At 39.4% G+C, this 57,671-nt stretch carries 57 protein-coding genes and 3 tRNA genes (2 of these 60 cut by a window edge); 18 read left to right on the forward strand and 42 right to left on the reverse strand.

The features are described from left to right. Nucleotides 1-617, forward strand: partial view of a helix-turn-helix domain-containing protein gene (locus BQ9859_RS09690; protein WP_235846425.1) — the 3' portion only. Its footprint begins 379 nt before the window's first position; the window shows 617 of its 996 coding nt (coding positions 380-996); its start codon lies beyond the left edge, outside the window; its stop codon occupies nucleotides 615-617. Nucleotides 618-634: 17 nt separating this feature from the next. On the opposite strand, the gene BQ9859_RS09695 is transcribed toward BQ9859_RS09690, so the two are convergent. From BQ9859_RS09695 to BQ9859_RS09705, 3 genes are all read right to left on the reverse strand, one after another. After that, nucleotides 635-1,876, reverse strand: coding sequence for a glutamate-5-semialdehyde dehydrogenase (locus tag BQ9859_RS09695; RefSeq protein ID WP_075877958.1), 1,242 nt, complete (start codon nucleotides 1,874-1,876; stop codon nucleotides 635-637). 5 nt (nucleotides 1,877-1,881) lie between these two features. Then, nucleotides 1,882-2,658 (reverse strand): glutamate 5-kinase, encoded by a 777-nt coding sequence (proB, locus tag BQ9859_RS09700; RefSeq protein WP_075877959.1) that lies wholly within the window; start codon nucleotides 2,656-2,658, stop codon nucleotides 1,882-1,884. 78 nt (nucleotides 2,659-2,736) lie between these two features. Next, a complete protein-coding gene (locus tag BQ9859_RS09705) occupies nucleotides 2,737-3,108 on the reverse strand; it encodes a metal-dependent transcriptional regulator (RefSeq protein ID WP_075877960.1) in 372 nt (123 codons plus the stop codon). 215 nt (nucleotides 3,109-3,323) lie between these two features. Between BQ9859_RS09705 and BQ9859_RS09710 the strand changes: the two genes are divergently transcribed. Next, nucleotides 3,324-3,399, forward strand: a tRNA-Asn gene (locus BQ9859_RS09710). A gap of 71 nt (nucleotides 3,400-3,470) precedes the next feature. Here the strand turns inward: BQ9859_RS09710 and BQ9859_RS09715 are convergent. Then, nucleotides 3,471-3,911 carry a MarR family winged helix-turn-helix transcriptional regulator gene (locus tag BQ9859_RS09715; RefSeq protein WP_075877961.1) on the reverse strand — a complete coding sequence of 147 codons (441 nt, stop codon included), beginning with the start codon at nucleotides 3,909-3,911 and terminating at the stop codon, nucleotides 3,471-3,473. Nucleotides 3,912-4,045: 134 nt separating this feature from the next. On the opposite strand from BQ9859_RS09715, the gene BQ9859_RS09720 reads away from it, so the two are divergent. Beyond that, nucleotides 4,046-5,710: an MFS transporter gene (locus tag BQ9859_RS09720; protein WP_083662837.1), complete on the forward strand. Its 1,665-nt coding sequence runs from the start codon at nucleotides 4,046-4,048 to the stop codon at nucleotides 5,708-5,710. Nucleotides 5,711-5,769: 59 nt separating this feature from the next. On the opposite strand, the gene BQ9859_RS09735 is transcribed toward BQ9859_RS09720, so the two are convergent. From BQ9859_RS09735 to BQ9859_RS09785, 11 genes are all read right to left on the reverse strand, one after another. Further along, nucleotides 5,770-6,342 carry a sugar O-acetyltransferase gene (locus BQ9859_RS09735; protein ID WP_075877962.1) on the reverse strand — a complete coding sequence of 191 codons (573 nt, stop codon included), beginning with the start codon at nucleotides 6,340-6,342 and terminating at the stop codon, nucleotides 5,770-5,772. A gap of 4 nt (nucleotides 6,343-6,346) precedes the next feature. Continuing rightward, nucleotides 6,347-7,237, reverse strand: a complete 891-nt coding sequence (locus BQ9859_RS09740; protein WP_235846426.1) for a cytidylate kinase family protein — start codon at nucleotides 7,235-7,237, stop codon at nucleotides 6,347-6,349. 64 nt (nucleotides 7,238-7,301) lie between these two features. Beyond that, on the reverse strand, nucleotides 7,302-7,616 hold the full coding sequence (locus tag BQ9859_RS12655; protein WP_202613481.1) for a DUF6198 family protein: 315 nt from the start codon (nucleotides 7,614-7,616) through the stop codon (nucleotides 7,302-7,304). Nucleotides 7,617-7,684: 68 nt separating this feature from the next. Continuing rightward, nucleotides 7,685-8,224, reverse strand: a complete 540-nt coding sequence (locus BQ9859_RS09745; RefSeq protein WP_202613482.1) for a PadR family transcriptional regulator — start codon at nucleotides 8,222-8,224, stop codon at nucleotides 7,685-7,687. A 244-nt stretch (nucleotides 8,225-8,468) separates the two neighbouring features. Then, the gene (locus BQ9859_RS09750) at nucleotides 8,469-13,436 is read right to left on the reverse strand and encodes a discoidin domain-containing protein (protein ID WP_143404412.1); all 4,968 of its coding nucleotides are present in this window, start codon (nucleotides 13,434-13,436) and stop codon (nucleotides 8,469-8,471) included. Between the two features lie 540 nt (nucleotides 13,437-13,976). Further along, a complete protein-coding gene (locus tag BQ9859_RS09760) occupies nucleotides 13,977-14,711 on the reverse strand; it encodes an EFR1 family ferrodoxin (RefSeq protein ID WP_075877965.1) in 735 nt (244 codons plus the stop codon). Between the two features lie 76 nt (nucleotides 14,712-14,787). Beyond that, the gene (locus BQ9859_RS09765; RefSeq protein ID WP_075877966.1) at nucleotides 14,788-15,162 is read right to left on the reverse strand and encodes a DUF1667 domain-containing protein; all 375 of its coding nucleotides are present in this window, start codon (nucleotides 15,160-15,162) and stop codon (nucleotides 14,788-14,790) included. Further along, on the reverse strand, nucleotides 15,159-16,409 hold the full coding sequence (locus tag BQ9859_RS09770) for an NAD(P)/FAD-dependent oxidoreductase (RefSeq protein ID WP_075877967.1): 1,251 nt from the start codon (nucleotides 16,407-16,409) through the stop codon (nucleotides 15,159-15,161). Before BQ9859_RS09770 ends, BQ9859_RS09765 begins: the two co-directional genes overlap by 4 nt. After that, nucleotides 16,397-17,827 carry an NAD(P)/FAD-dependent oxidoreductase gene (locus tag BQ9859_RS09775; RefSeq protein WP_075877968.1) on the reverse strand — a complete coding sequence of 477 codons (1,431 nt, stop codon included), beginning with the start codon at nucleotides 17,825-17,827 and terminating at the stop codon, nucleotides 16,397-16,399. Before BQ9859_RS09775 ends, BQ9859_RS09770 begins: the two co-directional genes overlap by 13 nt. Nucleotides 17,828-17,956: 129 nt before the next feature. After that, nucleotides 17,957-18,595 (reverse strand): deoxyribose-phosphate aldolase, encoded by a 639-nt coding sequence (gene deoC, locus BQ9859_RS09780; RefSeq protein WP_075877969.1) that lies wholly within the window; start codon nucleotides 18,593-18,595, stop codon nucleotides 17,957-17,959. Nucleotides 18,596-18,651: 56 nt separating this feature from the next. Further along, nucleotides 18,652-19,257 (reverse strand): hypothetical protein, encoded by a 606-nt coding sequence (locus BQ9859_RS09785; protein ID WP_075877970.1) that lies wholly within the window; start codon nucleotides 19,255-19,257, stop codon nucleotides 18,652-18,654. An 89-nt stretch (nucleotides 19,258-19,346) separates the two neighbouring features. Here BQ9859_RS09785 and BQ9859_RS09790 point away from each other — a divergent pair, with 89 nt between their 5' ends. Together BQ9859_RS09790 and BQ9859_RS09795 are read left to right on the forward strand one after the other, a co-directional pair. Continuing rightward, nucleotides 19,347-19,742, forward strand: coding sequence for a thioesterase family protein (locus BQ9859_RS09790; RefSeq protein WP_075877971.1), 396 nt, complete (start codon nucleotides 19,347-19,349; stop codon nucleotides 19,740-19,742). 12 nt (nucleotides 19,743-19,754) lie between these two features. Beyond that, nucleotides 19,755-20,198: a GNAT family N-acetyltransferase gene (locus tag BQ9859_RS09795; protein WP_075877972.1), complete on the forward strand. Its 444-nt coding sequence runs from the start codon at nucleotides 19,755-19,757 to the stop codon at nucleotides 20,196-20,198. 176 nt (nucleotides 20,199-20,374) lie between these two features. Here BQ9859_RS09795 and BQ9859_RS09800 read toward each other — a convergent pair whose 3' ends face one another. Then, on the reverse strand, nucleotides 20,375-21,184 hold the full coding sequence (locus BQ9859_RS09800; protein ID WP_075877973.1) for a prolipoprotein diacylglyceryl transferase: 810 nt from the start codon (nucleotides 21,182-21,184) through the stop codon (nucleotides 20,375-20,377). 30 nt (nucleotides 21,185-21,214) lie between these two features. Then, the gene (locus tag BQ9859_RS09805) at nucleotides 21,215-21,505 is read right to left on the reverse strand and encodes a DUF4190 domain-containing protein (protein WP_075877974.1); all 291 of its coding nucleotides are present in this window, start codon (nucleotides 21,503-21,505) and stop codon (nucleotides 21,215-21,217) included. Nucleotides 21,506-21,654: 149 nt separating this feature from the next. Between BQ9859_RS09805 and BQ9859_RS09810 the strand changes: the two genes are divergently transcribed. Then, the gene (locus BQ9859_RS09810; RefSeq protein ID WP_075877975.1) at nucleotides 21,655-23,016 is read left to right on the forward strand and encodes an MATE family efflux transporter; all 1,362 of its coding nucleotides are present in this window, start codon (nucleotides 21,655-21,657) and stop codon (nucleotides 23,014-23,016) included. On the opposite strand, the gene BQ9859_RS09815 is transcribed toward BQ9859_RS09810, so the two are convergent. The 8 genes from BQ9859_RS09815 to BQ9859_RS09850 all read right to left on the reverse strand — a co-directional run bounded on the left by BQ9859_RS09815 (nucleotide 22,985) and on the right by BQ9859_RS09850 (nucleotide 32,913). Continuing rightward, on the reverse strand, nucleotides 22,985-23,800 hold the full coding sequence (locus BQ9859_RS09815) for an SMR family transporter (protein WP_075877976.1): 816 nt from the start codon (nucleotides 23,798-23,800) through the stop codon (nucleotides 22,985-22,987). The genes BQ9859_RS09810 and BQ9859_RS09815 overlap by 32 nt on opposite strands. 16 nt (nucleotides 23,801-23,816) lie before the next feature. Next, the gene (locus BQ9859_RS09820) at nucleotides 23,817-26,570 is read right to left on the reverse strand and encodes an AAA family ATPase (protein WP_075877977.1); all 2,754 of its coding nucleotides are present in this window, start codon (nucleotides 26,568-26,570) and stop codon (nucleotides 23,817-23,819) included. Continuing rightward, on the reverse strand, nucleotides 26,567-27,694 hold the full coding sequence (locus BQ9859_RS09825; protein WP_075877978.1) for an exonuclease SbcCD subunit D: 1,128 nt from the start codon (nucleotides 27,692-27,694) through the stop codon (nucleotides 26,567-26,569). Before BQ9859_RS09825 ends, BQ9859_RS09820 begins: the two co-directional genes overlap by 4 nt. Nucleotides 27,695-27,785: 91 nt before the next feature. After that, nucleotides 27,786-29,807, reverse strand: a complete 2,022-nt coding sequence (locus tag BQ9859_RS09830; protein WP_075877979.1) for an autotransporter outer membrane beta-barrel domain-containing protein — start codon at nucleotides 29,805-29,807, stop codon at nucleotides 27,786-27,788. Between the two features lie 377 nt (nucleotides 29,808-30,184). Next, a complete protein-coding gene (locus BQ9859_RS09835) occupies nucleotides 30,185-30,760 on the reverse strand; it encodes a TetR/AcrR family transcriptional regulator (RefSeq protein WP_075877980.1) in 576 nt (191 codons plus the stop codon). Between the two features lie 223 nt (nucleotides 30,761-30,983). Beyond that, complete coding sequence (gene bcp, locus BQ9859_RS09840; RefSeq protein WP_075877981.1) at nucleotides 30,984-31,445, reverse strand: thioredoxin-dependent thiol peroxidase; 462 nt, start codon at nucleotides 31,443-31,445, stop codon at nucleotides 30,984-30,986. A 13-nt stretch (nucleotides 31,446-31,458) separates the two neighbouring features. Continuing rightward, nucleotides 31,459-32,202: a peroxide stress protein YaaA gene (gene yaaA, locus BQ9859_RS09845; protein WP_075877982.1), complete on the reverse strand. Its 744-nt coding sequence runs from the start codon at nucleotides 32,200-32,202 to the stop codon at nucleotides 31,459-31,461. A 30-nt stretch (nucleotides 32,203-32,232) separates the two neighbouring features. After that, the gene (locus tag BQ9859_RS09850; RefSeq protein ID WP_235846427.1) at nucleotides 32,233-32,913 is read right to left on the reverse strand and encodes a flavin reductase; all 681 of its coding nucleotides are present in this window, start codon (nucleotides 32,911-32,913) and stop codon (nucleotides 32,233-32,235) included. Between the two features lie 211 nt (nucleotides 32,914-33,124). Between BQ9859_RS09850 and BQ9859_RS09855 the strand changes: the two genes are divergently transcribed. Further along, on the forward strand, nucleotides 33,125-34,294 hold the full coding sequence (locus tag BQ9859_RS09855; RefSeq protein WP_075876442.1) for an IS110 family RNA-guided transposase: 1,170 nt from the start codon (nucleotides 33,125-33,127) through the stop codon (nucleotides 34,292-34,294). Nucleotides 34,295-34,466: 172 nt separating this feature from the next. On the opposite strand, the gene BQ9859_RS09860 is transcribed toward BQ9859_RS09855, so the two are convergent. Then, nucleotides 34,467-35,210, reverse strand: a complete 744-nt coding sequence (locus BQ9859_RS09860) for an SDR family NAD(P)-dependent oxidoreductase (RefSeq protein ID WP_075877983.1) — start codon at nucleotides 35,208-35,210, stop codon at nucleotides 34,467-34,469. A 160-nt stretch (nucleotides 35,211-35,370) separates the two neighbouring features. Here BQ9859_RS09860 and BQ9859_RS09865 point away from each other — a divergent pair, with 160 nt between their 5' ends. Both BQ9859_RS09865 and gltX read left to right on the forward strand, forming a co-directional pair. Then, nucleotides 35,371-36,117, forward strand: a complete 747-nt coding sequence (locus tag BQ9859_RS09865) for a biotin--[acetyl-CoA-carboxylase] ligase (protein WP_075877984.1) — start codon at nucleotides 35,371-35,373, stop codon at nucleotides 36,115-36,117. Nucleotides 36,118-36,207: 90 nt separating this feature from the next. Beyond that, complete coding sequence (gene gltX, locus BQ9859_RS09870) at nucleotides 36,208-37,674, forward strand: glutamate--tRNA ligase (protein WP_075877985.1); 1,467 nt, start codon at nucleotides 36,208-36,210, stop codon at nucleotides 37,672-37,674. 168 nt (nucleotides 37,675-37,842) lie between these two features. Here gltX and BQ9859_RS09875 read toward each other — a convergent pair whose 3' ends face one another. Further along, nucleotides 37,843-39,426 (reverse strand): IS1182 family transposase, encoded by a 1,584-nt coding sequence (locus tag BQ9859_RS09875; protein ID WP_075877986.1) that lies wholly within the window; start codon nucleotides 39,424-39,426, stop codon nucleotides 37,843-37,845. 159 nt (nucleotides 39,427-39,585) lie between these two features. Between BQ9859_RS09875 and BQ9859_RS09880 the strand changes: the two genes are divergently transcribed. Further along, nucleotides 39,586-40,236, forward strand: a complete 651-nt coding sequence (locus tag BQ9859_RS09880; RefSeq protein WP_075877987.1) for a hypothetical protein — start codon at nucleotides 39,586-39,588, stop codon at nucleotides 40,234-40,236. A gap of 51 nt (nucleotides 40,237-40,287) precedes the next feature. On the opposite strand, the gene BQ9859_RS09885 is transcribed toward BQ9859_RS09880, so the two are convergent. The 7 genes from BQ9859_RS09885 to BQ9859_RS09915 all read right to left on the reverse strand — a co-directional run bounded on the left by BQ9859_RS09885 (nucleotide 40,288) and on the right by BQ9859_RS09915 (nucleotide 47,298). Continuing rightward, nucleotides 40,288-41,154, reverse strand: coding sequence for a patatin-like phospholipase family protein (locus tag BQ9859_RS09885; RefSeq protein ID WP_075877988.1), 867 nt, complete (start codon nucleotides 41,152-41,154; stop codon nucleotides 40,288-40,290). Between the two features lie 124 nt (nucleotides 41,155-41,278). Next, complete coding sequence (locus BQ9859_RS09890; RefSeq protein WP_075877989.1) at nucleotides 41,279-42,040, reverse strand: ABC transporter ATP-binding protein; 762 nt, start codon at nucleotides 42,038-42,040, stop codon at nucleotides 41,279-41,281. A 3-nt stretch (nucleotides 42,041-42,043) separates the two neighbouring features. Continuing rightward, a complete protein-coding gene (locus tag BQ9859_RS09895; RefSeq protein WP_161941295.1) occupies nucleotides 42,044-42,847 on the reverse strand; it encodes an ABC transporter permease in 804 nt (267 codons plus the stop codon). Between the two features lie 15 nt (nucleotides 42,848-42,862). Continuing rightward, nucleotides 42,863-43,240 (reverse strand): hypothetical protein, encoded by a 378-nt coding sequence (locus BQ9859_RS09900; protein WP_075877990.1) that lies wholly within the window; start codon nucleotides 43,238-43,240, stop codon nucleotides 42,863-42,865. Beyond that, nucleotides 43,240-45,351, reverse strand: coding sequence for a glycosyltransferase (locus tag BQ9859_RS09905; RefSeq protein ID WP_075877991.1), 2,112 nt, complete (start codon nucleotides 45,349-45,351; stop codon nucleotides 43,240-43,242). Before BQ9859_RS09905 ends, BQ9859_RS09900 begins: the two co-directional genes overlap by 1 nt. Further along, complete coding sequence (locus BQ9859_RS09910) at nucleotides 45,348-46,583, reverse strand: nucleotide sugar dehydrogenase (RefSeq protein WP_075877992.1); 1,236 nt, start codon at nucleotides 46,581-46,583, stop codon at nucleotides 45,348-45,350. The genes BQ9859_RS09905 and BQ9859_RS09910 overlap by 4 nt, the downstream gene beginning before the upstream one ends. Continuing rightward, the gene (locus BQ9859_RS09915) at nucleotides 46,558-47,298 is read right to left on the reverse strand and encodes a WecB/TagA/CpsF family glycosyltransferase (protein ID WP_075877993.1); all 741 of its coding nucleotides are present in this window, start codon (nucleotides 47,296-47,298) and stop codon (nucleotides 46,558-46,560) included. Before BQ9859_RS09915 ends, BQ9859_RS09910 begins: the two co-directional genes overlap by 26 nt. Before the next feature lie 210 nt (nucleotides 47,299-47,508). On the opposite strand from BQ9859_RS09915, the gene wecB reads away from it, so the two are divergent. Then, entirely contained in the window at nucleotides 47,509-48,612 is a 1,104-nt protein-coding gene (gene wecB, locus BQ9859_RS09920) for a non-hydrolyzing UDP-N-acetylglucosamine 2-epimerase (protein WP_075877994.1), read from the forward strand. Nucleotides 48,613-48,662: 50 nt separating this feature from the next. Here the strand turns inward: wecB and BQ9859_RS09925 are convergent, their stop codons facing one another. The 3 genes from BQ9859_RS09925 to BQ9859_RS09935 all read right to left on the reverse strand — a co-directional run bounded on the left by BQ9859_RS09925 (nucleotide 48,663) and on the right by BQ9859_RS09935 (nucleotide 49,450). Further along, nucleotides 48,663-49,067 (reverse strand): hypothetical protein, encoded by a 405-nt coding sequence (locus BQ9859_RS09925; RefSeq protein ID WP_075877995.1) that lies wholly within the window; start codon nucleotides 49,065-49,067, stop codon nucleotides 48,663-48,665. A 108-nt stretch (nucleotides 49,068-49,175) separates the two neighbouring features. Continuing rightward, a tRNA-Leu gene (locus BQ9859_RS09930) sits at nucleotides 49,176-49,259 on the reverse strand. 106 nt (nucleotides 49,260-49,365) lie between these two features. After that, nucleotides 49,366-49,450, reverse strand: a tRNA-Leu gene (locus BQ9859_RS09935). A gap of 438 nt (nucleotides 49,451-49,888) precedes the next feature. On the opposite strand from BQ9859_RS09935, the gene BQ9859_RS12660 reads away from it, so the two are divergent. Both BQ9859_RS12660 and BQ9859_RS12870 read left to right on the forward strand, forming a co-directional pair. Then, nucleotides 49,889-50,146, forward strand: coding sequence for a hypothetical protein (locus tag BQ9859_RS12660; protein ID WP_235846428.1), 258 nt, complete (start codon nucleotides 49,889-49,891; stop codon nucleotides 50,144-50,146). A gap of 12 nt (nucleotides 50,147-50,158) precedes the next feature. Then, nucleotides 50,159-50,602 (forward strand): integrase core domain-containing protein, encoded by a 444-nt coding sequence (locus BQ9859_RS12870; RefSeq protein WP_202613488.1) that lies wholly within the window; start codon nucleotides 50,159-50,161, stop codon nucleotides 50,600-50,602. A 241-nt stretch (nucleotides 50,603-50,843) separates the two neighbouring features. On the opposite strand, the gene BQ9859_RS09945 is transcribed toward BQ9859_RS12870, so the two are convergent. Next, nucleotides 50,844-51,137, reverse strand: coding sequence for a hypothetical protein (locus BQ9859_RS09945; protein WP_143404414.1), 294 nt, complete (start codon nucleotides 51,135-51,137; stop codon nucleotides 50,844-50,846). Nucleotides 51,138-51,387: 250 nt separating this feature from the next. Here BQ9859_RS09945 and BQ9859_RS09950 point away from each other — a divergent pair, with 250 nt between their 5' ends. After that, on the forward strand, nucleotides 51,388-52,644 hold the full coding sequence (locus BQ9859_RS09950) for an IS110 family RNA-guided transposase (protein ID WP_075877997.1): 1,257 nt from the start codon (nucleotides 51,388-51,390) through the stop codon (nucleotides 52,642-52,644). 133 nt (nucleotides 52,645-52,777) lie between these two features. Beyond that, nucleotides 52,778-53,479 (forward strand): DUF4145 domain-containing protein, encoded by a 702-nt coding sequence (locus tag BQ9859_RS09955; RefSeq protein ID WP_075877998.1) that lies wholly within the window; start codon nucleotides 52,778-52,780, stop codon nucleotides 53,477-53,479. On the opposite strand, the gene BQ9859_RS12375 is transcribed toward BQ9859_RS09955, so the two are convergent. Both BQ9859_RS12375 and BQ9859_RS09960 read right to left on the reverse strand, forming a co-directional pair. Beyond that, the gene (locus BQ9859_RS12375; protein WP_143404415.1) at nucleotides 53,480-53,650 is read right to left on the reverse strand and encodes a carboxypeptidase; all 171 of its coding nucleotides are present in this window, start codon (nucleotides 53,648-53,650) and stop codon (nucleotides 53,480-53,482) included. 11 nt (nucleotides 53,651-53,661) lie between these two features. Next, a complete protein-coding gene (locus BQ9859_RS09960; RefSeq protein ID WP_075877999.1) occupies nucleotides 53,662-53,856 on the reverse strand; it encodes a helix-turn-helix domain-containing protein in 195 nt (64 codons plus the stop codon). 149 nt (nucleotides 53,857-54,005) lie between these two features. On the opposite strand from BQ9859_RS09960, the gene BQ9859_RS09965 reads away from it, so the two are divergent. From BQ9859_RS09965 to BQ9859_RS09975, 3 genes are all read left to right on the forward strand, one after another. After that, the gene (locus BQ9859_RS09965; protein ID WP_075878000.1) at nucleotides 54,006-54,731 is read left to right on the forward strand and encodes a S24 family peptidase; all 726 of its coding nucleotides are present in this window, start codon (nucleotides 54,006-54,008) and stop codon (nucleotides 54,729-54,731) included. 27 nt (nucleotides 54,732-54,758) lie between these two features. Then, nucleotides 54,759-55,928 (forward strand): hypothetical protein, encoded by a 1,170-nt coding sequence (locus BQ9859_RS09970; RefSeq protein WP_075878001.1) that lies wholly within the window; start codon nucleotides 54,759-54,761, stop codon nucleotides 55,926-55,928. Nucleotides 55,929-56,220: 292 nt separating this feature from the next. Further along, entirely contained in the window at nucleotides 56,221-57,030 is an 810-nt protein-coding gene (locus tag BQ9859_RS09975) for a DNA adenine methylase (protein ID WP_075878002.1), read from the forward strand. Between the two features lie 20 nt (nucleotides 57,031-57,050). On the opposite strand, the gene BQ9859_RS09980 is transcribed toward BQ9859_RS09975, so the two are convergent. Continuing rightward, complete coding sequence (locus BQ9859_RS09980; RefSeq protein ID WP_075878003.1) at nucleotides 57,051-57,404, reverse strand: SHOCT domain-containing protein; 354 nt, start codon at nucleotides 57,402-57,404, stop codon at nucleotides 57,051-57,053. Nucleotides 57,405-57,434: 30 nt separating this feature from the next. Further along, nucleotides 57,435-57,671 carry the end of a tyrosine-type recombinase/integrase gene (locus BQ9859_RS09985; protein ID WP_075878004.1) on the reverse strand. Its footprint extends 498 nt past the window's final position, so 237 of the gene's 735 nt are visible here — the last part of the coding sequence; its start codon lies off the right edge, out of view — the gene reads right to left on this strand; the stop codon is at nucleotides 57,435-57,437.

Genomic DNA, 57,671 nt, shown 5'->3' on the forward strand with positions numbered 1-57,671 from the left:
GATATTATGAAGGGATTGCCTGCACATTTGATTTGCAGCGAATCCAAAAACAAGATTTGCCTCTATTAAAAAATATCGATTTTGATCCGCAAATGCTCTATACTCATTTCTGTGCAAAGAAAGAGGTACTCGGTATCTTAAGCAATGATTGGACAAGATCTGTATTTTCTCAAATGTGGAACATTCCAACTTCCATTCAACTCACTTATTACAAACTGAAGGTAATCGAACTGCTGCTTTATCTTATGAAAATAGAAAATAATCAAAATCAGCCGTTAACTGCATACGAAAATACACAGATTGAACTCATAAGAGAAGTTCACAAATTTCTGATCACACACATCGAACAGCGTTTTACCATCGAAGAATTATCAAAACAATTTTTGATCAACACTTCCTCTTTGAAAGCAATTTTTAAAGCTGTCTATGGTCAGCCGATTGCTGCCTATATGAAGGAATACCGTCTGCAGTATGCTGCAAAACAATTAAAGGAAAGTGATCGATCCATTTTAGAAATTGCAAAAGAAATAGGATACGGTACACAAGGAAAGTTTAGCAAAGCTTTTAAAGAACATATGCAGCTGTCCCCTTCTCAATATCGTAAAACAAATAAATAGGCATCGATCAACGATGCCTATTTTCGTATGCTTCCTTTTCCATATACTTGATATTTATAAGTCGTCAATTCACGCAGGCCCATTGGTCCCCGTGCATGTAATTTCTGCGTAGAAATACCAATCTCTGCACCAAATCCAAACTCAAAGCCATCAGAGAAACGTGTAGAGGCGTTTGCATATACCACAGCCGCATCCACTTGGTTTAAAAATGTTTCAACAGCAACCGGGTCACTGCTCAAGATCGCATCCGAGTGCATTGTATGATGAGTATTGATATGCAGGATTGCTTCTTCCAGAGTGTCCACACATTTCACAGATATCGCATAATCCAAATATTCTTTCGCATAATCTTCCTCTGTAGCCGGAATCACTTCCGGATCAAAGAGGCAAATCGTTTCATCACCATGAATCACAACACCATTTGCTTTTAATGCAGCAAGGATGGATGGCAACAGATCCAGGCGGTCGCGATGGATCAACAAACTTTCTGCAGCATTGCATACGCTCACCCGCTGACATTTGGCATTCAATATAATAGGAATGACTTCTTGTTCATCCACTTGTCGATCAACATATAAAATACAGTTGCCGCTGCCGGTCTCAATAATCGGAACGCTGGCATTCTCTACACAATGTTTGATCAACCGTGCACTGCCGCGCGGAATAAGAAGATCCAGATACGTACGCATCTTCATAAAAGCATCTACTGCTGCATGTCCGCTTTCCTGCAGCAAAGCTATGCAGTTTTCATCAATATTACATTGTCGTAAAGCAGCCCGCATCCATTTACACAACATTTGATTACTGGCCATGGTTTCACTGCTGCCTCTTAAAAAGCAAACATTCCCGCTTTTCAGGCAAAGCGACGCGGCATCCACGCTGACATTGGGACGCGCTTCATAAATAATGCCGATTACGCCAAAAGGAACACTGCGTTTGACCAAATGCAGTTCCCCGCGATCCCATTCTTCCAGAATATGTCCGCAAGGATCCGGTAAAGAAGCGACCTGGCGTACGCCTTCACAAATAGCCGCCAAACGTTGTTCATCCAATGAGAGACGATCAATAAAAGATTCACTTCTTCCCGATAAACGGGCTGCCTCTACATCTTTTTTATTTGCTTCCAAAATACTTTCCCTTTTTTCCCAAAGCAAGCTTGCCATGCATTGTAAAGCTTCATTCTTTTTTTCTGTAGGCAATTGTGCTAATTGATAGCTTGCTTGTTTACAAAGTCTTCCTTGTTCTTCCATTGTTACCATATCATTCACCTTTTAGCGCAAAATAGCGTTCCTCTATTTTTTTCCTCAACTAAATCATATAAGATATTCGGATCTTCTCCATTTGCAATCACCATATTGCATCCTGCACTTGTTGCAATTTGTGCTGCGTGCAGCTTTGTGATCATACCGCCAGTTCCCACGTTTGAATTGCTGTCTCCTGCCATGGCCAGCACATGCTCATCGATCGTGTCAACGACATCGATCTTTTTTGCATCTGGATTCTTAGAAGGATCTTGATCATACAATCCTTCGATATCGCTTAAAAGCACCAGTAAATCTGCTTGAATCAATTGTGCGGTAATGGCACTCAATGTATCATTGTCACCATAGACAATCTCTTCGGTAGCTATGCTGTCATTTTCATTGATGATAGGAATCGTTCCATAAGACAACAGCACCTGCAGTGTATTCAACGCATTTTCTTTCAGCTGTTCTTCTTCCAGATCACGTTTGGTCAACAGCAACTGTGCCACTTTTCTGGAATACTGTGCAAACATCTGATCATAGATATACATCAATTCACATTGGCCAATTGCTGCCATCGCCTGTTTTTCTTTTAATTCTTTCGGACGATGATGCAGCTGCATCTTCCCACATCCTGCTGCAATAGCACCGCTGCTCACTAAAACCACTTCATGCCCGGCATTATTGAGATCGCTTAATACTCTAGCCAATAAATCTAGCTTTCTTAAATTTAATCGTCCGCTTTCATGTGTGATCGTAGACGATCCCACTTTTACAACGATTCTTTTTTTCTTCATAAACTGTCTCCTGATCTTTTTGTATAACTATAGCATAACCCTTTTGCAAATACAAAAAAAACCGGCAGCTGCCGGTTTCTATTTCCCACGATGTTTTTCTATGAAAGCTTTTAACCGCTGATAGCTGGCTTCGCTGATCACATGTTCCATACGACAGGCATCATTTTCTGCGGTTTCCGCGTCAACCCCTAATTCTTGCAAAAACTGCTGTAAGTATTGATGACGATCATAAATGGTCGAAGCGATCTTTTTTCCTTCTTCGGTCAACGTAATTTCTCTTTCTTCCATCTCGATCAATCCGCGTTCTTTCAAAATACTCATTGCACGCGATACGCTTGGTTTAGAATAATTCAATTCTTTTGCGATATCAATGGAACGTACTTTTCCATGTTCTCCTTGTAATTTAAGGATCGTTTCCAAATAATCTTCCCCTGATTCATGAATCTGCATGATTGTTCACTCCTAATTTTTTATAAATTCTAGTTTAAGTATAGCATAGGACAACAAAAGAAGCGAATAGAATGCGCAAAACCAACCCTTGTATCTCTGCAACCTGCACGATCATCAGCTATACAGAGAATAAAGGAGAATTATTTTTATTTTTTTTCATTTTTTTGTTGACATTATGTCTAGTTATTGGTAATATAAATGAGCAATCACGAGTTGCCTGAATAGCTCAGTAGGTAGAGCATCCGGCTGTTAACCGGCAGGTCACAGGTTCGAGTCCTGTTTCAGGCGCCATTTATCAATGACACTTTACAAATTTCCTTTATGAAAGGATATACGTAAAGTGTTTTTTATATATATATGGATCAGATTGGTTCTTCCATATCCAATGCTGCTTGTGCAGCAATCTCCAGCAGAAGCAAAAACTGTTCTTTTTGTTCTTTTGTCATCTTTTGTGTCATTTGATCAAAACAGTGTTCCATCTGCTGTTTTAAAAAAGGGTATACTTCCCATGCTTTTTCTGTTGGAGAAATATCGTACGTTCTTTTATCTTTTTTATTTGTCGTACGCTTCAAAAAATTCCGATGTACTAATTTTGTCACCGTTTTTGCTATTACGCTTTTATCCAGATTTAAGCGTTTTGTAATTTCATCCTGAGTCAGCATTTCATGATCACAAACGATCAAAAGGACCATTGCCTGCGGAGATGTCAAATCATGGCCGGCACAAACACCGTTCATCCACATATGCGTCTTTCTGTAAATGATAGAAATGGCCTTAAAAGCGCCATTCTTTTTTTTCTGCATAACATACACATCCTTTTCTTTTATCATAGCAAAAACAAGTGGCAACTGCAACCAGTTATTGACTGTGCAGCACAGCTGCGTTATAGTAATATAGTTGCAATTGCCACTATATTACAGTAAAGGAGCAAAGATAAATGGAAACTGTCAAAAAAATATGGAACAAAAAATTCATTCTTCTTTTTATTACAAACTTGCTTGTACTGGCAGCTTTTTATGCCTCTATTCCCATCATCCCGGTATATTGTCAGGAAATTGGGATCACTGGTTCAAAGGTTGGCATCGTATTAACCGCAATGTCCATTGCTACCATTATATTTCGGCCAGTTGCCGGTTACTTGCTGGATAATTTTAATCGTTATCGAGTATATTTGCTTTTTTTAGCCCTGTTTTGTCTTTCTTTTCCCAGTTTTATCTTATTCCCTATCTTCGGCGCATTGATCTTGATTCGATTGTATATGGGTGCTGTCTACTCGGTATGCGGTTCTGCTACGATGACACTAGCAAGCGATGTGCTTCCATCCTCCAAGATTACAGAAGGTATCAGCCGTTTTGCCTTTACCATTTCTATCGGAATGGCGCTCGGTCCTTATGTGGGTATACAAGTTCAGAATCACATGAGTTCTAAAGCATCTTTTCTTACGATCTTTGCGATCACTCTCCTCGCATTGTTATGTGTTTCTCTTTGCAAGATCAAATACCCGAAGATCAAACGGAAGAAATTTGTATTAAAGGAAACAATTTACAGACCTTCCTTGCCATTTATGTGGAACATGATGTTTTTGATGATTCCTTATGGAGCTGTTATCGCTTATTCTTCTATTCTTGCGCAAGAGAAAAATCTAACTTCTGTCATTCCTTATTTCTATATTTTTCTCGTTGCCGGAATGCTCCTGTCTAAACTTTCTACGCAAAAATTGATCGATGCAGGAAAACATCGCATACTGGTTTACATCAGTTTGCTGATCTTGATTATCACAATGTTTAGTTACATGTTTTTATCCACCGGCATCCATCTTCTATTAGCTGGTTTCTTTTTCGGCATCGGTTATGGAATCTTGCAACCTTTATTTCAATCTTTTGTTACCGGTACGACACCAGCTCCTAAACGCGGCGTTGCAAATGCAACTTATTTATTATCTTATGATATAGGTATCGGATTTGGCTCGCTACTTATGGGTTTTTTACAAGAGCCTTTAGGCCTTTCCAAGGGATTTGCTTTAACAGCACTTGCCTATATCATTGGAGGAATTATGTATTGTATATACGTGGAACATTATTATCAAAAGAAAAAAGTATCTATGGAACAAGCTGTCTTATCTACAGACAATTTAGAAACCCATATGGAAAAAGAGGTTTACAGCGTTTCTTCTCACAATACCGTCAAAGAAACCATTACTTATTTTACTGAAAAACGCATCAGCAGCGCACCGATCATTAATGAGGAGCACAAGGTCATTGGTTTTATCAGTGACGGTGACATCATGCGCTTTTTACGTGAAAAAGAACTGCCGGCTCCTGCCGATAGTTCACTGTTATTTTTAAATTATTTGTGGGATCCTGATTCTGAATTCGAACAGAAGTTAGATTCTATACTGGATCTCAACGTGCTGGAAGTCGGTACCACCAAACCAATCACCATCTCCGTGCATTCATCATTAGAAACTGCTTGCAAATTGCTCAGTGATGCAGGCATCAAAAAAGTCCCAGTCATGAAAGAAGAAAAGATGATCGGTATCCTGTCCCGATCTGCCATCACACATTATTTAATCAAGCGTTATCTTAAAAAAAGCAACAAATAGACAACCCTGTTTCTAAAAGCAGAAAAGCTGGCTCATAAAAAGACCAGCTTTTTTGATTACTATATCTGCACACGATCGCTTTCATTCACTTTACGAATAACTTTGCATGGATTTCCAGCAGCAACCACACCTTTCGGGATATCATGCAATACGACACTGCCTGCTCCGATCACGCTGCCAGCCCCAATCGTAACACCTCCACAAATAGTTGCATTTGCGCCGATCCATACATCATCTTCTATCGTAATTGGTTTTGACAGCAGGATGCCTTGCGCACGCTGTAATGCATCAACAGGATGAGCTGCACAGGAAATACACACACCTGGCGCAATAAAAGCGTTTTTTCCGATCAGAACTTTCGAGGTATCTAATATCACACAATTGTAATTGATGATCGTCAATCCCTGCGTATGAATATTAAACCCGTAATCGCAATGAAAGGACGGTTCAATAAAGGTAAGAGGATGACAATGACCAAATAATTTTTGTAAGATCTCTTTCCTCTCTTTTCCTTGTTCCGGGGATGTCTGATTATATTTCCAACATAACATCTTTGCCTTCTGCTGCAGTTGCAAAGGCATCTCCTGGTTATTAGCAGCAAAACTTCCTTCCATTTTTTCTTTTTCGATCATATTGTTACTCCTTTTTCGATTCTATCAAATGTTGGATGCAAGCAGCCATTGTTTTTTCACCTATAGAAGCATCGATACACATATCGTAGTTGTCTGCACTGCCCCATATTTGCTTTGTATAATAATGATAATTTTCTTTACGCATATGATCCATCTTATGAATCAATGCAGAAGCTTCCTTTTCATTTAAATTTTCTCGTTTCTTGACTGTTTGCACTCGATAAGAAAGCGGAGCATGCAAAAATATTTTGATACATTTTTTCTTATCACGCAATACCCAATCTGAACAACGCCCTACAATTACAGAATTTTCTTTTGCTAGAGAACGAATGACATCTGACTCTGCCTCAAAGATTGCGTCTTTCATCGGTTTGTATTCATCTGAATATGCATATCCCTCATGCACAAGGTCATAAATCAAGGAACTGTTCATACGCTCTTCATGATCCATGATGTATTTTTGATCAAAACCAGTTGATTTTGCTGTCAGTGTGATAATTTGTTCATCATAGAACGCAAATTGCAGCTGCTGTGCCAACTGTTTGGCAAAATCATGTCCGCCACTGCCATATTCGCGACTGATGACAATACAAACTGAATCCTCCTGCAGCGGTGTCAGTTCTGTCTGTTCCTTGACAAATAGCCGTTCAGGAAGGAACGATAATCTTCTGGCGATCCAGCGGGCAATAGCCCCAACGAAAAAAGCCGCAATGATCGTACCTTCTCTCACCCCCTGTAATTGTGAGAAAAAGAAAAAAGAAAGTACGCCGGCAATGATCGTCATAGCCGCATCAAAGCATACTTTTGTTATACCGAAATCTGTATGCCAGCGAAGAACGATGGATTTGACAAAGGATTCTCCCGGCAACATGATCACATCTGCCAAAACTTCCATATACACACCAATTCCCAAAATCAGGCAGCCAATGAAAAGAAATAAGATTGCCTGCCAATATGCTTCAGGCTGCACAAAAAAAAAGAAGCTGCATCGTTAAATCAATAAAATAGCCAAAAAAAACAGATACCGGAATCTGCCATAAATTATGCCATTGAAACTTTCGCCCAAGTATAAGCAGCTGCAAAAGTACTAATAAAATACTGAATAAAATCGTAAATACCCCTAAAGAAAGCGGAAAATATAAGCTAAGGACATACGGGATCGATGAGATCGGTGAAGTACCCAGGCTTGCTTTCGTGATCAAGCTAACTCCTAATGAATTAACAAATAAGCCAATAAAAAAAATAAGATATCGTTTTACTTTTTCATGATGCATGGACATACCCCCTTTTACCATAAAAAGTGTAGCATCCAACAAAAAACATGTCAATATTGACATGTTTATTATCTTTCTTGCGCCATGACCATTGCCATACATTTTGTCAACCATTCACAAATTGCTTTTTCACGGTAAATAGCGCCTAATAAGACCATATAATCAGATAACTGCTCTTTATCGCTCGGCGGTACACATGCAAAACCTTGCATTTTATGCGTAAGTTCCTGCAAATATTGTTCATGATAACATTGTTGTTCTTTCAACAAATCAAACTGCTCCTCTTTTTTTAACAAATCGGAAAAGAATAATTGTAAACGAAACGCATCTTTTGTAATCACTTTTTCAGGATGTGCCTGTTTTTCCCAAGCAAACCAAGCTTCTCTTCCACTCTCCGTAATACGATATTTTTTCTTCTCCAGCACATTTCCTGTAATTTCGATCGAATATTCGATCCATCCTTTTTCGGTCAAATTTTTTAATTCAGGATATATCTGGCTGTGTTTTGCAGGCCAAAATTCAAACAAAGTAGATTCAAACTGCTTTTTCAATTCATATCCTGTCATGCTCTGTCTTTCAAGCATGCCTAAGATTGCGTATTGTAACACGCTTATCTCTCCTCCTGTTCATTGTTTTTCGTATATTTTGGTACTGTCATATGGCAATATTTTTCTATCATCAGAATCGCTGCACATCATGTGCAAAAGAAAATATTTGATTCCAAATCTTTTTAAAACGTCCATGTGTTCATTATAAGAAGAAATTAATCTGCTTTCAATAGAACCAAGAAAAGATGATTTGCATAATAATCATGAAATCATCTTTTCTTATCTTAGCATTCGAAGAAAAGCTTTATTCTTCTTTGCGTTTACAGTAAACTGCCACAATTCCCCATAATGAAAGAAGACCCGTTGCTGCTAATGGTAATGCAGCTGTCTGCACACTGCCTGTAGGAACAGATTCTTTGACAGGCTTTGTCGTCTTATCCTCTGAAGAAAGATTTGTTTCTGTTTTCTCTTTCACTTTCTCTAAATTCATTGCTGCTTTTTCAAGCGTGCTGTATGCGCTCATGATATCTTCTTTTGTCGCACTTTCATTTTGATATACAGCGCAGGCATCGTCATAAGCTTTCTTAAATGGCATCCAGCTTTCTTTTGTATGATCTTCGGCATGCAATCCATCATATCTATTCAGCAATGCATACAATTCACTCTTATCTTCCTTCACAGGTGCCTGTATTTCAACTAATGCATGAATTGCCTCATTCAGTGCGTCCGCTGCAGCATCAATTGCCTTTTGATCAACGGTATCCTCCTTTAACAAAGTTTCTGCAATCTTCAATTTTTCTTGCAAATTCGCCCAGCTGTCAGCTGTATAGTTTGACGCAGAATATGCATCGGCTTTCTCAATTGCGGCTTTAAGAGCATCCTTATGAATTGGCTGCGCATCATGTAAACGCAAGCGTGCCTTCATCAAATCCAGATCATAGATACATTGTGCTACCTTGTTTGCATCTGGATCACTTTGTTCGAGAAGTTCTTTGGCCTCCTCGATCTTCGCTGTATACGCCTGCCAACTTTCCTCTGTAAGATCGTCCTTATGTAAACGAGCCGCTAGTTTTTCTGCTTCAGCAACTGCCACATGCAATCCTTTTGTGTTTACCTCTATATTAGCCAGCTTTACTCGTATTTCTGCAGCAGATCCATTGTTATTCACTGCTTCCACATATTCCAAGCGAATGTGTTTCGCCATCACTGCATCAAAAGAGATCGTTTTTACAGAGGCGTCATTTTTTAAAGAACCAGTTTTGATTTCTTTATAATCTTTTCCATTCTCGCTTATCAAAATGCGATATTTTGTCACATTGCCATTGCTCCCGCTTTGTCTAGGTGTATACAACAGTGCATTCACTTTTGCAGGCTTATCCATCTCTAAATCAATCCAATGCGGCATCTTCTTTTGATTCCAGTCTGTATGCCAAATCGTATTGGTCTTGCCATCCAATACATTGGCAGGATCAGATCCATCTGCTTGATAACTGGAAGCAGTTGCTTTCATCGTAGCAGAATCAACATAATATAGATTGCTCAATGCTTTTGTCTGCAAGGCATCCATCGCTTTTACAAGTGCTGTTTCATAGGCATCCACGACATATTGTAATTTTTTCGGCAAATCGTAACGAATGCTGTCCAATGCCTTTTGTACAGCAGAAGCTGTTTCTTTTGTAAAAGAATCCAATTGATCGATCAGTGTCTTATATGTTTCAACACGATCATAATTTGCTTTCTGGTACTTGCTTTCTTTCATGGCCGCATTTATTTTTTCTGTCAACTGATCAATTGCTGCCGCATCAGGATCATATTGTGCAAGGATATCCCGTGCTTCTTTCATCAACGGATCTAAAACAGAACGATTCTCATCGTTGATAATAGAAGATGCGTTCCATAATGCCTGATCCAGCGGCATCGTAGTGGCAAAATCAGCATTTTTACCAATACGGACATCATCCACGTAACCAATAAACGCCTGTGATTCACTTCCGATCTTTGCCATTGGGAACATCATCGTCGCTAACAACGGCCGTCCTTCAACTTTTTCATCGTCGCCAATGGTATCTGTCCATTTTCCATTTACATACAGTTGGATCTTGTTTTGCTCATTTTTAAATTCTAACTCTACCCACTCATTTACAGGAAGTGTATAGTCAAAGGAATAATCACGTGATTCTCTAGAGAAGCCTACTTTCCCGGTCTCTTTTTGAACTGCTTTGATACTGCCATATGGACTTTCAAACAAAATCTGTTCATCTGTATTCTCTGTCGTTCGTTTTACTTTTACACGAAGATCACTGTTCAGACCTGCAGTTTCAAGTCCGGTTTGGATATAACTTTTCCCGCCTTCTAACCGTAACGCTTTTTTTCCATCGACTTCCACGATTTCTGCCTTTTCACCTGGGCTGACAGCAAATGCATTTTCGGATGTATCTTTCAGCGCATCCATCGGCAGATGCATATAAACATCTGATTTTGAATGGACTTCATAACCGAAATTTGTTCTTGGAGCATCTCCTAACTGTTTCGACCTGGATTTTGCATCTGTTAAGGAAAGATCCTCTTTCCCCCATAATTTTGCGCCAAACAAAGGCATATTGCTGATACGATGATAGACATCATACTCCGTTACTCCGTTTTCTTTATAATCTGTCATATCATTCCATACCGCAAAAGCACCGCCGACCATCTGATCGTCACCGGCAGGGATCGTCACACCACTAATCGTATTGATCGCAGTATTATACATCGTATTGTCACTTAAATAATCATAGTAATAGCCGGCATTCGGTACAATATAATAATTTCCATCATTACAATTGATCAAATCAAAACCTTCATCATACATTTCATTCATTTTTGCATATCCGAAGTTCCATAAATTAATCTGTACACCTTTTGCGTCGATATCTTCTCCCTTTGCACATTGCGTAAAGCTTCCCCACACACGTGCTTTTCTTCCGCTGCCTTCCACATAATGCAGCATATCATTCACAAATTTGCGATATGCCTGTGAGGAAGCATTGTATTCATCCGCACCTATGTGTACGATCGTATCTTTATCAAATACCGGATCGTTTCCATTTAAATACTCAGAAAATATGGTCTGTACAAAAGCTACGCTCTGGTCATATGAATTCACCAGATCTAAATGGTCTGTAGCCCGGCCTGTCGTACCATAGCGAAGCTGCGGCAATACTTTTGTTAAAGCCAAAGCATGTGCCGGCGTATCAATTTCAGGCACAATATTCACTCCCAAGGTCCGGGATTCTTTTATAAATTTTCTAAATTCTTCCTTTGTATACCATACATCTGTACTTGTCAGATCTTGTTGATATCGTAATACCTGGTCACCTACTGTTAAAGGCTGTCCCTCTTTTCCCGTCAGCACATTGCCTTTTTTTACCAGATCACTTTCTAAGCGAAATGCCGAATAAGCGCTCATTGGATCTTGTTTATTCTCTAAGAAGATCAAATTATCATTTAGATGCACTTGGAAGTCATTCAGCTTATACCATGACATTTCTTTTACGATCTGTTTTAAATAATCCATGGTAAATGTCTTTCTTCCAACATCCAGGATAAAACCGCGCACTTCATATAATGGATAATCCCGCGCGATACCTTGCGGAATACGCTCAAATGAATTTTGTTTGAGCGCCTGCAGGATCGTTCTTGTGCTCCAATACGCACCGGTAGTCGTTTCCGCATATACAGTGAGCTTATCAGTGATCTCCATTTGATAGCCTTCTTTCATCAATCCTAAAGAAGTATCGGAAGTGAGAGCAAAATAAAAATCTCCCGGATTTACATTTGCTTCGTCACCTTTCATCACTGTAATATCTTTTCCAGTCAAAGCTGTATAATCTGCTTTCATCTCTTCAGCGACTGCTTTTAGATCATCACTGGCATATACGATCTTGCTGCTGTCCCGCAGAGTAAATTGTCCTGTCTTTCCTTTCCACTCCTGCAGTTGCGGCAATATAGCCGGTGCAGCATTATCTGACGAAGAAGTTTCATATTGGCCGGGGATCAAAACTGGAATTTCCTTAAACGCATACGCTTTTGTTTGATCATTGACAATTTTAAATGATACATTGACCGTCTTATCTACAATAGGATGATAAATGGTCAGATCATCATCTACTACCTGTTCCAAGTCTGTTCCGTTATACGTAACTGTATATCCTTCCGCTTTTGGAAGATGAACGACAAGCTTATTTGCTTCTTTGGACGGTGCATCCACTGTGATGCTTTGCTTGATATCTTCCATGGACATAGCAGGCGTACCGCCATACACTTCCATTTCATAAAGTGAGATGGTGTTCCATGTAATATTGCTATCTGGATCCTTTGCATCAAGCGCATGAATATAAATCCGTACATAACGAGCCTGTTTCACCTCATCCAAAGTGATCGTTTCTGTTTTGCTGGATGGACGTGATTTCATTTGTTTGACTGGTGTCCATTGTTCTTTATTATCGCTGATTTCAATTTGATAATCCGTCGCTTTTCGTGTTTCCCAAAACAAACGAATCGTTTTTATATCTCGTTGTTCACCTAAATCCACATAAAGCCAATGCGGTGCATTTCCCACTTGACTGGACCATCGAGATTTTGAATTTGCCGTATCTCCGTCAAATGCTTTATCTGCATTCAGTTCCTTTGTTTCATCTGAGCTGGAATATCCTTTTTTATGCAACGCGACATTCTTGCCAGGATCTTGCGGCGTTACTTTTGAACCATCTGCATCATAAATTTCAAATTCGCGAAGCGACACGCTTGGATAGCCGTCCACTGTGATCGTAATTTTCACATACCGGTAGTTTTGCTTATCAGGCAGCGTAACTTGTTCAAATGCATTTTCTATTTGCAGATGATCTGGTGCTTTATACAGTTGAACAAATCCTTTATCCGGATCATTGCTGCCCTCGATCACATAGTCTTTTACAGTGACTTCTTTGGTATCTTCAAAGTAAATCTTAAACTGATTAAAATCGGTTGCTTTGCCCAAATCTACCATAAACGATGCCGTATGTTTTTGATCACCTTCAGATGCCCAACGTGTTTTTAGATCGCCGTCTACAGCATTTTTTGCTGCAAAAGTTGTTTCATTATACGAATGACTCGCCGTTGCTTTTTTATGCAACGCTAAATTATCTTCATTCGCATGCACCACTTGTGCAAATCCACCATTTGGTAAACATGAAAAGGTCATAAATGCAGCCAACGCAACCTTAGGGGCTGCATTTCTTTTTCTCTTTTTCACCTATTTCCCTCCCGGTATATCTATCTTCTCATTTACAGGAGAATACTATATATACCTTTTCCTTTCTATGTTCCTGCATGAATCAAAGATAAGCGTTCAAACCATTTATCTTGGATGGAAAAATAAAAACCAACATGCATCAGTTTTTATTGAATACCTCCTTCATATTGCTGTTATCCGCATAATTTATGTAATGTTTTTATTTCATGCACGCACATTATGCCATTGTGAATTTCAGTTTTGCAAGCGTTTTCAGTTTCGTTTTTTGCGATTGCTAATTAATACAAAGAAATTGCTAAAAAGTACAAAGCAATCTTATTGTTCGTTATGTAACCTCTTACATGTTGCTCTTTTTATCATTTTGTCCTTTGTCACCCTGTCCCTTGAACTTCTGGATCAGCATTATCTTCAATTTTTTGATCCTGTCTATTTTTTTTCTGAGTCTCCTTATCAAAAAAGTGAAATACTTGTTCAAAAACAAATATTTCACTTGATTGGATCAACCTATACTGCAGCTATTAAAATCTATGCTTTCTTCAACTATCTTTTCAAATATTCTTCTAAGCGATAGCGTTTTCTGTCTTGTGTATGTTTGCCGTAATTGATTGCTGTTTGCGGACAGCCGTTTAAACAACGCAGGCATTGATAACAATGTTCATTCCAAGTCGGTTTACCATCCACCATTTGAATAGTAGCAGCCGGACAATGGGCGGCACACCATCCGCACCCATTACAACGGTCCAGATCAATTGTAAAGGGTCGAGTCGTTGTCGCAAATCTTTCAAACAGCGGATGGATCATCTTGGTCTTCATCCAGGGAAAAGAACCTTCATGAACATGCATGATCGTTCTATGTTCCAATATTTCTCTTGCCATATTTTCGATCTGTTGCTTTGCCGCAGCAATTTTTTTCTCGATTACATCTGCAGGTTCTAAATCTTCGCCGATGATGTAATTGCTGGGCATTTCGATACTATAACAACTGTCGATGCGATACACTTTTTTTAATTCTTTCATTGCGTTCCCGCTGTCGGCTCCACATGTACAAATCGCAAAAGTAAAAGCAGAGGTCGGCGGCAATTGTTTTACAAATTCCATCATTGGCTTGCAAACACCCCAGGCATAAATAGGAAAGACAAATCCAATAAACTTTTCTTCTTGCAGATCATGCTGAGAGCTCTTTGGTATAATGTCACGCATCTGCTCGTTCATTTGCGCAGCCATCTGTTGAGCGACCCATTTAGAATTCCCTGTACCTGAAAAATAATAGATCATCGATTCCTTCCTCCTTTATTTTCGTGTCTTATTATACGCTATTTTCAGGCAAAAAAGAAAGGAGGCAATCCTTTCTCTATTCTTTTTGCTGCTTTTCCATCGTTCGTGAAGCAAGTATACGAATTTTGGTATCAGCTACATCTTCCATGATCACATCATACATGTGTACCGGTGCCTGAACTTGTATTTCATTGAGTTCTTTCATTGCTGCTTGTATCTTGTCCTTTGAAATCGCCCTTTCGCTGATTACAGGCAGCAAAGGATGAATCGCTCCTTGAATACGTACAGTAGAAATTAACACTCTTTCTGGAGCTGTACATTCTTTTCGTGCATACACTTCTCCTCTAGGACAAGTATTCCCGTCTACCTGAACCACCATCTGTTGTTCATTCAATGTAACTTGCAAATGACAACTCATCGGGCAAACAATACATACCATTTCTTTCTTCATAGATCCCTCACTCTGATTCTTACATTAGCATGAATTTTCTGCAGCTGTTCTGGACGCAATGTCAATCGCTGCATCTCTGCAGGCAAGGCATAGCGCATCTGTTGTGTACAGATCACTTCATCCTGGTCCAAACATTCGATTACACATCGTTTATGCGGCTGTCGTACGCGGAAAGAGAAAACCACAGGTTCCCTGCTTTTTATATTCAGTCTCTGTGGAAGGACATATTGCAAGCCTTCTGCCGCGACGACCTTGATCATCTCCTGTTCACAGGATGTTTCTTGAAGATCTTGAGCCGCGAAACGACCAGCCTGCTTTGCTTCCAGCGTTACAAAATCCACCAGATCATGCACATGAAGTCCATTTCCACAAGCATAAATTCCTTTGACCGTTGTCTCTAAATGATCATTGACAATGGCTCCTTTTGTAAAAGGATCTATTTGAATGCCTGCACCTTTTGCCAAGTTTACATCTGGAATTAAACCGACAGACAATAATACCGTATCAACTGCAAATGCTTTTTCTGTTCCTTTGATGACTTGTCGATCTGCATCCACTTTTGCAATGACTACTTTTTCAACCTGTTCTTTTCCTTGGATATCAATGATCGTATGCGACAAATATAGAGGAATGGAAAAATCTTCTAAACATTGCACGATATTACGCATCAAACCATTAGAATAAGGCATGATTTCTGCCACTCCCAATACCTCTGCCCCTTCCAAGGTCATCCTTCTCGCCATGATCAAGCCGATATCTCCGCTTCCTAAGATAAATACCCGTTTTCCTACCAGCACATTTTCCATATTCAGATATCTTTGTGCAGTTCCAGCAGTATAAATTCCTTTTGGCCGTGTACCTGGTATGGAAATAGCCCCCCTGCTTCTTTCAAAACAGCCGCAGGCTAAAATAATTGCACGTGCCTGTATCGTCACATAACCTTCTTTGGGATTCACATAGGTCACTGTTTTATCAGCTCCAATGGATAAAACGGTCGTCTGTAAACGATAAGCAATATCTTTGGCTTTCATTTCATCGATCAACCGCTGGGCAAAAGTCGGCCCGCTTAATTCTTCATGAAAAACCTGTAAACCAAATCCATTGTGAATACATTGCTGCAGAATACCGCCTAATTCCACATCCCGTTCTAACAGCAAGAGTGAATCGATTCCCTGTTCTTTTGCAGAAAGTGCAGCAGCCATTCCGGCACTGCCTCCTCCAATGACGATGATATCTACCGTTTGCATCGTTTTGCCTCCGTTCCTAATTCTGATCCAGGAGCATCATAAAGCACATCAGCCAAAGGAATCTGTAATTCCTTAGCCAGTATCTTAGCGACGGCACTTTCACAAATGCCTCCCTGACATTTTCCCATCCCTGCCCTTACACGTTTTTTGACCGCTTTGATCGTTTTAGCTCCACAAGGTCCATGAATGGCATCCACAATTTCCTGATAAGAAATATTCTCACATTTACATATGATCTGCCCATAGGCAGGGTTCTGCCGGATAAACCGATTTTTTTCTTCCACGCTGAGATGTTCCATCACGATTGGTGCTTTTCTTCGGACATAGGACATCTTTGGTTGCAATGGCAAAAGAGGCTGAACCATTTTCTGGATCACATATTCACTGATTGCCGGAGCACTTGCCAAACCGGGTGAATCGATACAGGCGACATGAAGCAAACGATCATATGTCTGAGAAGGTTGAATATAAAAATCCCCTTGATTGCCGCTTGGCCGAATACCGCTGTAACTGCGTATGATCTCCCCATAAGGAACATTCTTCACGATATATGCCAAACGTTCCCGCACAGTATCCATTCCATTTTGAGTAGTGGACACATCTTCTGATTCACAAACCGTATTGTTTGGTCCTAATAATATATTTCCATGTGTCGTCGGTACTGCCAAAACTCCTTTTCCCAGTTTAGAGGGAACTGGATAGATCACATGATGAACGAAATCTTTTGCTAATTTGGACAGCACAAAATATTCCCCTTTTTTATAGGTGATATGAAAGGACGGATCTTCGATCATAGCGGCAATCTTTTCACAGCCGCAGCCTGCCGCATTGATGATGACCTTTGTCATGATTTCTCCTTGATCTGTATGCACAATAAAATAATCATCAAATGCATCGATACCAATCACTTCGCTGCCTAATTTTAAATGCACTCCGTTTAAAACGGCTTCCTCCATCAAAGCTGTTGCACATTGCCAGGGATTCACGACAGCCGTTTGCGGAATCTCCAAAGCCTGTATGATTTCATCTGCAACATTGGGTTCTTGTGCAAGAAGTTCTTTTGAACTCACAAAGCGCGCATCGATTCCTCTTTCATCAGCTCGCTTTTTTAGATCTTTTAAAATTTGAATCTCATCTTCATCATGCGCAACGACATAGGCGCCGCATATCTGGTACTCCACTTGCAGATCATGGCAGATTTGAGGATACATTCTTGCTCCTCTTTGATTGAGCACTGCTTTCAGTGTTCCCTCTTTGGGATCATGTCCCGCATGGATGATTGCACTGTTTGCCATCGTTGTCGCATTCGCCACATCATTTTCTTTATCAAACACTGTGATTTTCAACTGATACTTTGACAGATCATGAGCTAAAAAACAGCCAGTGATCCCTGCACCTATGATAACGATATCCTGCATGATCAAAACCTCCTGTTTATCTATTTTTATCATACGTCTTTTCATAGCAGAACACAAACAGTGAATCGTAAAAAAAATGTAAAACCCACATCTAACAAAAAAAAGCAAACCAGCGTCTGCTTCTTTTATTTATTTCATCAATTTTGGCCCTGCACTTGTTCCAATACGATCGGCGCCTGCTGCGATCATTGCCTCCATATCCTGTGCACTTCGAATACCGCCTGCAGCTTTCACTTTGCAATGCCCCTGCACGCTTTCTTTCATCAAACGTACGTCTTCTACCGTGGCGCCCGATGTCGAAAATCCCGTAGAAGTTTTTACAAAATCTGCTTTTGCCTGCACACACAATTGACATGCGCGAATGATTTCTTCCTTTGTCAACAAACAGTTTTCCAAGATCACTTTCACACAAGCGCCCTGTGCTGCTTCCACTACCGCTTGAATATCTTCTAAAACAGCCTGGTCATGACCTGCTTTCAATTCTCCGACATTGATGACCATATCAATTTCCTGAGCCCCGTCTGCACGAGCCTGCTTTGTTTCAAACGCTTTTGCTTTGGTACTCATTGCTCCTAAAGGAAAGCCTACCACGCAACAAACGTTTACATCGCTGCCTTCTAACAGCTTTGTACACAATGGTACCCAGTACGTATTCACGCAAACACTGGCAAAATGATATTGTTTTGCTTCTGTACAAAGCGTTTCAATATCGCTTTGTTTTGCATCTGCTTTCAATAAAGTATGATCGATATATTTGTTTTTTTCCATCCATGTTTCCTTCTTTCTCTACAAAAAAGCATAGCACAGTTTGTTTCTCCATGCAATCACTGCTTGTCTTCTATTTCCACCGGGATATCACGCATCGAAAAAAAGCGGGGACTTTCCACATGCAAATGGGCAAATGCCGCTTCGATCTTTGTATAAAGCTTGGGATACGCATGCTCTATCCCCTCTTGTATCCATTGCTGGGTCCAATCACTTAGCGCTTTTTCCTGTTCATATAACATCCGTAATATTTTTTTATTTTCCTTCTTCTTTGCTCTGCTCGCCCCCGCCTGCCATAAACAGGAAATTTCATCTGCCTGCTGTTTGATTTTTGAAAGGCATGCATTCCTATTCTGCATATAGCCGATATTATAAAAATTGTTTTTTATCCCCTCTATCCTGTCTTGGTCATTTCTGATCTCACCCTGCATTTCCTGCAAGCATAAGACAAATTGTTCGCTGATTGTCAATTGATACATCGCCATTTTCAAAAGAAGTGTCCGCATCTGAAGATCATGACTTTCCCATGCATACTGTATCAGCTGCATGGAAAAAAGCAATTGCGTACAAATGCTGAAAGACTGTTTTTCGAACCAGCATCCAATTTTTTCTTCTTTGACTCCTTTGGGCACGGAAGAATCCTTACTTTCACTATAATTGAACATTTTTCTCACTCCGATCATCATTAGTGTGGTAGGAAAAAACAATTCTATGCTATAATGGACACAGGTTTAAATGAATGAGAGGGAATGACATGAAAGATATCAAACTGCATGCTTCTTTGACAAAAGAATGCACAGTCACAAAAGAGCTGCTTGCCAGCAGCGTTGGTAGCGGCATCGTAAATGTTTATGCAACACCTATGATGATTGCCCTGATGGAAAATACTGCTGCTACTTTATTATCACAATTTTTAGACGAAGGTGAAACAAGCGTAGGTGTTTCCATTCAGGCTAGCCATGATGCAGCTACGCCGGAGGGAATGAAGGTTTGGGCAACAGCAGAAATCATCGATGTTGACCGAAAAAAAGTAACTTTCCATATCGAAGCTAAAGATGAAAAAGATCGTATCTCTGAAGCAACACATGCACGTTTCATCGTCAATAAAGAGAAATTTGAAGCAAAAGCACAGCAAAAGAAAGAAAGCTAGGGGAAGAGTCTTATGATCATTCGTAAAGCAACTAAAGAAGAAAATGGTACGATCGCCGATATTTGGCTGATGAGCATGCGCAGTGCGCATTATGGTTTTAAAGAAACATATTGGACAAAACAGTATAAAAGCATTCATCTCAAATATTCAGATATCCGTTCCGATATATATGTTTGTGAAGACGGCGGAGTCATCTTAGGATTTGGCGCTTATGTACGGGATTCCAATGGTCTGCGTATCTTTGTATTCCCAGGATATCAGCGTAAAGGAATCGGAACCGCATTATTACATTTTTTTGAAGAAAATTATGATGGCTTTTATTGCCGCTGTTATCGTCAAAATAAACCAGGTATCCAGTTCTTGTTAAATCGCGGCTATGAAATTACGGAAAAAAGAAAAAATGTCGATTCCGGCATCGAAGAATATGTTTTCCACAAACAAAAAGCAGAATCATAGAGACCATGAAACAACCTCTTTGAGGCCTCCCGGCCTCTTTTTTTAATATGCTTTCTGCATCTTTCTTATCAGTTTTGCCGCTTAAAGAGAAAGCGCATGCAGAAATATCTATTAGAAAAAAAGGATATCAACCGTCAATCGTTTGATATCCTCGATAGTATCTCCATTCTTTTATATTATGCTTCAGTTTTGCGATCCCGTATCCGATGAATGAAACGCAGGAACAATCGACTATCCACCAGCATCCAGATACCAATCGGAACCAGAATCAGCGATACCCATTGTGATGTCGATAATAACCATACCCCACGGGCAGCATCGCCGCGAAACCATTCCGCGATAAAGCGGAAAACCCCGTACGCTGTTAAATAAAAGCCAAGCTGAAAGATACCATTTCGTCTGCGAAAGACCAATAATAGTAAACAGACAAATAAAAGCAAGTTGAAACCAGCTTCATATAACTGGATAGGCAAGCGATTTACCAGTACTTCCGGATTGGCCTGTGTAAAAACAGGGACAGCCAAAATCGAACTACTTGTTTCCCCATAACAGCATCCTGCAAGAAAGCAGCCGATCCTGCCAAAGAAATGAAACAACGGAATTGCCGGCATACAAAAAGCCAAGTATTCTTCCAGTGCAAAAGCCAGATGTCGATAAAAATAGAAGAAAACAGCAGCGAATACTCCGATGAGCCCTCCATAGAAAACAAAGCCGCCAGATAAATATCTTAGAAAAGCAAGCGGATCTGAAAAAAGCAAAGGCAGCTGCTCACTTAACCAAGAAAGATCGACAAGCAGATAGAGCACTTTCCCGCCAATGAATGCACCGATACCTGCATAGATCAAGACATCCAGCATTTCATCCGCATCATAACCTTGTTTTCGTATCGTATGCGTACAATAAAAGATGGCTGCGATTGCACCCAACAAGACCATGATCCCGTAACTTTGAACATGTATATTTCCTATTGATATCTCTGGAAGCATCCTATCCCTCCTTGTGATTTATTATATTCTTTACGACCACCAATAATGGGAGGAATACGTATGATTAAAATAAATTGCATATCCGCTGCATCCCACAAACAATAATCCGCATAAAGAAGTACCAATGATACCGCAGACAAGTCCAGCAGTAGCTAACGGTGTTTTTGCCTCCTTGCGCGCTTTCTGTCCAAAAATAATGGCAAGGATGCCGAAGACCACACCAAAGAAACTCGTATAAAAAAAGCCAAAGGCACATACGATAGATATAATGCCTAATGATAAAGAGGCGACTGCTTTTTTATAGCTGACCGGCTGTTCCATTGTTTCTCCTCCATTCAAGCTCTGCACTTATCTTATGGAAAAAAAGATATTTTGTCAAGCGAGGAAAGGCATTGACATAGTCACTGATCCGCATTACGATAGAATTACGAATGTTAATTATAATATTACAAAATGAAAGAAGTGATACAATGCAAAGGGATTTGACAAAGGGGAAGATCTTGTCAACATTGCTGTTTTTTTCCATCCCTATGATCTTGGGAGATCTCTTACAGCAGTGTTACAATATCGCCGATACGATCATCGTTGGCCGTTTTTTAGGTGAACAGGCCCTTGCAGCGGTAGGATCTGCTTTTTCTTTGATGACTTTGCTGACATCGATCTTATTGGGGTTTGCGATGGGAAGCGGTACGATCTTCTCGATCTGTGTCGGACAAAAGAATCACCTGCGCTTAAAACAAACGATCCTCTCTTCTTTCTTACTGCTTTTATTCATCACCCTCCTGTTGAATCTTCTGATTTATATAGGGATGAATGAAATCTTGTCTTTTTTGAACATTCCTTTGGAATTATATTCCATGATGCAAGCTTATCTCCAGTATGTGTTTGCTGGTTTATTTGCGATCTTTCTTTATAATTTCTTTGCATCCTTGCTGCGTTCGCTAGGCAATTCTACTGCCCCGCTCATTTTTTTGGCCCTTGCTTCGCTTTTAAATATACTATTGGATATATGGTTCATTGCCGGATTGCAGATGGGTGTAGAAGGTGCAGCGATCGCTACGATGATAGCCCAGTATGTTTCCGGTTTTGGCATTGCATGGTACAGCTGGCGGCACTATCCTGCCTTATTCCGTTATGAACCAGGCATGCATGTGCGATTCTCCATGATCCAGCAAATCTTTCAGTTTTCCTTTCTTACCTGTCTGCAGCAATCCATCATGAATTTAGGGATCGTGCTTGTGCAAGGTGTTGTCAACCGCTTTGGAACAACGATCATGGCTGCTTTTGCCGCAGGTGTCAAGATCGATGCATTTGCTTATTTACCTGTACAGGATTTTGGCAATGCCTTTTCGATCTTTGTTGCACAAAATTATGGTGCACAGCAAGAAGAACGCATAAAAAAAGGAATCAAAATAGCCTTTATCTCTTCAATCAGCTTTGCTACCCTGATTTCTTTCCTCGTTTATGTGTTTGCCCAACCGTTGATGTCATTATTTATTGATGCCTCGTCTTTCGCTGTTATTCAACAAGGCATGCTGTATCTTCGAATCGAAGGCGCTTTCTATTGTCTGATTGCACTCCTGTTCCTGTTATATGGGTTTTACCGGGCCATTCAGCATCCGGGCATCTCTTTGATCTTGACCATTCTTTCCTTAGGCACACGTGTTTTGCTTTCTTATGCCGCCGCTGCTGTTCCATCGATCGGCGTCATTGGAATTTGGTGGTCTATCGTCATCGGATGGTTATTAGCTGATTCGCTGGGAATTGGTTTGTATTGGAAACGAAAAGCAAAATGGTTTCTCATAGATTCATCAACGCGATCGATAAGATGATACCTGTCATCCCATATAAAGTCTGTCTGGTCAGACGTTCTTTCCAGATCAGCCAACCAAACAAAGTAATGACGATAATAGTAAACACGCTGTAAGTTGGATATGCGATCACTGCCTCTACTTCTTGTAAAGCATATAATAGAAAACGGGCAGAAAAATAATTAGGAATACCTACAAGCAGGCCGAAGAAAAGCTCCTTTCCCTGGATCTTTTCTTTTTTTATGGTCAATAGTACAAAAGCAAATACCATGGCACAGACAAATGCAATCAACAAGAACTGGCTGTTATAGACTGGATCACCTACAACTTCAAACACTTTGTTCATCGCATCACAACTGCCGTTAGCAATCAGCAAGATCAATAAAGAAAGACCAAATGTAACAGTTTGCTGCTTCTGATGGCTGAAATATAAAATAGAAACGATTGCAAAACCGATGCCGATCGCCTGTGTCCAGGTAGGCAGCTCTTGAAAAAACAAAATAGAAAATAAGATCGGCACGATGACCCCCAATCGTGTATAGAGCGATGAAACGATGACACCATGACGGTGGATATTATATTGTAACAGGGCAAGACCTGCAACCAATAAAACTCCCATGATGCCGCCGCATAAAAAGCTGGCAGAATCGATGGCAAATGTATGACAAAAACAAAATGCACATAAGCTGCAAGTTAGATAGTTAATGACCAATAGTCCCATGCTGTTGCTCACATGCCCCTCGCTCCACCGCATGGCAATGGATACACAGGCGCTGCAAGCAATTGCCGCCAATAAATAAAACATACATCTTCCCCCTTATTTATGACCAGATCATCTTTACATGGCTGTTTCCCTGTGCATCCTTTTGCACAAATAACTGCTGTTCGATCTGTTCCTTTAGCTCTGCCACATGCGAGATGATACCGATCTGCCGATTCCCCTGTGTCAAAGAATGCAATACGCGCATAGCTAATTGTAAAGATTCCTCATCCAATGTTCCAAATCCCTCATCCACGAACATTGAACCAATGGATATACCGCCGCTGCTGTTAGTAATCTCATCTGATAATCCCAGTGCCAAAGCTAATGAAGCTAAAAAGCTTTCACCGCCGGACAAGGTACGGACATTGCGCGTCGACGCACTATGATGATCCAAAATGCAAAGATCCAGACCGCTGCGTGAACGTTTAGAGCCTTTTTCTTCCCTGCGCAGCTCATACTGTCCCTGACTCATTTGCAACAAGCGGATATTCGCATAACGCAAGATGCGTTCAAATGTGCTTTGCTGCACAAAGGCTTCTAAAGTGATTCGATCTTTTTGCGGTATCGTTCCATTTAATGTATCGCTCAATGTTTGTATCTGCTGGATCTTTTTCAAATTTTTCTGCCATTCTTCCTGTAACTGTCGCAGCTGCTGCTGCGCCTTCTTATTTCCTCTTAAACACAGATCCTGATTACGTTCTTCCTGCTGTGACTGTTCTAATAATGAATGCTTGTTCTCTGTTTCTGCTTTTAAAGCTTGGCGATCCCCCTTCGCTAATTTTTCTTTTTCACTTTGCAAAGCCTCCATGTAGCCTTGCAGTTTTTCCCGCTGGGCATCATTATTCTGCATTTTTTCCTGCAACTGCTGTTTCTTTTTCGCAAATGCAGCTACCGCTGTCTCTAATTCAAAAAGCTGCTTACGCAATGATTCCTGTTCAAGAAAATGCAATTGTGTTTTCTGTTTTTCCAGCTGCAGAGATTTCGTTTCACAGCTGCTTTGCAACTGCACATATGCGGTTTGCCATTGCTGCAGCTGCTCTTGCAGCTTTTGCAATATATCCGTCAACTGCTGCTTGCGCTTTTCCCGCTGTTGCAAACGCGATAGTGTTTCTTTCCATTGTTTCCACTTATCTGCCTGTTGCTTCTTTTCTTCCTCAAACTGCTGTATTTTTGTCTGCAATGCTTCCAAGAGCTTTTCACGATCTTCTACTGCAAATGCGCTAAGAAGTACTTGCATCTGTTCCTCATGACTGCTTTTTAATTTGGTGATCGTCAATGCCCTTTCTTGCATTTTTTGCTGCTGCTTTTCATAGATCCGTTTTTGTTTCATCAACCGGCTTTTATCTATATCGCTGTCTTTCCATGCAGCCGGTGCAGGATGCTGCAGAGAACCGCAGACCGGACATGGTTTGCCTTCCTCTAGATTTCTTGCTAAAAGGCCTGCCTGTCCATCATAAAACTGTAATTCCATTTGTTGGTAAAGGGTCTGTTCTTTTACAAACTGGTCTCTTTCTTTTTCATACACTAACTGCTCTTGCTGGATTTCTGCTTGCAAATCCTGTTGTCTTTTCCATTGTTCTTGCCAAGTCTGCAACTGTTCTTCTTGTTGTGCAAGCTGCTGGTCCAACAACTGCAGATGACTCTCTTTTGCCTGCCATCCTTCGAGTGTGAACGTCTCTTTTTGCAGTGCAAGCAGCTGCTGTTGCCCCTGATTATACTCTTCTTTTTTTTGCTCCATCTTTTTCTGCAATTGCACTAACTGTTTTTGTTCCTGCTGTAACTTTTGCGTTTCCAAAAGCCATGTCTGTAAAATTTCCTGCTCCTGACGCAGACGGATCACTTCTTCCTGCTTTTTTTCCATCTCTTTTTCTCTTGCCAGGCACGCACTTTTTTCTTTTAAAATTGCATCATAGTCCAGTTTGAATTGTGCAAGCTGTTTTTCTCCCTCTTGTAACTGCACAAGGATCGTTTCTCTTCGCATTGCTTCTTCAAACGCTTTTTTTGTTTTCTCATAGGCACTCTGCAATCGGTCGATCTCGCCTTTCTTTTGTTTCAATTCGATTTCCTGCTGCTGGATCATTTCATCAACAAAAGAAAGGATTTCATTTTCATTTCCATATCCCTGCTGTTCTATATACTTGTTTAAACGCTCTGCTTTTAATCCTTCACATTGTATGCTGCGTAATGCAGCCAATTGTTGATTGCGATGCTGACGCAAAATTTCTTCATTCTCTAACTGCATCTGCTTCAATCGTTCCTGCAAAACTGCATAGCGCTGTGTATGAAATAATTGTCGAAAGATCTTTTCTCTTTCTTTCGTAGAAGCAAATAACATTCTTTGAAAATCCCCTTGTGCCAGCAAAGCGATCTGGCGATATTGATCTCCGTCCAGACCGATCAACTGCGTAACGGCTTTGCTGACTTCTTCATACCCGTTAGCAATGATAGCATCTCCGCGTCTGAATACGGCATCCGCTTTTTCCATCGTAACTCCATTTCCACGCAAAGCGGCACGCTCATAAGCAGGATTTCGGCGTATCGTATATTGCACTTGTTGAAATTCAAATAACAATTCTACATAGGTAGGATCTTGCAAAGATACATACAAAGAGCGAAACATAGAGGCATTGCGCTGTGTCCCGCTAGCTTCTCCATACAGTGCAAATACGATGGCATCAAAGATCGTTGTTTTCCCGGCTCCGGTATGACCACTGATCAAATACAAAGAGCCTTGTGAAAATGCAGTAAAATCAATATCTGTTTGTGATGCATATGGTCCAAAGCCGCACATGGTTAAACGCAAGACTCTCATAGTTCCTCCTTGATCTTTTCCAGCAACTCATTTAATAAAATTTTCTGTTCTTCTTCCAATGGCTGATTATTTTGCAATGTATACAGCTCTTCGATCAATTCCAAATCACTATGTACCTCCAATGATCGTTTCAATTCCTGCTGATATGCAAAACGTAAATTCTCATAACGCAATTCCATGATATGCGGATATACTGTCTGCAAACGCGCCTTGGCATCCGGGACCATATGTTCATCCAATAAAGTAATATGTACATAGTCCTCTTTCTGCAGATCTATTGTTGCTTCCTGCATCAAAGCATCATACGTTCCCTTGATTTCCCGCAGATCATGCAATGGACGAAATGGAATCTGATTCAATGTCATGTTCCCTTTCTCTTTTATTTCCACAAGGACCATTGCTTTTTTCTGATGTGCTTCCGAAAGTGAATACTTCAATAACGACCCGCTGTAACGCACACTTTCTCTCCCCATAGCCTGCGGAGAGTGCAAATGTCCCAAAGCAACATAATCAAAGCCTTCAAAACAAGAGGAAGGAATTGCATCCAAGCCTCCCACACTGCTGATGGCACTCTCTGAATCACAGGTATCTGCCCCCAAAACAAATTGATGTGCAAGCAATACATTTCTTTTATTTAGATCGATATGCATCTCTTGGATCATCATCTGTACTGCTTCAGGATACCCATCGATCTCCTGATTTAAGAAATTACGGACATAAACCGGCTTCACAAACGGCAGTAAATAAAAATACACATCACCGATTGCATCCGACAACACAACTGGCCGGCATGCTTCCTGCAGTGAGCCGACGATATACACACCATCTTTTCGAAAAGATCGACGGCCAAACTGCAGACGTATTCGACTATCATGATTCCCAGCAATCAGCAAAACCTTAATATTTTCCTGTGCAAGCGCACTAAGAAAATCATCCAGCAATGCGACAGCTTCTTCACTTGGAAAATGCTTATCATACACATCTCCCGCGATGAGCAATGCATCGATCTGCTCTTGTTTTGCCGTATCGATCACCTGTTGCAGGACATACCGCTGATCCTCCAACATAGAAAAGCCGCGCACGATCTTCCCTAAATGCAGATCTGCCAAATGCATGAATTTCATCTCATCACTCCTTACCGTACTATTGTACCATACATCTTGCAACAAAAAAGATGTGTTCATCAGGAATAGACAAACACATCTTCCACATCTATTATTCTTTCTCTTTTACTTTATATGTGCAGATGACCATGCATAAAGCGCTCAATAACAACAGCGTCCACTGTCCTTGCATATTGAGGATGCCGGTTGCTGGTTTATCTTCTTCTGCCACTTTGTTTTCATTGATTGCAAAAGCAGTATCAACGCTGCCCGCATCTGTAATGATTGAAAGTTGATGCGTTCCCTTTGATAATGTTTCTAAATAAGAAGGCTTTAAGGTTACGATCGTACTTCCAGATTTCACCTCATAATTCGATGGATCCAGCTCTTTCCCATCCACCAGCACTCGTTCAAATGCATTTATATCTGAATCTATTACAAAAGTTAGGCCTATCTTGCTTCCCTTCGTCCATACTTGATCTGCACCTTCCAGCAGTTTTGGAAGTTTGGCAATAATCGTATCTTCCAAGGAAATCTCATGTTCCCCATTTTCATCGCTGAAGTATTTGTCACAGATCTCGCAATGCCAGTAAGTGATGTTTCCTGGTGCATCGACTGTTGGATCAAGAGATTCTATTTTATTCAGTTTATGTCCGGTTGACAAGATGACCGTATCCTCTAGGCTGATTTCCTTCATTCCTTCAGCATCACTAAAATATTTTTTGCAGGTATTGCAAGTCCAGTACTCCTTATTTCCATCTTCATTGCAGGTAGGTGCTTTCGCTTCCGTCTTAACGAGCTCATGTGCAAGGAAGTCTCCATATTCTTTTCCGCAAATATCACATTCTGCTTTTGAAGTACAGGTTGCCGTACCGCCGACGTGATTATCACAAACAATCGTACCGCCGTTATTTTCGATGGAACCACCGAGAAGTTCGATCTGTCCATGATTGGTAAATGTTATACCATTCGGTACTATAATGGATGAATCGGTTGGAATGGACAGTTTCATGTCTTTACCAACTGTTACATTACCCGGAAGCGTGAGTGAACCACTTACAGAACCTTCATTGTTTAAGAAGATGGCACTATCAGAACTGTTTAATTCTGGACTGACATCGTCACCGAAAGCTTCAATCCAGCTGCCAGTGATTGTGGTACCGCCGTTATCTCCACGGATTGCCGGCCATTCATTGCTGGCGGTTACATGAGCGATAGAATCTTGAATTGTGATAGATCCGTATGGTGACCAAATTCCAATAGATCCAGCGCTATTAACTGTTACATAGGAATGATTAGTGATGTCAACATTATTTCCGCTAAGCGCGGTATATAAATTGGTTTGCGATGTGATGGTTGCTGATACTTCTGAGTTGTTTATGGAAACAGTTCCTCCAGCAGAAATAGCGCTTGCTTCTTCTCCATTTGCCGTAGCGGTTACCGCACTATTCACAATAGATATGTTGAAATAACTAGAAATTACGGACGTGGGCCACCCTTGCTGGTTACTACGCGCAGTAGCTTTTACGGTACTGTCCTTTATGACAAGCTCATTTTCTCCCATCATAGTATTTTCAAAACTGTTGATGCTAACATTTGCGCCATTTTGTATAGTAAAGATGACAAATTCCCCTGTATTGTATTTACCCAAACATATCATTCCACCATAATTTGATGAGGTGATATCGATGTTACATCCATCAATAGTTAAGTTACCGCCTTCTACCTGTAATCCATCAGAATCTGTGTTAATGATTAGCGAATCATTTTTGGTGCCTTGAATCGTATATTGACCAGACGTTAGATATATAGGCCTTTGTGTTGTTGATGTAATTGTGTTTTCCCCAATCAAGATAATCATCAAATCTCCATTATCTGCTCTTAGAACCGGTGTTCCTGGACGAGCAGATGCATCTTGATTTATAGTTGCATTATCCAGCGTAAGAGTCCCACTTTTTTCGTCCAAAACAACTGTTCCATTTCCTAACTGCAATGGCTCTCCGTCTATTAATGCCTGACCGTTGATGGTTACCGTTGCAGTATCTGCTGCCGATACTGTCGTAGGAAACATCACAAACATAAGTGAAAAAATCAATAATACTGCTAATGTACAATTGCATAATTTATTTTTCATAGATTTACCTCCTTAGCTAAGTATGTGTTACTGAGAAAATATTTTATATGATCTTTTTTATGACGATTCCTTCTAAACTACATTTACCTCTATACAATTTTTTATCAGCACAAGCAGGTATAATTGAGTTGGATTTCAGGAAGAAGACGTAGGAAACACAGACCATGCTTGACATTGCATCATCTACCATGCCAAGTTTGATTTAAGCATCCTATACGGATAAAGGATAGAACACCCATTCCCCATAAAATATGAAAACAACAATCCTAAAAACAAGTAAACTTCTCTTCATTTAAACATTCATCCCATAAAACGAAAAACATACGCCCCTAATTAAATTCATGGTTCTGCCTTTCATCAAAGGTACTTTTTGCTTCTCAATCCTCCTTTCTTATTTTAGTAGTGATAAATGCTCGTAGGGAAAAGCGTATCGCATTGAGCTGCAACTGAAGATATTCTTCATCTTCAAACAATGCATAATGTACACAGGCTCGGACGAAGATATAGATCATTCCTTGGATATAATCGACGGGCATGACCAGTTTCTTGGAAAGTTGCTCGGCGTATTCGTGATAGCGAACATTCACTCCTTTAAAAAATTCTTTTCCGTATTCCAAATATTTCGGACTGGAGTAGACCTGATACATGAACCGGTATTTCTTTCCATGCAGCTTGGCGGTCAGATAAGGCATCTCTTTTAAGAAGCGTTCGATATCTTCGAAGTTCTTTGGAGCCTTTGCCATAAAATCATCTTCCACCTTGGCCATGCAATGAGCTGTAGCTTCTATTACGATCTGGTCTTTTGTCTGAAAGTAATAGATCAAAGCTCCATTTGATACTTGACAGGCTTCTGCTAATTTCTGTAAGCTCGTATTTTCTAATCCATATTGGCAAAATGTTTCAAAACAAAGCTCTAACAATTGATTTTTTCGTTCTATATTCTTGTCGACCATGATTTTCTCCTTAACTGCTGCTAATTCAATCAAGCGATATAGTTCCTATGAAAAAAGGCGTATCTCTTCATGATTAACAAGAGAAATACACCTTATTCGATTCGATAAAAATGATCACTTGCCTTGCTTCTTTCTCCTGTTTATACTTTCAGTTTACTAAACAGTCAGTCAATATACAAGCGTTTACAGAATAATTTTGAAAATACATTCTGTTTGAAATGTCCTACTCTCCTTTTAAATAAGAAAGGATCTCAGCAGCATTCGTATCTGGTTTTGCCTTTTCAAATACTTTTTCGATGATGCCTTCTTCGTTGATCACATAAGTGCTGCGAACAACACCCATGCTGACTTTGCCGTAAAGTTTCTTTTCTTTCCATACATCATATGCTTCAATGGCTTGACGATCCGGATCGGACAATAAGATGAATGGCAGATCATACTTTTTGATAAAATTTGCATGTGCACGCTGGGAATCTTTGCTGATACCGATGACCACGACATCTAACTGCTTGAATTCCTCATAGGCAGCCGCAAATGCGCAAGCTTGTCTCGTACATCCCGGCGTATTATCTTTTGGATAAAAATAAACAACGACTTTCTTTCCTTTGTAATCACTTAATGAATGACTGTTTCCCTTTTCATCCATCAATGTAAAGGATGGTGCTTTCATTCCCTCTTTTAACATCTTCTTCACTCCTTTATCGTACAAAAACATATATATGTGCATTTGATCTCTGCGGATCAAAATGATAATGCAGACGATCAAAATCTTTGATCCTCTCCGGATCTTCTATCTGCTTTTCACATAAATAACGAACCATTTCACCGCGGGCCATTTTTGCATAGACCCCTTTTTCTTTGATAGAACCATCTGGTTGTTCTTCGCCAAATATGATCTTGATCATCTGCAGCGGTTCTTTGCAGTAACGAGAAATACATTTACTATATTCTTCACTGGCAAGATCAACGATACAAGTTTCCTGTTTACTGATTTCTTTATATAAGTCATCTTTCCAGAAATCGTAAAGATTTTTACAAAAATCACTTTTCAGCTTTGCCTGCATTTCCAAGCGATAAGGGACGATGCCATCCAACGGACGCAAGATGCCGTAAAACCCGGAAAGGATGCGCACATGTTCTTGCGCATATGCAATTTGTTCTTCATCCAGCACGTTGACAGCCATGTATTGATACTGGATCCCGTCATACATCCACAAAGCTGGTTCTCCTTTGCTTTGAAGATCCATCTGTTGAAAACGATCATAATTTAATGTTGCCAAAGCATCGTTGCATGCCAATAATTTTTTTAACTCAGCCAATGGCAATGTCCTTAAATAGGTTAACAATTGTTTCGTCTTTTCTGTATATACAGGCCGTGTGCTAGCAGAGATCCCATCCACTTCGCTGCGCATCTTTTTTGCTGGAGAAATAATGATTTTCATAATTGACCTGCCCTTCTTTCATCAAAGTACTTACGCGATGATCTTTTCAAACATCTCTGCGCCTACCCCGCAGATCGGACATTTAAAATCAGCTGGCAGCGGATCACCCTCGTACACATAACCGCAGATACGGCATTTATATGTGATCGTCGATTTTTTCTCTTCTTGTTCCGGTTGATAAGTCGGTGCATTTTTAGGACTCTTTCCTTTAATGACATTGTGATAATATGCATATGTCATCGCCGTACCTGCTTCTAATGCTTTTGCATCCAGCACTTCGCCCAGGAAGACCGTATGTGTCGATGTTTCCATCGTATCGATGACCCGGCAGACGATTGCCCCTTTTGTTTTTGTTATGATCGGGGCGCCTTGCAGGATCTCATAAGCTACATCTTTAAATTTATCTACATCCTTGCTGCTTTGAAAGCCAAAAGTACCGATCAAAGAAGGATCGCTGTCTTCTGCCAAGATCGATACAGCAAACAGACCACTTTCCTTAATGCAGCCATTTGTATAGTTATCATGATTGACACTGACCGCAAGTGTCATAGGTGCAGATGTGATCTGCATCACTGAATTCGTCACACAGCCTACTGGGCGATCTTTATCCATCGTCGTCGTAAGATATACGCCGTAAGAAAGGTCATATAATACTTTATTTTCCATATTTTTTTCTTGTATGATACAAATGTACCTTGTCGTAGCATTCATATCACTTTTCCTTTCCAACCTTTTATATAATGTAGATAGAACCTTAGTACTCTTATATATTTATGTGGTTTATCTACTCAAAGGAGAGTGAATCTATAGGATCTTATTACATCTGTTTATAGCTGGATAGGTTTTGATATCTTCATGTCACGCAAGTTTACACTAGTAAGACCACTATAGAATGACAAGGTTCTAGAAAGGTGGTCTTTTTATGTCTAAACTGTTTTGTGGTATCGACGTTGCTAAATTTGAACACGTCGCAAGTATCTATGATCCTTCTACTGGTGAAATGATTCTTGATTCACTTCATTTTGATAATAACGATAAAGGTTTTAAAACATTATTATCTTCTCTTTCTAAATTGAACAAACGTTGCGAAATACTGATTGGTTTTGAATCAACCGGTCACTATCATCAGGTCTTATTCAATTTTCTAACTTCCAAGAAATATAAGTGTTTTTTAATCAACCCTTATATGACCAGTAAGTTTAGATCTATTTCTTTGCGTGATGCCAAGAATGACGATATCGATTCCAGAGCCATCGCAAAGTTCTTATCGTTTGAATATAAATCTTTGATTGAACAAGAATTCTTAAGCAGCGAATTGAAAGAGCTGGTTAATCAAAGACATTTCTTAATAATCGAGTCTTCAAAAATGAAAATCAAGCTAAAATCATATCTCGATAGAACATTTCCTGAACTTGAATCCATTGTTGATATCAACACAGCTGCTATTCGAGCTATTTTAAAGGAGTATCCAACCGCTAATTCTATATCTGAAGCTAGAATAGATAAACTAAAGAATCTAGCTAAAAAGGCTTCTAAAGGTAAATATTCTCTATCAAAAGTTGAAGCTGTTAAAGAAGCAGCTAAGACTTCAATCGGAATTCACTCTTTAAGCATTGGTTTGAATATCATTCAATGTATTGAAACTTTAGAACTAAAAGAAAGGCAGATTGATAGAATCGAAAAAGAAATCAAAGAACATCCTACTGTGCTTGATTCTCCTTTACATCAGTTAATTGGGATTAACGATATAGAAATCGGTTATATCATGTCTGCCATTATTAGTATAACTCGTTTTAGCTCTCCAGAAAAGATAGTAGCTTATGCAGGTTTAGATCCAAAGGTTAGACAATCCGGTACATGGAAGGCAAATACGACTAGAATGTCCAAAAGAGGAAACAAACTATTAAGATATGCTTTGATATGGACAGCTTTCAATATGACCAGAAGACCTGGACCTATGAAAAACTATTTTGCGCTAAAGAAGTCTCAAGGAAAGTCTCACTACAACGCCTTAGGACACTGTGCAACAAAACTTTGTCGTTACATTTTCTGGATACTTAATCATCCTGATTCAAACTTTGAATACCAATAATTTCAAACAATATTTTCATAAAACAAACTTTTTTATATAAATATATCATTTATAGCTATTCGTTATTTAAGACTACTTATATAACTGAGCTTTCGTATACCCTAAATATACTTTATTGAATTTTGACAATTCTTATCTTTTTTTACTTGACAGATTCATAGCTGGTCTCCTTTTAGCACATTGTTGCGCCATCTACTGCCAAGATCGCTCCTGTTATATAGGAAGCCAGATCGCTCGCTAAAAACAAGAATGCATTCGCCACATCCTGCGGTTCCCCTACTCTGCGCAAAGGAATGGTATTGATGATTGGCTGGATCACTTCTTTTGGCAATACTTTCACCATATCTGTATTCGTAACGCCCGGAGCAACCGCATTGACTCGAATCTGAACCGGACCTAATTCTCTGGCTAAAGATTTTGTCATCCCGTTAATAGCAAACTTGCTCATCGGATAGGCAACACCTGCCGGCTGTCCATACTGTGATACCATGGAGCTCGTATTCAAGATGACGCCACCGCCTTGTTTTTTCATATAAGGCACAACTGCCCTGCTGCAAACGTAGGCAGCTTTCACATTCAGATCCATGATCTGGTCAAATAGTGCTTCATTATATTGTTCAAATGGATGACTATCGCTCATCCCTGCATTATTGACCAAAATATCGATTCTTCCATACTTTTCAACGATCTTTTTCATTGTTTCTTCGATTTCTTTTTCATTCTTCAGATCAGGATACATTCCCTCAAAAACTGCATCAAAGAAATGCTCTTGTAAAGAAGCCATTGCTTGATCTACGCTTTCCTTTCGAGAGCCGAAAAAGATCACGGTTGCGCCATTTTCTAAATAGGTTTCTACGACTGCGCGACCAATGCCGCGTGTCCCTCCCGTTACGACCGCAATTTTTCCACTTAACATAGAAACACCTCCATTTTTATATTCCTTCTTTATCATCAGTATGCCCTATTTTTTATTATTTGTCGAGCTGACTGCTCTGAAAGAAAAATAATTTTCATGTTCTTGCTTTTCTTCATGTTTTGCTATACTTTTGTTGATGAGAGAAGAAAGGAAGATGGACATGCAGACGATGACAAAATGGGAAGGATTTTCCATTCTTCCGATACAGGAAACGATTTCCTCGACAAACACATGGCTCAAGGAACATGCTGCCGTGTATCCCGACCGCACGGTATTGATTGCAAAAGAACAAACCAACGGAAGAGGCAGAAATGAAAGAACATTTTATTCGGCAAAAGGAAAAGGGCTGTATCTGTCAATTTTATTAAAGGCGCACATGCAGGATCTGCCTTTCACGAAATTGACTGCTTGCAGTGCATTAGCCTTGCAGCGGGCCATTTTTGAAAACTGCCAGCTGCAGACACAGATCAAATGGGTCAATGACATCGTATACCAAGGGCATAAATTAGCCGGTATCTTATGCGAGACCCTGTATGAAGGCAATGCACCTACTGCCTTTATCATCGGCTTTGGCGTCAATGTATTTTCCCAAGTATTTCCAAAGATGGAAAACACTCCCGGTGCACTTGCCGATTTTGCACCAAATATGCCGTGCATGGATACATTGATCCTCTCCTTATTGCATCATTTTGCCCTCTGTCTCAAAGAAATTCATGATCCGGCAATCATGGAAGCATATCGGCAGTGTTCCTGTGTCTTGCAAAAGGAGATCCTCGTCAAAGAAAGAGGAAACAGTTATCCGGCCATCGCTTATGCAATTGACGATAACGGAGCCTTGCTCATTCAAACAAAGGAAAACAAAAAGATCTTGCAAAGTGGAGAAGTGAGCATTCGCATCCAAAAATAAGCCTTTTATCACTTGTTTTTCGCTTTCTCTTCTTGCATGGACCTTTTCTTTATTATATGATTATGGGAGTAAGCGGAAAGGATGTAATCTATGGCAAAAAGAGTAAGAACACGTTTTGCGCCGAGTCCAACTGGTTATATGCACATTGGAAATCTGCGCACAGCATTATTTGAATATTTAATCGCAAAGCATGAAGGCGGCGACTTTATCTTGCGTATCGAAGATACCGACCAGGGACGTTTGGTAGAAGGGGCAACAGATATTATTTATGACACATTGAAAACAGTCGGTCTCCAGCATGATGAAGGACCGGATATCGGCGGCGACCATGGTCCATACGTACAGTCACAACGTTTGCCAATGTATAAAAAGTATGCTGAAGAATTGGTAGAGCTCGGCGGAGCACATTATTGTTTCTGCAGCGAGGAAGAAATTGAACGCCAGCGCAAAGAGGCTGACAGCTTAGGTATTTCATTTAAATATGACGATCCTTGCAAACATATCTCTTTAGAAGAAGCAAAAGCCAGAGTAGCTGCAGGCGAACCTTATGTTATCCGTCAGACCATCAAAGGGGATGGAGAAACGTATTTTGATGATGAGGTTTATGGCCGTATTGAAGTGGATAAAGATGTTTTGGATGAACAGATCCTGATCAAATCAGACGGTTTCCCAACATATAACTTTGCAAATATCATCGATGATCATCAAATGGAGATCACGCATGTCGTACGTGGAAATGAATATTTATCTTCCACGCCGAAATATAATTTGATCTATCAGGCTTATGGCTGGGACATCCCTACTTATGTGCATGTACCTCCGGTAATGAAAGATGAGCATCATAAATTAAGCAAACGCAATGGCGATGCCAGCTTCCAGGATCTTGTCGCAAAAGGATATTTGCCGCAAGCAATCTTGAACTATATCGCGCTGCTGGGATGGTCTCCGGAAACAGAACAAGAAATCTATACGCTGGATGAATTGATCAAAGAGTTCAAGATTTCACGTATCTCCAAAAGTCCGGCAATTTTCGATATTGATAAACTGACTTGGATGAATGGCGTATATTTACGCAATATGAGCCTGGAAGAATTCTATGACCTGATCAAAGATATCTTGAAAGACAGCATTCATCGCGAAGTAGATTTACTTACGGTCGCTAAGATCCTGCAGCCGCGCATCGATACATTGGCACAGATCAAGGAAAGTGTAGACTTCATTGATACATTGCCGGAATATGATACTGCCATGTATGTTCATAAAAAGATGAAGACCACTCCAGAAATCGCATTAAAAGCATTACAGGCCGCAAGAAGCGCATTGGCGGATCTGCAGGACTGGTCGAGTGAAGAAAGTGTTCATGAACTGCTGATGGCTTTGCCAAAACAACTAGAGATGAAGAACGGTCAGCTATTATGGCCAGTTCGTACAGCTATCACCGGTAAACAATTCACACCAGGCGGGGCTATTGAAATTGCTTATATCTTAGGAAAAGAAGAAACACTTGCCCGCATCGACAAAGGAATTGAAAAATTAGAAGCAGAACTAAATCAATAAGAAGAAAGAGGCCGTAACGAAATAGAAGATTATAATTAAACGAATCTGTCTATTGAGGTTACGACCTCTTTTTTCTTTTCTTTACTTTGAAATTGTTTCAATTCTCCCAATTATCCCTGTTTTTTGGCATTATGAAAACACCTATTGTGGAAAACCTATCAACATTATTTATGCTTGTGCTTTTTTTCTTATTTTTTTGTTATGATATTTCATCAGATTAAAGCCTACGCACACCAACAGGAACTCCATTTCTACATTTTTGATGCTTCTCCTATGTAATCTGTCATAAGCATAATCTTCTTTTATCACTCCAAATGCTCCTTCGCTTTGTATGGATCTTTGCACTCGATGGCGGATTCCTTCTTCGCTGTTTAGCTTTTCTCTCGCTGTTCTTTCAAACTCCTCAAGTATCGGATTCACGCTTATCGTTCGATCTCCCTTGGCTTTCGTACATTGAGATTTGAGTGGGCAATCCGTGCATTTGCCACAACTGTGCGTTTGATTGATTCGATAATATTTGCTTCTCTTATCAACCGTTTCATTGATACAGCCAAATTCATGTCCTGCCGGGCAGATATATCTTCCATTTCCATTTCTGTTCCAGTTTGATTTGATGAATGTTTTTTTCTTGTAGCTCGTTTCTTTTTCTTTTGAATACATCATATATTTGATATAGGCTTCCATATCATTTTCTAAACAGAAGAAATAATTATCATAGGATCCATATCCTGCATCCGCTGCTACTGTTTTAGGCATCCTGTTATAAAGTGCTCTGAATGTTTCAAGAAATTTGATAAATGTCTTTTGATCGGTTCTATCCTGATAGATACAAGCCAATTGGATATATTCACTGCTTACTGCTATCTGTGCATTGTATCCTGCCTTGAAGATTCCTGTCTTCATATAATGGTCCTCTTTCATGTGCATCATCGTTGCATCGTGGTCTGTTTTCGAACAGCTGTTTCTGTCAGGACCGCATAGTTCAATTCTTTCCAAACAGTTTTGCAGTGTTTCTTTGTATTTCATCAATTCATCATAATAACGCTGAATCTGGCTTTTTCGCTTACCTTTTCCATAAATGAAAGTGATTCCCTCTTGTTCAACGATATGAAAAATTTGGTTAGCCATATTTTCTATGTCTTTTATTGTCCACTCCTCTTTTTGAGATGCTTCAATACGATCACCCAGTTTCCTGACCCATTCGTTTAATCGAGTGAATATTTTATCTCTTGTTTTGATTGCAGTCTTTTTCCAGATGAAAGTAAACTTGTTGGCATTGGCCTCAAGCTTGGTTCCATCAATATAAACCGTATCATGATCAATTGACGGATCTAATATCTCAATTGATTCAAATATATCTCTAAAAATGAATTGGATGTCATATTTTAAATACTTTTGGATGAAACGATGAAATGCCATGTGACTTGGCGTTTCCTCCTGCATCAAGAACATGAAACGGATGTCTTTTCTACAGCTTTTTTCAATATCTCTTAGACTATAAATATGATTCATGAACGCAAACAGGATGACTTTGATCATCTTGAAGGGATTATATTCTTCACGCCCTCTGTGAGCAGGGTGATCAAGATATTTGTTCCAGTTGACTCCTTCCATCACTTCAAGAAAACTGTACACCGGATCAGAAGAATCGATCTTTTTTTCACAATCCAGTGGTAAAATCATCTGAAATGCGGTATAATTCCTATTGCTCAAATAGGAATGATTTAGCTCTAACACTTCGATGTTTTTCATAGCTAAATTATACCAAAAAATGCATCCTTTCTCTTTCGAGATTAGATGCATTTTTTATTTTTGGCTATTCCTTATTCGTTACAGCCTCTTTTCCATAGTTGATTCTTTTTATGCTTTTCGTTAGAATGATAGTGTTATGTTCCCAATCAGGAGGTCATCATGAATTTATTGACTTATGCAGAAAGAGAAGAGAATGATCTTTTGCAGCAATGCGATCCACAATATCATCCCATGATCCGATCCATTTACATGCAATTAAAAAAAGCAAACTTGCCGAAATCCAGACGATTGGCATTTCTTTTTGACATTGTCGAGCAGTGCCGTTCACATACGATCAATGAAGAAAAAAGTATCACAAATTGTCAGATCTATATACAGGAAGAAAAAAAGAAATTGTCTCTGCTGCAGAGATTCCTTCTTTCTTTTTCAGATTTTCCGATTATCTTATTTTTATATACAGGCATTTATGAAGTCGCATTGGATGCTTTGGTAGAACCGCTCTTGAATCAATCTCCTATGCAGTACTCCTTCCCTTTGACTTTGTCTTTACTGGCCAATACCATGATCTTATATGTGATCACAAAAATATTGATGAGCCTGCTGCTGCGCTCTTCCAGTACCACTTCCTTTTATTACTGGCTCGTCATTCTTGGATGCTTCTGTGCTTTCTTAGGCCTGACCTATTTATCCCGGACATATTTAACTTATACGATCTTTCATTTTCCTACCATCCTGTTTCTGATCCTAACTGCAGCTCTTGCATGGGGATCTTTGATGTTACAGCGAAAGATCGATCATGATAAAAAATAAAAAGATAGGTTTGCTGATGTAATTTACATCCGCCCCTATCTTTTTTTATGCCTATTTATTTTCTATTCCTACAAAAGCTCGAATTTCATCTATGCGTTCCATCGTTTCATCATATCCCAGCTGAAACCAAGGTTCCAGCAATGTACGATCCGTCGTATAACGGGTAATTCCAAGGTCCTTCTTTGGCCGAAGGATCAGCGCCTTGCCTTCTTTTTCTAATTGTTTGACCTTTCCCCATTGTTCTTCATAGCGAATATGACGCTTTTTTAAATTTTCTGTCACTTCTTTATTTCCCGGGTAAACGAGTTTTGCCAAACGAAGCTGCCAGTTAGGTGCCGGTTTACGAACGTAGTTTTCTTCTTTTGTAGAAATGAAAATATGTTTTTCATTTCCTTTCCGAATGCTTTGTTCGATCGGTATCATATCGATCAATCCGGCATCCATATATTTATGTCCTAAGAATTGATATGGACGCGTCAAAAGAAATAATGCGCAAGCAGCTTTTACCAATGTCTGCTCTTTCGGATCAAAGTAGCTTTTGTCAAAATATTCAATCTGATTCGTATCCATATTATACAGACCGATATCTAACTGTGTTTCACTTTTGAAAAAGGTTTCTACATCCAGCGGAGCATGTTTCTCAATAAAATCACAGGTCGACTGGATACCAAATAAACCACGCTCATGAATCAATGGGCGTATGCCTACCGCACTTTTTTGAGAAGCAGACAGCACTCCAGTCACAAATAAACGGTCCCGCTGGCGAGACACATAAGCCAACAGGATCTCGGCTCCTGCACTGATGCCTGCCGCATAAGGAAGATATATCTTACAATCAAGAAGGCACTGCAAAGCACCAGCTGAATATGCTGCCTTTGTTCCTCCGCCTTCACAGATCAAACCTACATTTTTTACCATCTTCGACACCTCAATCTTACTTATTATAACCTACGTTGTATCATACGTAAAGAAAAAGAGATAGAAATACAATGATAAAGAAGATGTGTAAAAAGCTTTTATTTTCAAAGGTTTTTATACTTTCCTACTTTTTCCCATCGTTTGCATGACGCTGGCGATAGCGCCGCATAAAGCCTTCGTAATCCTCCACCACTTGTTGAGCAGGACCATACTCTTTTACGACACCGTCATGAATCCATAACACATCCTCACACAGCTCTAAGATACTGGCATTGCTGTGGGAAACGATCATGACTGTCTTATTATGATCGGATATGATCTCTTTCATCTTGGCATAGCTCTTTTCCCGAAAGTTGATATCCCCTACGCTCAACACCTCATCGATCAAGATGATCTCCGTATCCAAAATAGCCGTAATAGAGAAGGCAAGTTTTGAATACATTCCGCTGGAATAAGAACTTACAGGTTTATATATAAAATCCCCTAATTCGGAAAAGGCAATGATCTCGGGCAAACGCTGCCGGATTTCTTTTTCACTAAACCCTAATAACAATCCTGATAAAAAGATATTTTCCAGCCCGCTCAAGTTTGCCTGAAAACCAATACCGATTGCTAGCAACGATAAACGGTTTCCAAAGGTGTTGATCTCTCCTTGATCGGGAGAAAACACACCGGCAATCGTCTTCAGCAATGTACTTTTTCCACTCCCATTCTTGCCGATGATGCCGATGATCTTACCTTTGGGAACAGTGAAAGAGACCCCCTTTAAAGCCTCATAACAATCTCTGCGCTGACGGATCTGCCCTAAGCTCTTTCGCACAGAGAAAGATTTCATGCTGCGATAGATCACATGTACATCTTTTACTTCAATTGCGATTTCATCCATTGATCACACCACCTTTACATAACTGTTTTCGTGACGATACATTAGATGCAGTCCAATGAACAATAAAACGAAGGACAATATGGTCCAGTACAGAAACATTTTCAAATTCATCCATTCGCCATAAATGATGATCGAACGCAATTCATCGATCAAATAAGCAATTGGATTACCATGCGTCATCAGCCAATTTAAATTCAGCCCCAGAAACATCCGCTCTCCCAAACGGTCGCCAATATCGTAAAATACCCCTGAAAGATAAAACATGAAACGCAGGATGACCTGCACGATATTATAGAGATCATTCACATAGACTCCAAAATGGGCAACGATGATGCAGATAGAAAGCGTCAAGACAAATAACAGCACGATGATCGGTATGCAGCAGATCAACTGGATACGAAAGGGAATGTGATATGCCAGCATGAAGCCGATCACGATGCCGAAAGAAATGAGCATCTTAAAAAAATTCACATACATCTTTTCCAATATCAACATATATTTTGGTATATAGATCTTGGACACGATGCCTTTAAAGGTATTCACGATACGCACACTGATGGAAACATTCTTATTAAAGAAATTCCATACCGTTAGACCGATGATGACAACGACCGGCAAATATTCGCCGCTGGAACGAAATACGACAACAGTGATAAACACATATACCAGCATGAACAAAACCGGATCCAAGATCCACCAGATCCAAGTCAAATAAGAGGAAGAAACTTCCCCTTTCAACTCTGATTTTGCGGCATAGACAGAATAAGGGTTATAACGTTTGATATGGTTCACGATCTTTGACAACAAATCGATCCCTCCCTACTAAATAAATTCTAAAATGGACGGAGCTTCCTGATGCACATCCAGTAAAATAAAATTGCGTACCCGTAACTTTTGATGATAACGGGCATAATAATCAACAGATAGAAAGTACGTCGAAGGATGTTCCCGCATCAAACGATGCAGCAGCAGCGGTTCTCCTTCCCAAAAAATCAATAAACGTGTATTGTCTTTTTTTATTTGCGCATAATGGGCAAATATCGCTGACAGTTGCTGTTCTTCTTTTGCCCTGTACGCAATGACATAATCATAATTTTGATAAAGTGTAGGTGCTGCCGGCCGAACGCTGCGATAAAAACGTTTCGCCATTCGATAAAGCAGTTCATTTTTTTTAGCGATACGAATGATATATTTTTTCATCATGCCCTCCCGTTTAACAACAAGTGCAAAATGGATTGCCAAATGATCGGCCGATCATAATTGTCCTGTACAAACTGTGCACCTGCTTTCACATCTTCCTGATAGACCTGCGGATGCGTTTGATAAAAGAGGATCCGCTGTGCAATCGCAGATAAAGATGGAAGCACGCACACTTTTGGATATAGATATTCAATACCCTCCCAAGGCAAGCATAAAGCCATTGCATGGGACGCCAATCCTTCAAAGGGCGTTATATGAAAACTCTCTGGATATTTGGCATCACTCAAAGAAAGCACATAGCCGATCTGTTGCAAGAAATCCGGTACATGGACCCAGCCCTCATAAATTACACTGTCACTCAGATCATGTTCTTTTATATAACGATCCACATCCTCGTAGTATTGGCGTTCCTGCGACACGTTCCATGTATTTGCAAATTCTTGCGGACGTTTGCCGGGCACATGCAGGCAATAACGAGAATCGCTTTGTTTCAGTATCGATAATAATTCAACTGCCCGCTTCAAGCCTTTTCGTTTCGGTAAAGAACCGATCAATGCCAAATGAAACTGAGCATCTTCTTTTTTCTTTGTCGGATAAGCAGCTACATCAATAAAATTGTTGATGACGCAGCACTTCTCCATAGGGATCTGGAAACGGCGCATAAATTCTTCCATATAGTAATAAGAAACGCAGATCAGCTGATCCAAATGAAGCAAATCGATGTGTCTGCCAAATCCGCGCATCACTTCAAAACGATGTCCGCGAATAAATAAAGACTGATGCGGGTAGCGATGCTGTGAATACCATTGTGCACTTGTCAATAACCATTCACACCAAATGATATCTGCCTGATCACGCAAGCGTTTTGCCTCTCGTTTTGAAAAATCACTGTATTCCTGCTGTTCCTGTACGGTAAGAGCAAATGTTTCCTGCATCAAAGGAAACAATGGTTTGATAAATTTCAGATCATGTCCCGCTACTAGAAGGCGGGTCTTGCGGTCCGGATAACAAGATAATGCTGCTTTTACTGTTTTTGCAATCGTCAGATAATGAAATCGTTTACTGCAAGTATGTAAATATGCGCGCAAAGGTTCTAAATTTTCCTGTTGAAATACATACAGCAGTTTCTCCAAACACTCTTGTTCACTATCCGCAAACAGTGGATAGTCTTTGCCCAAGATTTCTTCATGCATCGGTGTACGGCGCAGCACCATCGGTATCTGGGCTTGACAATACTCCAGCAATTTGACTGAAACTTCTAAAGAACCTGGATGATCGATCCGTGTACTACGATACGCATACCCGATTTCACAGCGGCTCATGACATTTTGTAATTCTTCTCTGGACAATGAACCATAAAAGCGGATATTTGCTGCTTCATTGAGTTCTTGCAGGATCTTCTCTTTTTGATCCGCCATATCTGAATTGAATTTATCACCGACAAAATGCAAGGTGATGGATGGATCGATTACTTGTATCTTATGCATCATTTGCAATAATTCTGTTATCTTCCAGTCTTTGGCGATCTTTCCGGCATAAATCAATGACTTCGGATATCTTTCCTGTTTTGGAAAAGGAAAAACGATCGGATAGAGAATGTGAAACTTCTCGCCGTCTACATGCAATACACGCATCAAGTAGCGTTTCATGGCTGCAGTTTGTACGAAATAACATCGTACTTTGCGATACAGCTCAGAAAGAAATGCCACTTCTTCCAAAGCAATCTTCGTCTCATCATGACAAAAATCAGTTAAGTACGGTACCAGGCGGTCAATGAACGGAGCATGCAGCATGGATCTGACAACAGCGCTTCCCCGGACAATGATGCAGCTATAATCCGCCAGCTTATCAATGCGTTGGATCACTTTGACTGCATTATGCGCATGCACTTCTGTTACGGTATCGATATATTCTTTTGCATACAGCAAATGGACACGATAACTAGTTTGCAGCTGCGAAACCAGGATACTGCGGCGGATCCGTTTTTTTAAAAGAATATCCACAATTATATTTTCATCCATGCTCAAAAGTCTGGCTAAATTGACCAGCCAGACACTCGAACCATCGATGATATTGAGATCAACATCTCCATAGATCAGAATTCTTTTCACTCGTGTGCCTCCATCTGTGCAAAACCGATACAATCAAAATGCGGATGACGCAATATCTCTGCTTTTGCTTGTTCCTCTAAGAATGGATGATGCGCCAATGCAATGATCAGATAATCACTTTGCTCGATACATTCTTGCAAAGAAGCTAACGGAATTCCCTCTAATTCTTTTGCATCTGTATTCGGCTCGCATCCCATCACTGTATATCCTCTCTTGATGAGTGCATGTGCCAAATGCAGCGACGGGCTTTCCCGCATATCATCAATATTGGGTTTATATGCCATTCCTAAGACTGCAATTTTTTTATTTGTATCATTTTGTAAATCCTCAACGACTTTCTTTAATACCCAGTTTGGCTTTTCATCGTTGATGATGCGTGCTTCATGAATCAAGGATGCATCTTCTTTGAAACGCTCTACCAAAAACCATGGATCTACTGCTAAACAATGTCCTCCCACTCCTAAACCAGGCTGCAGGATATTCACACGCGGATGACGATTTGCCAAGGAGATCAATTGATAGACATCGATGCCTGCTTGATCACAAATTTCACTTAGTTGATTGGCAAATGCGATATTGATATCCCGATACGTATTTTCAACTAATTTGCACATTTCTGCTGTAACATCATCACACACCAAGCAATGCCCTTCTTTTACAAAACTTTCATACAAGTCTTTTGTCATAGCGGCTGCCAGCGGATTTTGAGAGCCGATGATCCGATCATTGTGACGAAGCTCATACAAGATACGTCCCGGCAATACCCGCTCCGGACAATGTGCCGTATAAAACTGGTCTTGACGCAAACCGCTGCCTTGCGCTAATATTTCGCTCATCATTTGGGTTGTATAAGGTGGAACAGTCGATTCCAAGATGACCAAATCGCCTTCTTTCAACACCCCTGCCACCAGCTGCGCCGCACTGCGGACATAGCTGAGATCTGCTTTCTTTTCTTCTCCATCTAAAAACGGAGTAGGCACACAGAGAATATAAACATCGGATACTTCCAGCGTCTCGCTGATCGTTAAAGCACCTGATCGAAATACATTACTGAATGCTTCCTGCAACTGATTCTCTACGATATGAATATGACCGCCTGCCAAATGTTCACGAACTTCTTTTTTTACATCATATCCTTTTACATGATGTCCCGCTTGTGCAAGCACAACTGCTGTCGGCAAACCTATATAACCTAATCCAACTACACTAATTTCTCTCTTCTGTGATTTCATGTTTTTTTACCTGCCTTTTCTTTTTATCTTTCATCACTGCTCTTTGAAAACGTATCAGTTCCGGTAATTGAGCAAATCGTCTTGGTTCCAAGATCATTCGAAACAGCCATTCCAGGCCCAATCGCTGGATCCATTTCGGTGCCCGGCGCAGTGCATTGCTCCAAATATCCAAGGCACCGCCTACCCCTAAAAACACATTGGCACAAACCTCATTCTTATGCTGTGCGATCCAGTATTCCTGAGCGGGCGTACCTTTTGCGACAAACACGATGTTGGCTCTGCTTTGATTGATGGCATCAATCACTCCGTCATCTGCATAACCATCCATGCTGCCAACGATCTGCAGATAAGGAAATTTCGTTTTCAATGCTTGCTGCGCCTGTTCGTTATGTTCTCTGCTTGATCCATACAGAAAGATGCGAAGCGATAATGCTTGCGCATATGCACATAGATATTCCATCAGATCCACACCGGTGATTCGTTCAACCGGCTGATCGACTGCCTTTACGATAGATGCCCCATCAGCTAAGAATATATCAAATGTTTCTAACAAGGCCGCTATGCGAGGATCTTCTTTTGCACGGATCACTTTCCGAGCATTGATCGCAACAAAAGTCAGTTTTCCCCCTTCATCGACACATTGTCTGACCAGTAACAAAATTTCTTTTTTGGTTATCACACTTACTTTTATGCCAAGGACTGTCGTTTCTTTCATCTTTTCACCAACCTCATCTAGTAAAATATAACAAGCTTTCTTTTTCTTTTTTCTACGCTCTGTGAAAAAAGTGTTAATTTTCCGTTAACATTCTACCCATCTATCCGCTCTTTAACAGATTTTTTACTGTATCTTACAAGAACTGCGATGTTTCTCCTTCTCGTTCTCTTTACTATTAAGAAGAACAGTGAGAGAAAGGATGAATTCATTATGATTAAGATCATGAGCATATTTGGAACAAGACCAGAAGCCATCAAGATGGCGCCGATCATCGCTGCAGCAAAAAAGGACCCTGCTCTGACCAGCCTGGTCTGTGTCAGTGCCCAGCATAGAGAAATGTTAGACAGTGTCTTACAGACATTTTCCATTCAGCCTGACTACGATCTCAATATCATGAAACATGGACAGACCTTACAAAGCATCACATCTGCGATCTTAGAAAAATTAACTCCCGTGTTGGAAAAAGAGCATCCGGACATGGTTCTGGTCCATGGTGATACGACAACGACATTTGCAGCCGCATTATGTGCATTTTACTTACAGATCCCCGTAGCACACGTGGAAGCAGGATTACGTACTTATCAGCGTTATTCTCCTTTCCCGGAAGAACTGAATCGCCAGATGGTCTCTCGTATCGCCAGCCTGCACTTTGCCCCCACACAAATCAGTGCGCAAAATTTATTAAACGAAGGCATTGACGAACATAGCATCTTTGTCACAGGCAATACCGCAATTGACGCCTTGCAATTGACTGTCCGCAAAGATTATGAGCACCCTGCTCTGACATGGGCAGGCGGCAACCGCATTCTTTTACTGACAGCCCATCGAAGAGAAAATCAACATGGCGGATTAGAACATATCTTTACTGCTGTCAAAAAGCTCTGCAAACAATTCCCGGATATTCGTGTCATCTATCCTTGTCATAAAAATCCGATGATACAGAAATTGGCCCACGAAATGTTAGATGACTGCAAACAAGTGCTGATCATCGAACCATTAGAAGTTTTTGACTTTCACAATATGATCCGTCACTCTTATCTGATCCTGACAGACAGCGGAGGAATCCAGGAAGAAGCACCTAGTTTAGGAAAACCGGTGCTTGTTTTGCGGGATACCACAGAACGGCCGGAAGGAATAAAAGCAGGCACTTTAAAGTTAGTAGGTACTTCTGAAGAAAAAATCATTCAGGAGACGAGACACTTATTGACAGACCCGCAGGCGTATGCCCAAATGAGCAATGCAGCCAACCCTTATGGGGATGGCAAAGCCAGCCGGCGCATCCTGCAAGCCTTACATACCTATTTCAAAGAATAAAAAAAGAGGTTTAACGATTGATGCGTGTACATCAGCCGTTAAACCTCCAACTATTTTTCATCAGTTGTCTCTTCTATTTTGATTTCCTGCAATACAGGATCATTTCCCCCTGCATTCTGTGGTTGTACATCTGCCGCCAAATCAACATCCTGTTCTTCTATTTCTTTTGGATGTAAATATTCTCTTGGTAAATAATCGTGCAGATCATTCAGTTTTTGAAGCAATAGACCAAGAACGTAAAAAATGATCGATGTAGAAGTATAAGTATAAGACTGTGAAATCATGTATTGAACAGCTTCTCCTAAATTTGATGTGATATCCGTTCCCTGATAATCATAATAAGAAGAAACATATGCATATGCCTGATATGACATATATGCACCATAACATAATAAAAGGACAGCTAATACATATAATACGATCGTCCCCGCTTTGATTTTTCTTTTTTTAAACATGTCTTCCTCCTTTGACTTGATTCAGTATAGCATACTATATGCAGACAAATGTGTTGCTTTTCTGATTATTTATAAAAAAAAACGCAATATCTGCGTTTTCTTTTCTTATGGTGATGCCGATGAGACTTGAACTCACACGGGTTGCCCCACTACCCCCTCAAAGTAGCGTGTCTGCCATTCCACCACGGCATCATTGTGGTATTCATTATACTATATTCCTAAAGCAAATACTAGTACGATGAAAGAATTTAAGAATCCTTTTGAAATAAAAAAGCCTTGAAAGGCTTTATCACATCACTGGTGCGGAGGAAGGGATTTGAACCCTCACGCCTTGTGGGCACTGCCGCCTGAAGACAGCGTGTCTGCCGTTTCACCACCTCCGCGTCTGCCTAAACAATATACACTATTTTTTTTATTTTGTCCAGTCCCTTTTTTTATCATAAAACCAGAAAAAGTGTTGGTTTACAATTGATGTGTTACAAAAAGGATAAACAAAAAGCAAGAGGTTCGCTATACTTAAGTTACCACACCACAGAAAGGAGCCTCTTGCATGAATAGTATAACTCAAGACATGCGTTTTCGTCTATCTGTTGTTCTCTCTTATTACCGTGTCGGTGCTACCAAAACCGCCATCCGTTACAAAGTTACTCGCCAATTCGTTTATTTCTGGGTAATATTGTCAATCTATATTTTACCAAAAGGGGTTACTTTAAGATTAGCAGTATTACTGGGTTCGTCGTTATCATAATGATGATATCCATACCCTGGCCGATCGTTCTCATCGTCCTCTTCATCATCCCAAGCAGCATTGTGATCAGGAATTGAAATGGATCAAGGATCTCAGACGCAGAAATCCGGATATGGGACTGATTGACTTCTGGCTGCGTATGAAACAGCTTCATGACTACTCCAGAAGCGTTTCTTCCCTTTATCGTCTCATGCGTTCTCTCGGTATGTTCAAAAACAAGAAAAAACGAAACAAGCGAGTAAATAAGCCTTATAAAACACCATCTGTTCCCGGTGAGAAAGTACAGATCGATGTCAAATATGTGCCTTCTGCTTGTTTAGTTGGCAAATGAAAAGGTAAAAAACTGTATCAGTATACAGCGATCGATGAAGCAACCAGACTGCGTTATCTCTCCTTTTATGAGGAGCATTCTACATTTTCTTCGACAAGGTTTCTTATGGAATGCATCCAATTCTTTCCATTTCACATTCAATGTGTACAGAGTGACAACGGGACCGAATTTACCAATCGATTGAGGAGCGAAAAGAAAACCTTGTTTGAAGAGACATTGCAGCTCAATAAGATTGCATATCATCCCATACGTCCTGCAACACCAAGGCATAACGGCAAGGTAGAGAGGAGCCATAGAGAAGATCAAAAACGGTTTTATAACAAGATAACGTTTTATTCCATAGACGATGCACAGATACAATTAAAGAAATACCTGAAAAGATCCAATAACAGACCAATGCGACCTCTTGGTTATTTATCTCCAAATGATGCAATCGTTAAGTTATCAAATGTGTAATACATCATTTACAAACCTACACTTTTTTTATCATAAAACCAGAAAAAGAAATATGCCTTTGTATAGACATATCTTTGCTTATGGCATCAATGTTTGCAATCCAGCAATCCCTTACTGTCAATGATCAAAAATAGAATATAAATAATGAATAATTTACATAGTTTCATATTCATTATGGTAAATTTCTAAAAAAATTCGGCATATCTTACGTCCTTTATATAAACAACATTAAAAAAAGCCTTTAAATAAAGGATTTCAATCTATATGTTCCAGTACCTTTTTTTTTCCGGATGTATGCGCCTTTCCCAAGAGCTTCCTCTACCCATGTCATTGGAATGACATTCTCAGATGGAAGCAAACAATCCCCATGCATCTCTTTAATTTTTTTGAGCAACTGCAGCGCCTTTGGGTAACCAATGTGTCCATCCGGATTTGCTTCATTGAATAAGCGCTGAAACTCTTTACCGTTTACGAAACGTTCCATATATTCCTCCATTTCCCCGCGCCTAAGGTCGCGCGGACACAAATATTTCATCAATAAATCTCACACGTCTCATTTTTTCGTGTTACCATATAAGAGAGGTGGTACACTACAGAGCACGTGGAGGTGAGTAGGAATTCTACTCAATTGAATATCCTGTATATATATAAGTTGCCGTCATCATCTCAAGCACAAATAAGTAGGACTTTGAGCCTGGACACTTATGATTGTTCAATCAACTGTTGTCGATTCGCTTTGATGACAGTCAATGCCACCTCTCCTTTTGCATGAAAGGAGTTTTTTTATGGTAATGAAAATCGTTCGTTTCAACTGTTGTGGCATGGATGTTCACAAAAACCTGGTTGTCGCTACTATTGGGATCACCGATAGAAAGACCAACATTACAGAATACTTCCAACGATCCTTCTCCACTTTAAACTCCGACCTATACCGTTTAAAGGATTGGCTGCGATCTCATCACTGTTCTGATGTCTGTATGGAGTCTACCGGTAAATACTGGATCCCGATCTTTAACATTCTTGAAGATGAGACCAATGTCCATTTAACTCACCCCAAGTATGTCAAAGCCATCAAAGGCAAGAAGACAGATAAGAAAGATTCCAAATGGATCTGTGATCTCTTCAAACATGATCTGATCAAGTTTTCGTTTATCCCTCCCAAAGAAATTCGGGAGATGCGTGAGATCGCACGTTACAGATACAAACTGGTCTGCATGCGTTCTTCAGAACGGAATCGTTATCAAAACTGTATGACCATTTCTAATGTCGGTCTGGCTTCTGTTGTTTCAGATCCTTTTGGCAAGACGGCTTCCAACATTATGAAAGAAGTCATGAAATCCAATGTGATCGATGATGACAAGATCCTAAAGCTCGTTCACAAAAACTGTAAGAACAAAGATAAGATACTGGACTCTCTTCATGGCTATCACATTGAATCGGATCAACGATTCAAGATGGAAAAATCTTTGGATCATGTGGAATATTTAGATCAGCTCATTGATTCATGCGAAGTGGAATTGATTAAGCGTGCGTATCCTTTTCGCAGATCTTTTCAGCACATCACACAAATAAAAGGAATCAGTGCTTTATCTGCTATTCTTATCATCTCTGAAATAGGAATTGATATGTCTCAGTTCGAATCCGACAAACAGCTTGTCAGTTGGGCCGGACTTTCTCCTGCCAACAACGAGAGTGCCGGCAAGAAAAAGTCAGTCCGTATCTCAAAAGCTGGACAGTATCTCAAACCTCTGCTTGTCCAATGTGCTTTATCGGCCATCAAAGATAAGACATCTTATTTTGGAAGAAAGTATTCCAATATCAAGAAACGACGAGGTCATAAGAAAGCAATCATTGCGATCGCACGCATGATGCTGGTCAGCATCTACCACATGATCCTTACAGGAGAAGAATTTAATCCATGTGACCATGAATCCTTTATGGATCCAAAACCAAACGCCAATCCTTCACTTACAGTTGAAAAAGCATTGAACTTTTTAAAACAATCTGGCATTGATATTTCTTCTATTCCAGTCAACTTATAAATTTTTTCGATATCTTTTACCTCCTGTTTTTAAGTCGGCCCTTTTTGCGCATTTTTATTCACACTTTCACCTCCTTTAAATCTTAATACCATCTTTTTATGATATAATTTGCTATATAGAAAGAAGTGTTATCATGCCTAAAAGTTTTACATGTCCTTACTGCGATAGTGTTTTCCCATTAGTAGAGGGCACCACAATAAAGGAGTATCATCCAAGCTTTGATAATGTGCGTTCCAAGAAGGAACTTGGCGTACATATGATTGATGAAAAAAATCCTAGTTTTGAGAGTGAAGTTGCAATTTCTTTTCTTAAATGTCCTCAATGTGGAGAATATTCAATTAAAGTTCATGGAGTTGGTAATAAAGTTAAATCGATAAATACCTCCATAAAGCCTATTTCTTTAGCACAACAATTTCCAGAATATGTACCAAAGGCTATACGCAATGATTATGAAGAAGCCTATGCCATTCTAAATTTAAGTCCTAAATCATCTGCCACACTTGCAAGAAGATGTTTACAGGGAATGATTCATGATTTTTGGGACATTCATGAGAAAAATCTAAATGCTGAAATCACATCCCTTAGGGATAAAGTATCTCCAACTTTATGGAGAGTCCTTGATGGCATTAGAAGCATCGGTAATATTGGAGCCCATATGGAACACGATATTGATAAAATTATTGATATTGAACCGGATGAAGCAGTAAAACTAATTAAACTAATTGAATTTCTGATTAAAGAATGGTATATCAATCGATATGAACAAGAGCAACTTTTTTCCGATATAATTGGCATAGCAGAAACTAAAGCATCAGAACGAAAGGGTAATAAATAATTACTCTTTTTCTTTTTCACATGGATTAATTTCAAACAAAAAATTCCCATCCATATCCCAATACTGTTTTACTGGCCTGCACATATCATCTTCGGTTCCTTCTCCACGAATGATCCTAACAACAATAACTTTATTAATTTCTAACCCATCCAATCTAAAACAATCAAACATTTCTCCACCTCCTACTCATCAATAAACTTGTTTGGTTTGACGCCTAAGGCCTTGCAAATAGCAATATATTCATTGACTTCGCATTTTCTATTTCCTAACAGTATTTTGCTAAAGGCTGTATCATCAATTCCCGATTTAGCTGCAATTGCCTTTTGCTTAAACCCTTGTTCTTCTATGTATCTTTGTAACGCTTCCCTATTAAACATGAAATATCACCTCCATTCTTCGAGAATCTCGATATACTTTTAATATACTTCGTATTTATCGATGTGTCAACAACACATTTCGAGATAATCGAAAATATTATTGCTATTTCATAAAGTGGGATATATACTTTAATCGTAGGAGGAGCTATATGAATAGATACTTAATCGATATGTTAAAAAAAGGACGTAGCAAATCAGGTTACACTCAAGCACAAGTTGCAGAAATGCTCGGAATAAAAGGAAATACTCTAAGCGGTTATGAAACTGGAGCAAGTGAGCCAGATATTGATACTTATCTTCAACTTTGCAAAATATATGACATGGATTACGTAAGCATTTTAGAGAAAGCGTATAATTTGAAACCAATGGATGAAATTGCCCTTTCAATCGATGAACAAGATCACATAAAAAAATACCGCTCTCTTGATCCACTGGATAAAAAAGCGATAGATGGATTATTGGATACATTGTCTCATAGACAAGAACAAGCGAAGGAGTTCATCGAATTTGAACCACCTATGCTGCTTCCGTTCTATGGACACATTGTTTCTGCTGGAACTGGCCAATTCGTATTTGATGATATACCACCTGAAATGATTGAAGTTGGACATAACCACATTAATATGCAGGCGAATTTTGCTGTTGGTGTAAATGGCGATAGCATGGAACCGACATATTCCGACGGTGATGTGCTGTTGATCAAGAAGCAGCCTTCAGTAAATGTTGGAGAAATTGGAATCTTTATGATCAATGGAGAAGCATTTGTTAAAGAATTTGCAGGCAGTGTTTTAAAATCTCACAATGACAAATATGAGGATATTCCTATAACTGACCAGACAATTTGTTTGGGGAAAGTAATAGGTAAACACATCTAATATGTTTTACATAAGGAGGAATGAAGAATGGCAGAAAAAGGGGTTAGATTTAATATTGAGGATATTAAGATAAATAAAGAGAACTTTAGACATTCACCCTTAGGAAGTGAAAAAGAAGCTATTTGTTATCTTATTGAAGAAGACTATGATTCATATTTAGAATTAGCCAAAAGAATGGAAAAAGATTGTAGAACTTTTCCTGTCCTTTTGTTAAAAAGGAATGAAACTTATATACTCATGGATGGTAATAGGAGAACTTCAGTTATAAAAATCTTTAAACATCCTGAGCTAATTCCTAATAATCCACGCTATGAAGAGCTTAGGAATTTGTGTAGATCTAGAGGTCCCATTGAAATAAATGAACTATATGCTGATGTTTATGATGATCAAAGTGAAGATGATCGTGAAAACTTAATGAATGCTTTAAATGAATTACATATACATGAAAATAAAACTAAGAAGGATTGGAATGCTTTATCACAATATCGTGCTAGTTTATTTATTGGATCAGCGATCAAACACCCTTGGATAAAAACATTGGAATATTACAATTATTCTGATCAAGATATAATTAAAATGACAAATAGAAAAACTGATATTTTTAATCGAATTTTAAGAAAAAATCAACTAAGAATTTTAGAAAATGGAAAAATAGATTTGAACAATGATACGGCTATAATACAAGAAATTTGTAAAATTGTTAAACAAAAATCCTATTATATTGACGGTCATGTAGAAGAAGTTAATACACGTACAGAAAATTATATTTTTAAAGCAATCATTGAAGATTTAATTAAAAAATATTCTATTGGACAACCCGCATTAACTTTTAACGAAAAAAAAGAATTAAATGCAGAAATCGAACAACTTTCAAAAGCAGAACAAAGGCCGCTAGAAATTGTTATTCCTAACGAAAACTCTTCTGATCAACCACACGCCCATGCTGTTCCAATTGTTAAAGAATGTAAAGCCATATCAAATCCTATAACTCCTATTAAAAAAATGAACAATAATCGAAAGACTACCATTTCGGAAGAACAATTTGTAGAATTATCTAAAACTAATAACATGATGGTTGACCAAATTGCATATGAACTAAAATCATTACCATTAAAAGATTTTCCTATTTCATCTGCTATTATTCTACGATCGTTTCTACAATATTCGTTTGAATGGTATGCCGAAAAAATGGAATAAACATCGGAAAAAACAACCTATCTGGCAATATTATGATAGTCGTAAACACATCAGCCGAAAACAACCTGATCAACAAAGAAGAAAAGGCCAGAATTAAAGCAATGATAAAATCTAATGATGTTATTAACTTATTAAATGACGCAACTCATAACTATCGAATGCCGCCATTACAATCAACAATCATCTCTGATTTATATGATGCATTACATCCAATGATAAGATTAATATTCAACAACAGCACTGGCCAATCCAAATAATCCCTGCTATACTATTTACAAGGAGATGAAAATATATGGCTTATTTCTCGCCTTTAAGATATCCTGGTGGAAAAGGAAAAATGCTCAAACAAACCGTACAAATTTTGAAAAACAATAATTTGCTTGGTTGTACATATATAGAGCCGTTTGCAGGTGGTGGTAATTTAGCATTAAATCTATTATTTAAAGGGTTTGTTCAAAAAATAATACTCAATGATGCAGATATTGCCATTTATGCTGTATGGTATGCTATACTGTATCATAATGATGAGTTTATAGATTTTATTGAAAATATCCCACTTACCTTAGAAGAGTATAAAAAACAAAAATACATTTACAATCATGAAAAACAAGATCTATTAAAATTAGGAAAAGCTACCTTTTATTTAAACCGCACAAATAGATCAGGAATAATAAAAGCCGGACCTATTGGAGGATATGAACAAAAAGGTGCTTACTTAATAGACTGTAGATTTAACAGAGAAAACTTAAAAAATCGTGTTAAAAAAATTCACCAAAATCGTGAACACATAGAAATATTTAATTTAGATGCTCGTGAATTTATTTCAAAACCCTTCCCTAAAAACTCATTTTTCTTTATAGATCCTCCTTATTATAATAAAGGTGCTAGCTTGTATAGAAATTATTTCCATCATAAAGATCATGTTGAAATTTCTCAATTAGTTAAAAATTTAGACTTTCCTTGGGTTGTTACATACGATGCTGTACCAGAAATAATAAATATTTATAATTTTTCTAAACATACAGAATATGAATTGTCATATACCGTAGAAAGCAAACGTTTAGGAAAAGAAGTTATGTTTTATAATAAAATTACTTTTTAAAAACCACCGTATGGTGGTTTTTAAATACCTAATAACTGTTTTTTCTTTGCGGAAAACTCATTTTCAGTTAGTATTCCCAAGTCCAAAAGCTCTTTTAATTGTTTTAGTTCGTCAAGATAAGAGCTGCTAGATTCAGAGTCGGATGAAGTAGTAATTTGTTGGTCAATGGCGTTTACTACTTTGCGATCCACATCTTTATTAAACCAGTGAGCATACGTATTCAATACGGTATCTACAGTATCACCAATACGCTTTGCGATATCATAAACAGTAAACTGATCAGACATATTATTGATCAAATAACTTGCATGACTGTGACGAAGATCATGAACTCGAATATCCGGTAAAATATGATCATTATTTTCGTTAATCATCTTAATGGTATTTTTTAGATATCTACGAGGTCAATCGAGGCCCATTGGTCTATAATAGCCAAACAAATACACATCCTTGCTAAAGGCATACATCACTTTTTGCATATCATATAATTTCTGCAAAGAATCGATAACTATTTGTGGCATCATAATAACACGAATACTATTCTTTCTTTTAGGTGTCGTGATTGCCCAGGAAGTACCCTTTGCGCGTTGTGTAACTGTTTTATAGATATGAACAGAACGGCTCTTCCAATCAATATCTTT

The organism is Merdibacter massiliensis (assembly GCF_900155395.1).
GTDB classification, from domain to species: Bacteria; Bacillota_I; Bacilli_A; order Erysipelotrichales; family Erysipelotrichaceae; genus Merdibacter; species Merdibacter massiliensis.

Coding starts and splice junctions, on each gene's coding strand:
- BQ9859_RS09825 (WP_075877978.1), bottom strand. CDS start 27,694: ATGAAATTCATGCATTTGGCAGATCTGCATTTAGGGAAGATCGTGCGC.
- yaaA (WP_075877982.1), bottom strand. CDS start 32,202: ATGAAAATCATTATTTCTCCAGCAAAAAAGATGCGCAGCGAAGTGGAT.
- BQ9859_RS09820 (WP_075877977.1), bottom strand. CDS start 26,570: ATGAGAGTCTTGCGTTTAACCATGTGCGGCTTTGGACCATATGCATCA.
- BQ9859_RS09850 (WP_235846427.1), bottom strand. CDS start 32,913: ATGAATGCTACGACAAGGTACATTTGTATCATACAAGAAAAAAATATG.
- BQ9859_RS09770 (WP_075877967.1), bottom strand. CDS start 16,409: ATGCAAACGGTAGATATCATCGTCATTGGAGGAGGCAGTGCCGGAATG.
- BQ9859_RS09955 (WP_075877998.1), top strand. CDS start 52,778: ATGCCTAAAAGTTTTACATGTCCTTACTGCGATAGTGTTTTCCCATTA.
- BQ9859_RS09805 (WP_075877974.1), bottom strand. CDS start 21,505: ATGGAACAGCCGGTCAGCTATAAAAAAGCAGTCGCCTCTTTATCATTA.
- BQ9859_RS09775 (WP_075877968.1), bottom strand. CDS start 17,827: ATGCAGGATATCGTTATCATAGGTGCAGGGATCACTGGCTGTTTTTTA.
- BQ9859_RS09975 (WP_075878002.1), top strand. CDS start 56,221: ATGGCTTATTTCTCGCCTTTAAGATATCCTGGTGGAAAAGGAAAAATG.
- BQ9859_RS12375 (WP_143404415.1), bottom strand. CDS start 53,650: ATGTTTGATTGTTTTAGATTGGATGGGTTAGAAATTAATAAAGTTATT.
- BQ9859_RS09910 (WP_075877992.1), bottom strand. CDS start 46,583: ATGAAATCACAGAAGAGAGAAATTAGTGTAGTTGGATTAGGTTATATA.
- BQ9859_RS09865 (WP_075877984.1), top strand. CDS start 35,371: ATGCAGACGATGACAAAATGGGAAGGATTTTCCATTCTTCCGATACAG.
- BQ9859_RS09695 (WP_075877958.1), bottom strand. CDS start 1,876: ATGGTAACAATGGAAGAACAAGGAAGACTTTGTAAACAAGCAAGCTAT.
- BQ9859_RS09860 (WP_075877983.1), bottom strand. CDS start 35,210: ATGTTAAGTGGAAAAATTGCGGTCGTAACGGGAGGGACACGCGGCATT.
- wecB (WP_075877994.1), top strand. CDS start 47,509: ATGATTAAGATCATGAGCATATTTGGAACAAGACCAGAAGCCATCAAG.
- BQ9859_RS09740 (WP_235846426.1), bottom strand. CDS start 7,237: ATGGAAGTTTTGGCAGATGTGATCATGTTGCCGGGAGAATCCTTTGTC.
- BQ9859_RS09830 (WP_075877979.1), bottom strand. CDS start 29,807: ATGAAAAATAAATTATGCAATTGTACATTAGCAGTATTATTGATTTTT.
- BQ9859_RS09900 (WP_075877990.1), bottom strand. CDS start 43,240: ATGAAAAAATATATCATTCGTATCGCTAAAAAAAATGAACTGCTTTAT.
- BQ9859_RS09875 (WP_075877986.1), bottom strand. CDS start 39,426: ATGAAAAACATCGAAGTGTTAGAGCTAAATCATTCCTATTTGAGCAAT.
- BQ9859_RS09835 (WP_075877980.1), bottom strand. CDS start 30,760: ATGGTCGACAAGAATATAGAACGAAAAAATCAATTGTTAGAGCTTTGT.
- deoC (WP_075877969.1), bottom strand. CDS start 18,595: ATGGAAAAAAACAAATATATCGATCATACTTTATTGAAAGCAGATGCA.
- BQ9859_RS09925 (WP_075877995.1), bottom strand. CDS start 49,067: ATGTTTAAAAAAAGAAAAATCAAAGCGGGGACGATCGTATTATATGTA.
- BQ9859_RS09945 (WP_143404414.1), bottom strand. CDS start 51,137: ATGAAATATTTGTGTCCGCGCGACCTTAGGCGCGGGGAAATGGAGGAA.
- BQ9859_RS09970 (WP_075878001.1), top strand. CDS start 54,759: ATGGCAGAAAAAGGGGTTAGATTTAATATTGAGGATATTAAGATAAAT.
- gltX (WP_075877985.1), top strand. CDS start 36,208: ATGGCAAAAAGAGTAAGAACACGTTTTGCGCCGAGTCCAACTGGTTAT.
- BQ9859_RS09705 (WP_075877960.1), bottom strand. CDS start 3,108: ATGCAGATTCATGAATCAGGGGAAGATTATTTGGAAACGATCCTTAAA.
- BQ9859_RS09760 (WP_075877965.1), bottom strand. CDS start 14,711: ATGATCTATTATTTTTCAGGTACAGGGAATTCTAAATGGGTCGCTCAA.
- BQ9859_RS09885 (WP_075877988.1), bottom strand. CDS start 41,154: ATGGTAAAAAATGTAGGTTTGATCTGTGAAGGCGGAGGAACAAAGGCA.
- BQ9859_RS09915 (WP_075877993.1), bottom strand. CDS start 47,298: ATGAAAGAAACGACAGTCCTTGGCATAAAAGTAAGTGTGATAACCAAA.
- BQ9859_RS09810 (WP_075877975.1), top strand. CDS start 21,655: ATGCAAAGGGATTTGACAAAGGGGAAGATCTTGTCAACATTGCTGTTT.
- BQ9859_RS09715 (WP_075877961.1), bottom strand. CDS start 3,911: ATGCAGAAAAAAAAGAATGGCGCTTTTAAGGCCATTTCTATCATTTAC.
- BQ9859_RS09720 (WP_083662837.1), top strand. CDS start 4,046: ATGGAAACTGTCAAAAAAATATGGAACAAAAAATTCATTCTTCTTTTT.
- BQ9859_RS09800 (WP_075877973.1), bottom strand. CDS start 21,184: ATGCTTCCAGAGATATCAATAGGAAATATACATGTTCAAAGTTACGGG.
- BQ9859_RS09890 (WP_075877989.1), bottom strand. CDS start 42,040: ATGGATGAAATCGCAATTGAAGTAAAAGATGTACATGTGATCTATCGC.
- BQ9859_RS09765 (WP_075877966.1), bottom strand. CDS start 15,162: ATGAAGAAAGAAATGGTATGTATTGTTTGCCCGATGAGTTGTCATTTG.
- BQ9859_RS09980 (WP_075878003.1), bottom strand. CDS start 57,404: ATGATTAACGAAAATAATGATCATATTTTACCGGATATTCGAGTTCAT.
- BQ9859_RS09880 (WP_075877987.1), top strand. CDS start 39,586: ATGAATTTATTGACTTATGCAGAAAGAGAAGAGAATGATCTTTTGCAG.
- bcp (WP_075877981.1), bottom strand. CDS start 31,445: ATGTTAAAAGAGGGAATGAAAGCACCATCCTTTACATTGATGGATGAA.
- BQ9859_RS09855 (WP_075876442.1), top strand. CDS start 33,125: ATGTCTAAACTGTTTTGTGGTATCGACGTTGCTAAATTTGAACACGTC.
- BQ9859_RS09815 (WP_075877976.1), bottom strand. CDS start 23,800: ATGTTTTATTTATTGGCGGCAATTGCTTGCAGCGCCTGTGTATCCATT.
- proB (WP_075877959.1), bottom strand. CDS start 2,658: ATGAAGAAAAAAAGAATCGTTGTAAAAGTGGGATCGTCTACGATCACA.
- BQ9859_RS09795 (WP_075877972.1), top strand. CDS start 19,755: ATGATCATTCGTAAAGCAACTAAAGAAGAAAATGGTACGATCGCCGAT.
- BQ9859_RS12655 (WP_202613481.1), bottom strand. CDS start 7,616: ATGCATCATGAAAAAGTAAAACGATATCTTATTTTTTTTATTGGCTTA.
- BQ9859_RS09960 (WP_075877999.1), bottom strand. CDS start 53,856: ATGTTTAATAGGGAAGCGTTACAAAGATACATAGAAGAACAAGGGTTT.
- BQ9859_RS09965 (WP_075878000.1), top strand. CDS start 54,006: ATGAATAGATACTTAATCGATATGTTAAAAAAAGGACGTAGCAAATCA.
- BQ9859_RS09735 (WP_075877962.1), bottom strand. CDS start 6,342: ATGATCGAAAAAGAAAAAATGGAAGGAAGTTTTGCTGCTAATAACCAG.
- BQ9859_RS09950 (WP_075877997.1), top strand. CDS start 51,388: ATGGTAATGAAAATCGTTCGTTTCAACTGTTGTGGCATGGATGTTCAC.
- BQ9859_RS09785 (WP_075877970.1), bottom strand. CDS start 19,257: ATGTTCAATTATAGTGAAAGTAAGGATTCTTCCGTGCCCAAAGGAGTC.
- BQ9859_RS09790 (WP_075877971.1), top strand. CDS start 19,347: ATGAAAGATATCAAACTGCATGCTTCTTTGACAAAAGAATGCACAGTC.